The 57671-nt window shown below is 54.6% G+C and carries 43 protein-coding genes and 1 pseudogene (1 of these 44 running past the window's edge); 20 read left to right on the forward strand and 24 right to left on the reverse strand.

Annotation, left to right across the window (positions count from 1 at the left end; translation table 11 throughout):
• From ABRZ28_RS22090 to fusA, 3 genes are all read right to left on the reverse strand, one after another.
• Positions 1-4583, reverse strand: a 4583-nt coding sequence (locus tag ABRZ28_RS22090) for an SPM autocatalytic domain-containing protein (RefSeq protein ID WP_330521572.1), incomplete at its 3' end; no start/stop codon positions are given.
• Positions 4584-4767: 184 nt separating this feature from the next.
• On the reverse strand, positions 4768-5370 hold the full coding sequence (locus ABRZ28_RS22095; protein WP_330521573.1) for a hypothetical protein: 603 nt from the start codon (positions 5368-5370) through the stop codon (positions 4768-4770).
• 685 nt (positions 5371-6055) lie between these two features.
• Entirely contained in the window at positions 6056-8158 is a 2103-nt protein-coding gene (gene fusA, locus ABRZ28_RS22100) for an elongation factor G (RefSeq protein WP_319603929.1), read from the reverse strand.
• Between the two features lie 474 nt (positions 8159-8632).
• On the opposite strand from fusA, the gene ABRZ28_RS22105 reads away from it, so the two are divergent.
• The gene (locus ABRZ28_RS22105) at positions 8633-10174 is read left to right on the forward strand and encodes a carboxylesterase/lipase family protein (protein ID WP_330521574.1); all 1542 of its coding nucleotides are present in this window, start codon (positions 8633-8635) and stop codon (positions 10172-10174) included.
• 50 nt (positions 10175-10224) lie between these two features.
• On the opposite strand, the gene ABRZ28_RS22110 is transcribed toward ABRZ28_RS22105, so the two are convergent.
• The 5 genes from ABRZ28_RS22110 to ABRZ28_RS22130 all read right to left on the reverse strand — a co-directional run bounded on the left by ABRZ28_RS22110 (position 10225) and on the right by ABRZ28_RS22130 (position 15329).
• Positions 10225-11196 carry an Rpn family recombination-promoting nuclease/putative transposase gene (locus tag ABRZ28_RS22110; RefSeq protein WP_442878741.1) on the reverse strand — a complete coding sequence of 324 codons (972 nt, stop codon included), beginning with the start codon at positions 11194-11196 and terminating at the stop codon, positions 10225-10227.
• A 395-nt stretch (positions 11197-11591) separates the two neighbouring features.
• Positions 11592-12998: a putrescine aminotransferase gene (gene ygjG, locus ABRZ28_RS22115; RefSeq protein WP_319603926.1), complete on the reverse strand. Its 1407-nt coding sequence runs from the start codon at positions 12996-12998 to the stop codon at positions 11592-11594.
• A gap of 365 nt (positions 12999-13363) precedes the next feature.
• Positions 13364-14788 carry an aminobutyraldehyde dehydrogenase gene (gene patD / locus ABRZ28_RS22120; protein WP_330521576.1) on the reverse strand — a complete coding sequence of 475 codons (1425 nt, stop codon included), beginning with the start codon at positions 14786-14788 and terminating at the stop codon, positions 13364-13366.
• A gap of 171 nt (positions 14789-14959) precedes the next feature.
• A complete protein-coding gene (locus tag ABRZ28_RS22125; protein WP_330521578.1) occupies positions 14960-15121 on the reverse strand; it encodes a hypothetical protein in 162 nt (53 codons plus the stop codon).
• Positions 15114-15329, reverse strand: coding sequence for a hypothetical protein (locus tag ABRZ28_RS22130; protein WP_330521579.1), 216 nt, complete (start codon positions 15327-15329; stop codon positions 15114-15116). The genes ABRZ28_RS22125 and ABRZ28_RS22130 overlap by 8 nt, the downstream gene beginning before the upstream one ends.
• Before the next feature lie 767 nt (positions 15330-16096).
• On the opposite strand from ABRZ28_RS22130, the gene ABRZ28_RS22135 reads away from it, so the two are divergent.
• From ABRZ28_RS22135 to ABRZ28_RS22145, 3 genes are all read left to right on the forward strand, one after another.
• Positions 16097-17437 carry an anaerobic C4-dicarboxylate transporter gene (locus ABRZ28_RS22135; protein WP_319603923.1) on the forward strand — a complete coding sequence of 447 codons (1341 nt, stop codon included), beginning with the start codon at positions 16097-16099 and terminating at the stop codon, positions 17435-17437.
• Positions 17438-17802: 365 nt separating this feature from the next.
• On the forward strand, positions 17803-18423 hold the full coding sequence (locus ABRZ28_RS22140) for a class I SAM-dependent methyltransferase (protein ID WP_330521581.1): 621 nt from the start codon (positions 17803-17805) through the stop codon (positions 18421-18423).
• A gap of 147 nt (positions 18424-18570) precedes the next feature.
• The gene (locus ABRZ28_RS22145; RefSeq protein WP_413556137.1) at positions 18571-18894 is read left to right on the forward strand and encodes a DMT family transporter; all 324 of its coding nucleotides are present in this window, start codon (positions 18571-18573) and stop codon (positions 18892-18894) included.
• A 73-nt stretch (positions 18895-18967) separates the two neighbouring features.
• On the opposite strand, the gene gltP is transcribed toward ABRZ28_RS22145, so the two are convergent.
• The 3 genes from gltP to ABRZ28_RS22160 all read right to left on the reverse strand — a co-directional run bounded on the left by gltP (position 18968) and on the right by ABRZ28_RS22160 (position 23048).
• Positions 18968-20293, reverse strand: coding sequence for a glutamate/aspartate:proton symporter GltP (gene gltP / locus ABRZ28_RS22150; RefSeq protein ID WP_319603920.1), 1326 nt, complete (start codon positions 20291-20293; stop codon positions 18968-18970).
• 467 nt (positions 20294-20760) lie between these two features.
• A complete protein-coding gene (gene cbl, locus ABRZ28_RS22155; protein WP_319603919.1) occupies positions 20761-21714 on the reverse strand; it encodes an HTH-type transcriptional regulator Cbl in 954 nt (317 codons plus the stop codon).
• A gap of 389 nt (positions 21715-22103) precedes the next feature.
• Positions 22104-23048 (reverse strand): AEC family transporter, encoded by a 945-nt coding sequence (locus ABRZ28_RS22160; RefSeq protein WP_319603918.1) that lies wholly within the window; start codon positions 23046-23048, stop codon positions 22104-22106.
• Positions 23049-23605: 557 nt separating this feature from the next.
• On the opposite strand from ABRZ28_RS22160, the gene ABRZ28_RS22165 reads away from it, so the two are divergent.
• On the forward strand, positions 23606-24583 hold the full coding sequence (locus tag ABRZ28_RS22165; protein ID WP_330521582.1) for a DMT family transporter: 978 nt from the start codon (positions 23606-23608) through the stop codon (positions 24581-24583).
• 82 nt (positions 24584-24665) lie between these two features.
• On the opposite strand, the gene ABRZ28_RS22170 is transcribed toward ABRZ28_RS22165, so the two are convergent.
• From ABRZ28_RS22170 to hypC, 8 genes are all read right to left on the reverse strand, one after another.
• Entirely contained in the window at positions 24666-25166 is a 501-nt protein-coding gene (locus tag ABRZ28_RS22170) for a TlpA family protein disulfide reductase (RefSeq protein ID WP_330521583.1), read from the reverse strand.
• Positions 25153-25869 carry an ABC transporter ATP-binding protein gene (locus ABRZ28_RS22175; RefSeq protein ID WP_319603915.1) on the reverse strand — a complete coding sequence of 239 codons (717 nt, stop codon included), beginning with the start codon at positions 25867-25869 and terminating at the stop codon, positions 25153-25155. Before ABRZ28_RS22175 ends, ABRZ28_RS22170 begins: the two co-directional genes overlap by 14 nt.
• Positions 25870-25873: 4 nt before the next feature.
• Positions 25874-26986: an ABC transporter permease gene (locus ABRZ28_RS22180; protein ID WP_319604001.1), complete on the reverse strand. Its 1113-nt coding sequence runs from the start codon at positions 26984-26986 to the stop codon at positions 25874-25876.
• Positions 26987-27002: 16 nt separating this feature from the next.
• The gene (locus ABRZ28_RS22185) at positions 27003-28292 is read right to left on the reverse strand and encodes an ABC transporter permease (RefSeq protein ID WP_330521584.1); all 1290 of its coding nucleotides are present in this window, start codon (positions 28290-28292) and stop codon (positions 27003-27005) included.
• A 2-nt stretch (positions 28293-28294) separates the two neighbouring features.
• Positions 28295-29692 carry a Fe-S-containing protein gene (locus ABRZ28_RS22190; RefSeq protein WP_319603913.1) on the reverse strand — a complete coding sequence of 466 codons (1398 nt, stop codon included), beginning with the start codon at positions 29690-29692 and terminating at the stop codon, positions 28295-28297.
• Between the two features lie 136 nt (positions 29693-29828).
• On the reverse strand, positions 29829-30356 hold the full coding sequence (locus ABRZ28_RS22195; protein WP_319603912.1) for an iron transporter: 528 nt from the start codon (positions 30354-30356) through the stop codon (positions 29829-29831).
• A 68-nt stretch (positions 30357-30424) separates the two neighbouring features.
• A complete protein-coding gene (locus ABRZ28_RS22200) occupies positions 30425-32335 on the reverse strand; it encodes an FTR1 family iron permease (RefSeq protein WP_330521585.1) in 1911 nt (636 codons plus the stop codon).
• Between the two features lie 83 nt (positions 32336-32418).
• A complete protein-coding gene (gene hypC / locus ABRZ28_RS22205) occupies positions 32419-32688 on the reverse strand; it encodes a HypC/HybG/HupF family hydrogenase formation chaperone (RefSeq protein WP_319603910.1) in 270 nt (89 codons plus the stop codon).
• A 971-nt stretch (positions 32689-33659) separates the two neighbouring features.
• Between hypC and ABRZ28_RS22210 the strand changes: the two genes are divergently transcribed.
• The 14 genes from ABRZ28_RS22210 (at position 33660) to ABRZ28_RS22275 (ending at position 49284) form a co-directional block, all read left to right on the forward strand.
• Positions 33660-34286 (forward strand): 4Fe-4S dicluster domain-containing protein, encoded by a 627-nt coding sequence (locus ABRZ28_RS22210; RefSeq protein WP_319604000.1) that lies wholly within the window; start codon positions 33660-33662, stop codon positions 34284-34286.
• Positions 34283-36298 carry a hydrogenase 4 subunit B gene (gene hyfB, locus ABRZ28_RS22215; protein WP_330521586.1) on the forward strand — a complete coding sequence of 672 codons (2016 nt, stop codon included), beginning with the start codon at positions 34283-34285 and terminating at the stop codon, positions 36296-36298. Before ABRZ28_RS22210 ends, hyfB begins: the two co-directional genes overlap by 4 nt.
• Positions 36299-36428: 130 nt before the next feature.
• Positions 36429-37298: a respiratory chain complex I subunit 1 family protein gene (locus ABRZ28_RS22220; protein WP_413556138.1), complete on the forward strand. Its 870-nt coding sequence runs from the start codon at positions 36429-36431 to the stop codon at positions 37296-37298.
• Positions 37299-37314: 16 nt separating this feature from the next.
• Positions 37315-38769, forward strand: a complete 1455-nt coding sequence (locus ABRZ28_RS22225; RefSeq protein ID WP_319603908.1) for a hydrogenase 4 subunit D — start codon at positions 37315-37317, stop codon at positions 38767-38769.
• A gap of 9 nt (positions 38770-38778) precedes the next feature.
• Positions 38779-39429 (forward strand): hydrogenase 4 membrane subunit, encoded by a 651-nt coding sequence (gene hyfE, locus ABRZ28_RS22230; protein WP_330521587.1) that lies wholly within the window; start codon positions 38779-38781, stop codon positions 39427-39429.
• A 5-nt stretch (positions 39430-39434) separates the two neighbouring features.
• Positions 39435-41066, forward strand: a complete 1632-nt coding sequence (locus ABRZ28_RS22235) for a hydrogenase 4 subunit F (protein ID WP_319603907.1) — start codon at positions 39435-39437, stop codon at positions 41064-41066.
• Complete coding sequence (locus ABRZ28_RS22240) at positions 41059-42795, forward strand: hydrogenase large subunit (RefSeq protein ID WP_319603997.1); 1737 nt, start codon at positions 41059-41061, stop codon at positions 42793-42795. Before ABRZ28_RS22235 ends, ABRZ28_RS22240 begins: the two co-directional genes overlap by 8 nt.
• Positions 42796-42806: 11 nt before the next feature.
• Positions 42807-43391, forward strand: a complete 585-nt coding sequence (gene hyfH, locus ABRZ28_RS22245; RefSeq protein ID WP_330521588.1) for a hydrogenase 4 subunit H — start codon at positions 42807-42809, stop codon at positions 43389-43391.
• Positions 43388-44170, forward strand: a complete 783-nt coding sequence (locus tag ABRZ28_RS22250) for an NADH-quinone oxidoreductase subunit B family protein (RefSeq protein WP_330521589.1) — start codon at positions 43388-43390, stop codon at positions 44168-44170. Before hyfH ends, ABRZ28_RS22250 begins: the two co-directional genes overlap by 4 nt.
• Positions 44167-44571: a formate hydrogenlyase maturation HycH family protein gene (locus tag ABRZ28_RS22255; RefSeq protein ID WP_330521590.1), complete on the forward strand. Its 405-nt coding sequence runs from the start codon at positions 44167-44169 to the stop codon at positions 44569-44571. Before ABRZ28_RS22250 ends, ABRZ28_RS22255 begins: the two co-directional genes overlap by 4 nt.
• Positions 44564-45040 (forward strand): hydrogenase maturation peptidase HycI, encoded by a 477-nt coding sequence (hycI, locus tag ABRZ28_RS22260; protein WP_330521591.1) that lies wholly within the window; start codon positions 44564-44566, stop codon positions 45038-45040. The genes ABRZ28_RS22255 and hycI overlap by 8 nt, the downstream gene beginning before the upstream one ends.
• Before the next feature lie 260 nt (positions 45041-45300).
• Positions 45301-45843 carry a 4Fe-4S dicluster domain-containing protein gene (locus ABRZ28_RS22265; RefSeq protein ID WP_319603902.1) on the forward strand — a complete coding sequence of 181 codons (543 nt, stop codon included), beginning with the start codon at positions 45301-45303 and terminating at the stop codon, positions 45841-45843.
• Positions 45844-45882: 39 nt separating this feature from the next.
• Positions 45883-48033, forward strand: coding sequence for a formate dehydrogenase subunit alpha (gene fdhF, locus ABRZ28_RS22270; protein ID WP_319603901.1), 2151 nt, complete (start codon positions 45883-45885; stop codon positions 48031-48033).
• Positions 48034-48195: 162 nt separating this feature from the next.
• Positions 48196-49284: a sugar kinase gene (locus tag ABRZ28_RS22275; protein WP_330521592.1), complete on the forward strand. Its 1089-nt coding sequence runs from the start codon at positions 48196-48198 to the stop codon at positions 49282-49284.
• Positions 49285-49314: 30 nt separating this feature from the next.
• Here ABRZ28_RS22275 and ABRZ28_RS22280 read toward each other — a convergent pair whose 3' ends face one another.
• From ABRZ28_RS22280 to flhA, 4 genes and pseudogenes are all read right to left on the reverse strand, one after another.
• Positions 49315-50565, reverse strand: a complete 1251-nt coding sequence (locus ABRZ28_RS22280; protein ID WP_319603899.1) for a NupC/NupG family nucleoside CNT transporter — start codon at positions 50563-50565, stop codon at positions 49315-49317.
• A 110-nt stretch (positions 50566-50675) separates the two neighbouring features.
• Positions 50676-51611, reverse strand: coding sequence for a pseudouridine-5'-phosphate glycosidase (locus tag ABRZ28_RS22285; RefSeq protein WP_319603898.1), 936 nt, complete (start codon positions 51609-51611; stop codon positions 50676-50678).
• A pseudogene (locus ABRZ28_RS22290) lies at positions 51599-52539 on the reverse strand (pseudouridine kinase). The gene ABRZ28_RS22285 and the pseudogene ABRZ28_RS22290 overlap by 13 nt, the downstream one beginning before the upstream one ends.
• A 345-nt stretch (positions 52540-52884) precedes the next feature.
• Positions 52885-55056: a formate hydrogenlyase transcriptional activator FlhA gene (flhA, locus tag ABRZ28_RS22295; protein WP_330521593.1), complete on the reverse strand. Its 2172-nt coding sequence runs from the start codon at positions 55054-55056 to the stop codon at positions 52885-52887.
• An 812-nt stretch (positions 55057-55868) separates the two neighbouring features.
• Here flhA and ABRZ28_RS22300 point away from each other — a divergent pair.
• Entirely contained in the window at positions 55869-57164 is a 1296-nt protein-coding gene (locus tag ABRZ28_RS22300) for a dicarboxylate/amino acid:cation symporter (protein ID WP_319603895.1), read from the forward strand.
• A 57-nt stretch (positions 57165-57221) separates the two neighbouring features.
• Here ABRZ28_RS22300 and hypT read toward each other — a convergent pair whose 3' ends face one another.
• Positions 57222-57671, reverse strand: the 3' portion of a protein-coding gene (hypT, locus tag ABRZ28_RS22305) for a hypochlorite stress DNA-binding transcriptional regulator HypT (RefSeq protein ID WP_330521594.1). The gene runs 441 nt beyond the window's last position; 450 of the gene's 891 nt are visible here — the last part of the coding sequence; its start codon lies off the right edge, out of view — the gene reads right to left on this strand; its stop codon occupies positions 57222-57224.

Consider the following 57671-nt stretch of genomic DNA (forward strand, 5'->3'; position numbering starts at 1 on the left):
TCTTCCAGCAGCAGCCGGTCATCTTTGCCCGACCAGGCGCCCTTCTCTTCAATGGTGTCGTGGCCGTCGCCCCGGGCATAGTGATAGCGGTCATTGCCGTCCCCGCCGTTCAGATAATCGTCCCCCGCGCCGCCGCGCAGCCCATCCGCCACGTTAGAGCCGATCACCCGATCGTCGCCCGCCGTCTGCATCGACGCAATCGCCAGTTCCCGCAGCGTCTGCGCCGTCCAGATCGTGCCGTCGGCAAACGCCACGTTTTCCACCCCGCGCTCATAGTACGCGTCGTACTGCGCCTTCAGCCGCACCGAGCCGCCGTCGCCTGCATCTGCCGCACTCGCCGCGATATGCAGGATCACGTCATTGCCGTCGCGCGTCAGGCTCACCTGGTCGGCGTTGATACCGTCCAGCGACAGTCTGTCGTCCTTGCCCTCCCAGGTGCCTTCCTCGATGGTGTCGTGGCCGTCGCCCCGGGCATAGTGATAGCGGTCATTGCCATCCCCGCCGTTCAGATAATCATCCCCCGCGCCGCCGCGCAGCCCATCCGCCACGTTCGAGCCGATCACCCGATCGTCGCCCGCCGTCTGCATCGACGCAATCGCCAGTTCCCGCAGCGTCTGCGCCGTCCAGATCGTGCCGTCGGCAAACGCCACATTTTCCACCCCGCGCTCATAGTACGCGTCGTACTGCGCCTTCAGCCGCACCGAGCCGCCGTCGCCTGCATCTGCCGCACTCGCCGCAATATGCAGGATCACGTCATTGCCGTCACGCGTCAGGCTTACCTGGTCGGCGTTGATACCGTCCAGCGACAGTCTGTCGTCCTTGCCCTCCCAGGTGCCTTCCTCGATGGTATCGTCGCCGTCGCCCCGGGCATAGTGATAGCGATCATTGCCGTCCCCGCCGTTCAGGTAATCGTCCCCCGCGCCGCCGCGTAGCGTATCCGCCACGTTCGAGCCGATCACCCGATCGTCGCCCGCCGTCTGCATCGACGCGATCGCCAGTTCCCGCAGCGTCTGCGCCGTCCAGATCGCGCCGTCGGCAAACGCCACGTTTTCCACCCCGCGCTCATAGTTCGCGTCATATTGTGCTTTCAGCCGCACCGAGCCACCATCGTCCGCCCCCTCGGCGCTCTCCGCAATATGTAAAATCACGTCATTGCCGTCACGCGTCAGGTTTACCTGGTCGGCATTGATACCGTCCAGCACCAGCCGATCATTTTTGCCCGACCAACCGCCCTTCTCTTCAATGGTGTCGTGGCCGTCGCCCCGGGCATAATAATAGCGGTCATTGCCGTCCCCGCCGTTCAGGTAATCGTCCCCCGCGCCGCCGCGCAGCCCATCCGCCACGTTAGAGCCGATCACCCGATCGTCACCCGCCGTCTGCATCGACGCGATCGCCAGTTCCCGCAGCGTCTGCGCCGTCCAGATCGCGCCGTCGGCAAACGCCACATTCTCCACCCCGCGCTCATAGTACGCGTCATACTGCGCCTTCAGCCGCACCGAGCCGTCGTCGCCTGCATCTGCCGCACTCGCCGCAATATGCAGGATCACGTCATTGCCGTCGCGCGTCAGGCTCACCCGATCGGCGTTGATGTCTTCCAGCAGCAGCCGGTCATCTTTGCCCGACCAGGCGCCCTTCTCTTCAATGGTGTCGTGGCCGTCGCCCCGGGCATAGTGATAGCGGTCATTGCCGTCCCCGCCGTTCAGATAATCGTCCCCCGCGCCGCCGCGCAGCCCATCCGCCACGTTAGAGCCGATCACCCGATCGTCGCCCGCCGTCTGCATCGACGCAATCGCCAGTTCCCGCAGCGTCTGCGCCGTCCAGATCGCGCCGTCGGCAAACGCCACATTCTCCACCCCGCGCTCATAGTACGCGTCATACTGCGCCTTCAGCCGCACCGAGCCGCCGTCGCCTGCATCTGCCGCACTCGCCGCAATATGCAGGATCACGTCATTGCCGTCGCGCGTCAGGCTCACCCGATCGGCGTTGATGTCTTCCAGCAGCAGCCGGTCATCTTTGCCCGACCAGGCGCCCTTCTCTTCAATGGTGTCGTGGCCATCGCCCCGGGCATAGTGATAGCGGTCATTGCCGTCCCCGCCGTTCAGATAATCATCCCCCGTGCCGCCGCGCAGCGCATCCGCCACGTTAGAGCCGATCACCCGATCGTCGCCCGCCGTCTGCATCGACGCAATCGCCAGTTCCCGCAGCGTCTGCGCCGTCCAGATCGTGCCGTCGGCAAACGCCACATTCTCCACCCCGCGCTCATAGTACGCGTCATACTGCGCCTTCAGCCGCACCGAGCCGTCGTCGCCTGCATCTGCCGCACTCGCCGCAATATGCAGGATCACGTCATTGCCGTCGCGCGTCAGGCTCACCCGATCGGCGTTGATGTTTTCCAGCAGCAGCCGGTCATCTTTGCCCGACCAGGCGTCCTTCTCTTCAATGGTGTCGTGGCCGTCGCCCCGGGCATAGTGATAGCGGTCATTGCCGTCCCCCCCGTTCAGGTAGTCACCTCCCTTGCCGCCGTGCAGACTATCTCCGCCTTTTGCACCATACAATTTATCGTTTCCAGATAACCCATATAGCGCCCGCGCAGTATTGTCTGTCGCAGACAGCGTATCATCAGCATATCCACCGATATTTAATTCCAACTGTTCGGCAAGCGCGTTCAGAACAACATCAATATCATCCCCGGCACGATTGCCATTGCCTTGCAATGCATCCAGCACCGCCAGCGAATATTCGCTATCAACGCCTTTCAGGGACCGTCCCAATTCCGCGAGAGTGTCGATAGCCTTTTGCGGCTCTTCACTATAATCCGTCCGTAAAGCTGAAATAAGCTCCGAGACATCCCATACTATGCGCTGGTTCTCGACGCCAACTTTCAGATTATCCATCACATCAGATAAATGAGATTGCAGCATCAATTGGCCATATACGCTATCCAGCACTAATTTGTACGTCGATTCTAATTTCTCTGCCGCATTCGACATAGGATTGGGGTTACCATACTGACTGAATGCTTTACCTACAAATGCTTCCAACGCATATAACTTTTGTCCATCAATATATCTGCCACGGCTATCGGTTGCGTAGTTATTCGCTCCGCTCCAGACGCGCAAGATTTCATCCGCCAGCTTATAGCGTCCCTCACGATCGTCCATTTGCACGAATTGCTCAACCAACTGCTGCAAATTTCCATCCGTGCTACGCGCCATAGCCTGCCGCAAATCGCTCATATTCCCCGCGCCAACCACATCCGGCAGTTGGGCTATCGCTTCCGATACTTCAACTTCATTTTTATCCAGCGTACGTACAAAATTCACCTTGAACCACACATCCACCACATTAGCTACACTACCGTCCGTGCGGGTATAGCCTCCCTGTTGTAAGTGTTGGTTCCCTTGTTCGTCCGTATTCTTGATATTGCTGTATGCCAGATTGATCGATTTTACGCCCGCCTCGCCAAGCGAAAGCAATTCGCCAGAATCGGTAACGCCATCGCCATTTACATCTCGCCAAACCTGTAGCGTTTCAAACACTGCATCTTGCGAATCGATAACACCATCGTCGTTATGATCATATTCCGCCAGCGCCGTAAAACCGTTAGTGGCGTTTTTTCCGGTATCCGTAACGCTGTTGTTGCCGAACAATTCATTGCCATCATCTATCTGGCCGTTGGCGTTTTTATCCAGCACCAGTAGCCCGTCATCCTTTCCCACCCAGCCGGAAAATTCAGCAAAACCATTACCGTCATGATCAAAAAAGACTCCGTTATCGGACGTCTCAACCCCGTCGCCATCGAGATCAAAAATCAATGGACTGGACGTATTCTCCGCATTTCCCACCCCTTCACCTGCTTTACCAGGTACACCACCCTCAGCTCCCCTTTCTGGATTGGCCGATTTACTTGGCGCATTGGGATCATCCTCCCCAGGTAAAGGAATATCGCCCGCCCCGGGGATTGCCTCCCCCTCATCCCCTTCACCAGCATCCTTACTTAATTTATCCAACATGCTCTCTACCGCCTCGTTATAGGCGCTGCCAAACAGTTCACTGAATGACTGGAAACTTTCCCGTAGGCTGTCCATCATGCCCGATAGATCTATAGACGAGTCAGCCGCGACAGAAGCGATCGTCAATGCCGCGCCAGCCACCGTCAACGCTGCCGCAACCCCCAACAATGGAGCAGCGGCCCCCCCAACGGCAGCGACTCCCGCCGCCTTCGCCAACGTTAACGCGCTGGCCGCAGTGGAAATATTACTTAACGCGGAATAGACTGAACTGGTGGGTATGGAACCATCTTTATTATATTGTGTCCTCATATTAATAATATCGTTCATCAAACCTATTCCAGACAGCCCCACTCCACCAATGGGATATATTTTTCCTCCTATCGAGATAGTCGGCAATTGTTTGCCCAACATCTCCACCACCGACCCCGATGTCTGTGCCACACTTACAGCAGCATCTACTTTTTTTCCTTCAACGGCATTATCGATCACTGGTGCAGTGCTGGTATGTGCACTGACGTAGGACAGTACATTTCCGAAGCCGGAATCCAGTAACACTTTAGTTTTACTCATGATGAATTTCCTTATATTTTCAGCTATAAAATAAATCCCGCACGCAAGCTCACCACATATAAAATTAAAACCAACCACATTCATTACTGGCCTGTATTTACACCCTCCAATTAAAATATTGGGATAATTACCCTTAAACACAAAACAAAAATATCATTTAACCCTCACCCCCTCTTTTAACAGATCACTTATTTAAATAAAAATTTCCTTTTGTATAAAAAATTTCACATGAAACGATTAGAAAAATGAGAAATAAAACGTGAAAAAAAATAAATATCGGCGCATCACTTCCGTCAATCAGCATTAACTTTTCACTTTTAGAAAGACTTATTTTTTCATCACCATCAATGCGTAACCATATAAGTTTACGTTGTGAGTAAAAAAGGTATACAGGCTGATTGAACCAGCCAATCTCTGCATTTTTACCCGCCCAGTCATTTAGTAATTCATTTTTTATGCCACAACCAGAATGTCTACTTGCTACAGAAGACGCACATGAAAAATATTCAATAGTCCCATTGTTCTTCAACCCAATCTGTCTATCTCCTTTTGCCAATTTCTTAACAACTAATGCACCGCTGCTATAATAAACATCTTCTAATTTCGGCATCTGTGCTATCCAGGAATAATACAAGGGGATGATGCCTGTTGATAAAGAAAGTAATGAAACTAGCAAAATAAACACACGACCTTTCTTACTGAAGAAAGTTACTACCAGTTTACCGAACCGAACTACCCGCGCCATACCAACAGAAGATGAAATATTTTTATAGTCCAACCTATTCATGGAAAACGCCTCCATAAAATACGATACCCGTATTCACTATCCATAAATTCCTCCTTAAAAATAAATTGGAGCTATCTTATTAAGACTGTTTTACTCACCCAATTTTATCTACCCAGTATTCGCATCATCACATACGGCTTTTTCGCAATAGACTCACTGATGCCAATGTTTTCTGTAAGTATTATCACTACAAATAATTAGATATCGATTAATTAATTTTGATATCAATTTAAAACACTATCATTAGCATGATATTAATTTGAAATTTAATATATAAACATAGGACGCATCCTTGCGACATGAACATAAAAAAATACACTGTAAAAAATATCGTAATGAATCGATACTTTTAATTCAAAAATAGCAATATGTCAATTCCATATTCTAAAGAGATAAGACAAACCTTTACTCATCTTATCGAAATGATTATTTTTCACTGAAAAATTCACCACTCATAGTTATTATTGGAGTGATTAACGCATCATCATAATACCTACCGATAATAATAAAAGAAGAATATTACCATATTTTTCAATATCAAATCTGCTGGTAGTCATCCCTTGTCAGATGCCTGGTATATGTTTATAGATAAGCGATATTCCCACAGAGAAAGCTTTCTCCATGGGAACCGGGGGACTATCGATCAAGCTGTGACAGGTTTGCACGCTACCGGTAATATGCTCTGTTAACGTGAACGACGGGCCGCAATAATTTCCTCCGTCACATTGCGCGGCGCTTCCACATAGTGTTTAAACTCCATGGTGTAGGTGGCGCGCCCCTGCGACATCGAGCGCAGCGCGGTGGAATAGCCGAACATTTCAGATAGCGGCACCTCGGCGCGGATAATCCGTCCGGTGATCATCTCTTCCATCCCCTGCACCAGACCGCGGCGAGACGATAGGTCGCCCATGACGCTGCCGGCGTACTCTTCCGGCGTTTCAACCTCAACCTTCATGACCGGCTCCAGGATCACCGGATTGGCGCGTTTGACCGCCTCGCGGAAACCGAAAATCGCCGCCATCTTGAACGCCATTTCCGAAGAGTCCACTTCATGGTAAGAACCGAACGTCAGCGTAACTTTGACGTCGACAATCGGATACCCCGCCAGAACGCCGGTCATCATCGCTTCACGGACGCCCTTTTCCACCGACGGAATAAATTCTCGCGGCACCACCCCGCCCTTGGTCGCATCCTCAAACACAAAACCCTTGCCCGCTTCCTGCGGCTCCACCGTCAGCACCACATGCCCGTACTGACCTTTACCGCCGGACTGCCGGACAAACTTCCCTTCCACATCCGTCACTTTGCTGCGTATCGTTTCGCGGTAGGTCACCTGCGGCCTGCCGATATTGGCGTCCACCCCGAACTCACGCCTCATGCGATCGACGATGATCTCCAGATGCAGTTCCCCCATGCCGGAAATGATGGTCTGACCGGATTCCTCGTCGGTTTTCAGGCGGAATGAGGGATCTTCCGACGCCAGTCGTTGCAGCGCAATCCCCATTTTTTCCTGATCGGCTTTGGTTTTCGGCTCTATCGCCAGCGAAATCACCGGCTCAGGGAATTCCATGCGTTCCAGCGTCAGTATCGCATCCGGATCGCACAGGGTTTCCCCGGTGGTCACCTCCTTCAGACCGACGCAGGCGGCAATGTCCCCGGCTCGGATTTCATCCACCTCATGACGGGCATTGGCATGCATCTGGACGATACGTCCGATGCGCTCTTTCTTGCCCCTTACCGGGTTATACACGCTGTCGCCTTTTTTCAGCACGCCCGAATAGACCCGGATAAACGTCAGTTGGCCGACATAGGGATCGGTCATCAGCTTGAACGCCAGCGCCGCGAACTTATCGTTGTCGTCGGCATGACGCACCGCCACGTTGCCTTTTTCATCAGTCCCGCTGACCGGCGGAATATCCAGCGGCGACGGCATCAGCTCAATAATGGCGTCCAGCATGCGCTGCACCCCTTTATTTTTAAACGCGCTGCCGCACAGCATCGGCTGAATTTCACCGGCAATGGTGCGGATGCGCAGACCAAGCGTGATTTCCTCTTCGCTCAACGCCGCACCCTCCAGATACTTGGTCATCAATTCGTCAGACGCCTCCGCCGCCGCCGTGACCATTTTCTCCCGCCATTCCTGCGCCGTCGGCAACAGGTCATGCGGGATCGCCTCATAGCTAAAGGTCATGCCTTGGGAAGCTTCGTCCCAAATGATGGCGCGCATCTTGATCAGGTCGACCACGCCAATAAAATGCTCTTCGCTGCCAATGGGAATAACGATCGGCACCGGATTGGCTTTCAGCCGGTCAATCATCATCTGATAAACACGGAAATAGTTGGCGCCGGGGCGGTCCATTTTGTTGACGAACGCCAGACGCGGCACATGATATTTGTTGGCCTGGCGCCACACCGTCTCCGACTGGGGCTGTACGCCGCCGACAGAGTCATACACCATCACCGCGCCATCCAGCACACGCATGGATCGTTCCACTTCAATCGTGAAATCCACGTGTCCGGGCGTGTCGATAATATTGATCCGATGCTGAGGATAACGGCGATCCATCCCCTGCCAGAAACAGGTCACCGCCGCCGACGTAATGGTAATGCCGCGTTCCTGCTCCTGCGCCATCCAGTCGGTGGTCGCCGCGCCATCGTGGACTTCGCCCATTTTGTGACTGACCCCGGTATAAAACAGAATACGTTCCGTGGTGGTGGTTTTACCGGCATCGATATGGGCGGAAATGCCGATATTGCGATAGCGTTCAATGGGGGTTGTACGTGCCATATAACATCCTTAATTAGTTAAACTAATCCTGGGCTGGCAGTTGCCTGTCTGCGGCAGAACTCGGTAGAAATATCGATGAACAATATAGTCCAATTGTACGAGTATGCACGAACTATTACTGCAATCGGTTTTGCCTGATAACCCTCAGTCATGAAAAATGACGCTGCGTCCTACTACCTGATTATTACTGCCCGGAAAAATTTTGCCGCAAAGCGACGACCGTTTATTCCCGCACTCGCCCGCCCCGAAACGCTTCACGGCGCTGGCGTTGAACGTTAAATCCAATGATTTCAAAGGACATAGCGCCATTCCTGTGGTAAACGGAAGAATGAAAGCTGACTCACATATCCAGTCCCTCAATATTGTCACCTCCGGACATGCGCCCTATAAGTAGATTGACCGGGAATGACCGACCGAATAAATAAAGACGAACCTGTCTGACAAATTTTTGGGGCTAAAAAAGGACAAACATCGATGAATAAAACGCTCGCGATCGGGCTGATGATTATCTCTTCGCTCTGCCATGCCGCTCTTGCCGGCGGGCCCGAAGTTACGCTGGATAGCGGGCGTATCATCGGCACCACCACGCAGGGCGTCGATGCTTTCAAAGGCATTCCCTTTGCCGCGCCGCCGGTCGGCGAACTACGCTGGCAACCGCCGCAGCCGGTTGCGCGCTGGACGGACGTGCGTCCGGCGAGCGCATACGGTAAAGATTGCATGCAGGAGCCTTTTCCCGGCGATGCCGCTCCGCTTGGCGTCGGATTCAGCGAGGATTGCCTGACGGTTAACGTGTGGCGCCCCGTCAACGCGCATGGACCACTGCCGGTGATGGTGTGGATCTATGGCGGCGGTTTCGTCAACGGCGGTTCATCACCCAGCGTCTATGCCGGTGAAGCGTTTGCACGACAGGGCGTGGTATTCGTCAGCTTCAACTATCGCGTCGGCCGTTTTGGTTTCTTCGCCCATCCCGCCTTGGCCGACCAGCCGCTGCGCGGCAATTACGGCCTGATGGATCAGATTGCGGCGCTGAAATGGGTGCAAAAAAATATCGCTCAATTTAAGGGGGATGCGCAAAACATCACGCTGTTCGGTGAATCCGCCGGCGGGTTCGCCATCCATTCGCTGCTCACCACCGATTTGGCGCAAGGGCTGTTTCACAAGGCTATTATTCAATCGGGCGGCGGCAGACATAATCTGACGATCGCTCAAGACTGGGCCAAAGCGGAGCAAGCCGGGCTGGCGTTTGCGCAAGCCAATGGCATCCGCGGGGAAAAAGAACACGCGCTGGCGGCGTTACGCAGCATTCCGGCGGACAAGGTGGTCAACGGCCTGAATATGGCGACGATGACGTCAGCGGATTACTCCGGCCCGATGATCGACGGCAAACTGATCGGCGGCGAACCACAGGATCTTTATCGCCAGGGGGCATTTCAGCGCGTACCGCTGATAATTGGCGCAACCGACGCCGATGTCGGCTTTCCTCCCAGGGTGGAAACCCTGGATGAGGCGGTGGCGGTTTTTGCCGCAGCCGATCGCCGACAAGCCAGGCTGGCTTATCGGGACATGACGCCTCAGGCGGTCGCTCAGGCGATTGCCAGCGATACGCTGATGGTTGAGCCTGCGCGTTTTGTCGCCCGCATCTGGGATAAGGCCGGGATTCCGGTATGGCAGTATCGTTTTGGCTATGTCGCGGACAGTATGCGCGCGCAATGGCCGGCCGCGGTGCATGCCAGCGAGATCCCTTATGTGTTTAATACGCTGACCGCGCGCTACGGAGATCGGGTCACGGCAAAGGATCGCGCCGTCGCCCGGCAAATGCAGCAGTACTGGGTGAATTTTGCCCGTACCGGTCGGCCGGATAGCGCCAATCTGCCGGCATGGGAGCGCTATCGCCAGAAACAAGACAACATTCTGATCGTTCCGGCCAACGGCGCGGAACACATCATAGAACAGGCCGACCCGTGGAAAAATCGCCTGGATAGGGTGGAAAAGCTGGCGCAACCTGAGTCGCATTAACGTTATCGCGGTAAGGCGTCGCACTGCGCCAGGAAAAATCGTTTCCCTGATTAAATGTCAGGATCGAATGGAGCCTTACCGGATAACTGCGCCATCTCTTCATCCGAAAGCCGGGTAATCTGCTGAATTTTTTCTCTGTCCATACCGCTTTGCAGCAATTGGCGAGCGATGTGGCAAGCACTGACTTTCATGCCTTTTTCTATGCCTTTTTCTATGCCGCGCTTTTCTCCCTGCTTCAGCCCTTGCTGGATACCTTTCTCAAAACCAATCTTCTCAAGCTGTTGTGCAATCGTCATGATCTCTTCCTTATCCGCGGATAGCGCGTCAGTCACGGTATCGATAAACTTTGCCGGTCTGGAGGTATTGCCAGTCTGCGCAATATAAAACAACAGCGCCCGTTTCTGCGCCAGCGGCACCTGCCAGCGTTCAAATAATAACCCGATATCCCGCGCCAGTTCCAGCATATCCCTGGTACGAATATGCTTCTGAACCAACTCCAGCAACGCCGCGCGTCGATGCGTTTTAATTTCCTCATCCGGCATGACGGTCAGATCTATCAGCGGGAATGCGTCGCCGTAAATTTGTGCGGCCAACTGCGGATTATCAAAACCATCCAGCCAGCGCAGACTATAGGGATAAGGAGAGCGTTTACCGTGATAAAACAGTAACGGCACCACCAGCGGTAATTGTTTATGTCCCTGTTCCAGATGCTGCTGCATCGCCGCCAGGCAGTAGCGCAACAAGCGAAATGCCATGAGTTTTTCCGGCCTGCTCTGGTGTTCAATAAGGCAATAAATATAGCCTTTCCCCGCGGAGGTATGCAGTGAGTAGAGCACATCCGATACCCTTGAACGCAGCTTGTCATCAATAAATGACGCAGGCTCCAACCGCAATGTGGCGAAATCGCAACGTTCCCTGATGTCCGGCGGTAAATGGATCGACAGGAAATCCCGTGCGACATCAATATCACCGAGAAACTGTTTAAATATCGCATCATGTGTTTGCATACCCGCCCTCGCCATCCCTGAGTCCTTGCCCGAGATAGTAGCGGACTGACGACGGGCTAATAGCTGACAGTTGGGAAACTGGAATGCGACGCGAAAGAAAAACGCTGGCGAACGATAACGGCCTCCAGCTAAGCCGGTCTCTTAGTCACATATACTGTTAACGGTATATGTGAGCTCAGCGCTATTTCGTGCGCCAGAAGGCCGTCATTTCTTACGCCGACGAAAAGCAAAAAAACAAAGAACCAAGAATGAACCCAAGACCAGAATAAACATGGCCTCTAGAGGTTCCTTGGATTTATGTATAAGAAACAGAGCTAAGCAGGGGATTCTGTATGCAAAAAGCCAGTCGGCGTCTGGCTGACTGGCTTTTTGAATGGCATAAGAAAAGGCTGAATATCCGTATCGCTATCTTATTCGACGGCGAATTCCTTGATGTTATTCTCTTCCTGCATCATCGCCTTTAAATTTTTCAACACTTCTCCCGCCTCTTTCAACACCCGAACGCACTGTTCATGGGTAATGGTAAGCGGCGGTTCAATGCGAACGGATTTAGCGTTATTCAGGGTCCCCGCGACCAGAATGTTGCGATGGAAAAGTTCTTTCGCGAACGCATAACCAATCTCGTTTTTCTTGAACTCGATAGCCTGCAACAAACCAAGACCACGAACTTCGGCAATCAATTCCGGGTAGCCGGCGGCCAACTGCTTCAGTCCTTTCAGCAAGAAAGCGCCTTGCTGCGCGGCTTTTTCAGGTAAGTTATCGGTCAACAGGACATTGATGGTCGCCAGCGCCGCCGAACAAGCCAGCGGATTGCCGCCAAAGGTTGTGGTGTGCAGGAACGGATTTTCAAACAGTACGGAGAAGACCTCTTCCGTCGCCACCGTCGCGCCGATGGGCATCACTCCGCCGCCCAACGCTTTAGCCAGACAAAGAATATCGGGCTGAACGCCATAATGCTCACAGGCAAACATCTTGCCCGTCCGCCCCATGCCGGTCTGCACTTCGTCCAGAATCAGCAATGCCCCAACCTCATCACATAATGCTCTGACTGCAGGTAAGTAATTATCCGGTGGCACAATTACGCCGCCTTCCCCTTGAATGGGTTCAAGGATGATGGCGGCAACGTCATCTCCGGTCTTCTGGCATTGATGAACCTGCTTCCTCATAGCGCTGATATCGCCAAAAGGAACATGGTGAAAACCAGGAATCAACGGCATGAAAGGACGACGAAACTCAGCCTTGGCGGTAGCGGACAGCGCACCGAGCGACTTACCGTGAAACGCGCCCGACGCGGCGATAAACGTATATTTACCGCGTTTGGACTGATAAGCCTTGGCCAGTTTCAGCGCCGCTTCAACCGATTCCGTTCCGCTGTTGCTGAAAAAACTGTATTTAAGATTGCCCGGCGTTAATGCCGCCAGCGTTTTAGCCAACATGGCCCGTAGCGGGTCGAGAAGTTCCTGACTATGCAGCGGTTGCTTGGCAAGCTGCTGCTCTACCGCGGCGATAACGGTGGGATTGCGGTGACCAACGCTGAAGATGCCAAAGCCGCCCAGACAGTCCAGATATTCATTTCCCTGGGTATCGACTAACGTATTCGGGCCGCTGGCGCGCCATTCAACCGCGCCATACTCGCCCCCGGAGGTGACGGATTTTCTGTATTCAAGAAAACCTGGATTGACGTATTCACGAAAAGAAGTTAGAACATCGCGATTTAATGCCGCCACCTCATCGGTGGTTAAGTTTTCGCTTTTAATCCAATGCAATGCCTGCTGAGTACACTCTAGCGGGTTGAGGTTTGACGTTGATCTGGACAAAATGCGCTCCTTTATAACTGATATCACGCGATATCAGTTTAATTAATGCACATAACACGCCAGTAAGCAGCCCCGAAAGCTAATAAAAGATTAAAACCTGATATGGCTTACAAAAGCGAAATAAAAAGACAAATAAAAATTAACCATCAGAATTAAAAGCTAATAGAGGGCTTGTTTTTAGAAAATAAACCGATAAACACCCTTTATTTGCACCACAAAAGCTCACATCGCCCCACAATAGTGCAATCACACCATCAGGATGCAGCGTTCGCGCGCGGGAAATATAAGCAGGCGGGGAAGACTGACTCACGCCGCATTACCGCGGTGAAAACGCAGGTCATGCGGCGTTGTACGCTCAGACGGGACTAATGTCGGATCATGATATGGCGAACAAGGGTGTAATCCTCCAGGCCGTATATCGACATATCTTTTCCGTAGCCGGATAGTTTCTGTCCGCCGTGCGGCATTTCACTGACCAGCATAAAATGGGTATTCACCCAGGTGCAGCCATATTGCAAGTTGGCCGCCAGACGATGCGCACGGCCGATATCCCTGGTCCAGACGGATGACGCCAGCCCATAGTTGGAATCATTAGCCCAACCAATCACCTGCTCTTCGTCATCGAACGGGGTGATGGAAACCACCGGACCAAAAACCTCTTTCTGGACGATCTCATCTTCCTGACGGGCGCCGGCCAGCACGGTCGGCTGGAAATAATACCCTTTTCCTTCTCTTTTCTCACCGCCCGTTACCACGGTGATATGCGCCTGCGCGCGGGCTCTTTCGACAAAACCAGCGACCCTTGCCAATTGCGCTTCGGTAATCAACGGTCCCAGTTCGGTGTTTTCATCCATCGGATCGCCCATATTCAGCGTAGACGCCGCCTTACCCAGTTCAGTCACGACCCGATCATAAACGCCGCGCTGGACATAAAGGCGACAGGCGGCGGTACAGTCCTGACCGGCGTTATAAAAACCAAAACTACGAATGCCGTCAACCACTTGTTCGATATCCGCGTCGTCAAAAACGATGACCGGCGCTTTACCGCCCAGCTCCATATGCGTGCGTTTAACGCTGGATGCCGTGTTGGAAATAATATTCACGCCCGTGGCGATCGACCCGGTCAGGGAGACCATGCGCACCTTTTCGTGGCCGGTAAGCGCGTTGCCCACGCCGGCGCCGTTGCCGAACAGGATATTCAGTACGCCGGCAGGCAGAATATCCGCCAGCAAATGGGCCAGGTAAAGGGCGGTCAAAGGCGTTTGTTCCGCCGGCTTCAGCACTACGCAGTTACCGGCGGCCAGCGCCGGCGCCAGTTTCCAGGACACCATCATCAATGGGTAGTTCCACGGGGCGATAGACGCCACCACGCCGACCGGATCGCGCCGGATCATTGAGGTATGCCCCTCAAGGTATTCGCCCGCCGCCGAACCGCTCAGACAACGCGCCGCGCCGGCGAAAAACCGGAACACATCGGCAACGGCCGGTATTTCGTCATTCAGCACCGCATGATAGGGTTTACCGCAGTTAAGGGATTCCAGTCGGGCAAACTCCGCGGCATGTTCCTCGATCACATCGGCAATTTTTAATAATAAGGCGGCGCGATCTTTGGGCGTCGTTTTTCCCCACTGCGCGAATGCCGCATCGGCGGCTTTCACCGCGGCATCAACCTGATGTAGGTCGGCCTGCGCTATCAATGCGATTTGCTCTCCATTTGCGGGATTAAAAACCGCCAGCACGTCCCCCTGACCCGCAACTTGTTTACCATCTATGAGCAATTTATCGTGCATAACACTTCCCTTATAAACAGAAAATCAGTGGTTTTTTACGCGTTACTGGTTCTTCACTTATAAAAGACACATGCAAAATATCGGCCACTTTACGCTGTATAAAATACCCGCGGCTCGTCAGTTAATATCAACAACGCGACCTTTCGTTCATCATGAGACGGTGCGGTATCGCTAACGTTTCTGTTCAGCCTCTTTTTTCGCGTCCGTCACCGCCTTTTTCGCCTTTTCAGCCAACGCGGCCACCTCTTCTTCGGTCAGCTTATCCGCCGCCTCACGCATTTTCGCCAGCCCTTCGCTGACAGTGGCATCTTTTTTGGGATCGGATTTAGTCATGTTTGATTTCCTGATAGACAATGGATTGAGGAATGTTCAGATAAGTGTAGTCCATCGCCGCCGCAAACCGCGCCGAAGGCAGTTTGCCGCCGGAAATCAGACGGCGGGCAACGATAACAGACGGAGATTCACGCGCCTGACAGATTAGAATAATCAGCCCTACGCAATCAAAACGATGCTCTATCGACTCGCCAGCTATTTTAACCATGACTAAGCGATGCCTGTAAAAAATAGCCCCTTTCATTTTTTCAAGTTACGGTGCCGGTTGTCCATGCCTCGTTTTATACCAATCTAATTCCCTCATAGATTTTATACGCCAATAAAAACTTAGCGCCAAATCGACATAAGCAATTTTATTTTTAAACTAATGCAACCGGCAATTCAGATCGGTTTATTTTCAAAATCCCATTTTTAAAAAAAGAAAATCTCGGCTTGGAAAACATCATTAGATAAAAACAGCTTAAAATAACCTGGTCATTATCATTAATTGGAATATTGAAAAAAAACGATAATTGACATTTTCGCCCGGCAAACAGCCCTTTCATCTAAAATAAAAAATCAAATAAAAATCAATAAACTAAAAAAAATCAACCACAAAAAAATGCTTAACCTCAAAAAAATAAAGGTTATTTATCAAAAAAATAAAACCGAGCAAGTCATAACAGAGAACCAACCAACAACAAAAAAATAACAATGGAGTGATAGATTTTTAATATTTAAAACCCTGTTCAATCTGAATATAATGCATTGATTTTCAATTCATATTAAAAAACTAAAGTCATAATTAAAAAACTAAATAAAGCAAAGGGAAGTGATTATTGAGAGCTAGTTCTTCTATTTTGAATAAAATACTGAAAGATAAAAAATAGTAGACTCAGATCAAAAAAATAAAGCGCAAACGCCCCATATAGTACCCGTGACGAAGGTAAGACAACTTTATTAATTAACCCGTCACTTCGAGCAATGGGGTATATAATGGATTTTATCATTCAATTAGTCATTGTCCTGATCTGCCTTTTTTATGGGGCAAGAAAAGGTGGGATAGCTCTGGGATTATTAGGCGGTATCGGGCTCGTTATTCTGGTATTTGTATTCAAGCTCCAGCCAGGCAGACCGCCTATTGACGTTATGCTGGTCATCATCGCTGTGGTGGCGGCATCGGCTACGCTTCAGGCCTCAGGCGGTCTGGATGTGATGTTGCAGATCGCTGAGCGTCTGCTGCGGCGTAATCCCAGATATGTTTCGATTATCGCGCCGTTCGTTACCTGTATCTTGACCATCCTGTGCGGTACCGGCCATGTGGTTTATACCATCCTGCCGATTATTTACGATGTCGCCATCAAGAATAATATCCGTCCGGAAAGACCCATGGCCGCCAGCTCCATCGGCGCGCAGATGGGGGTTATCGCCAGTCCGGTATCGGTAGCCGTTGTGTCGCTGGTGGCGATGCTGGCTAACTTTACCTTCCACGGCAAACACCTGGAGTTCCTCGACCTGCTGTCGATTACCATTCCGTCTACCTTGTTGGGTATTCTGGCCATTGGTATCTTTAGCTGGTTCCGCGGTAAAGATTTGGATAAGGATCCGGAGTTTCAGAAATTTATCTCTGTTCCGGAAAACAAGGAATATGTGTATGGCGATACCGCGACGCTGCTGGACAAAAAACTGCCGCGCAGCAACTGGGTCGCCATGTGGATCTTTTTGACCGCCATTGCCGCCGTCGCCATTCTGGGCGCGGTATCCGAATTGCGTCCGCATTTCGGCGGTAAGCCCTTATCCATGGTGCTGGTTATTCAGATGTTTATGCTGTTGGCTGGCGCAATCATCATTATCGCCACCAAAACCAACGCGGCTTCCATCTCGAAAAACGAGGTGTTCCGCTCCGGTATGATCGCCATCGTCGCCGTTTATGGGGTTGCCTGGATGGCGGAAACCATGTTCGGCGCGCATCTGGAAGAGATTAAATCCACGCTGGGTACGCTGGTATCACAGTACCCGTGGGCCTACGCGATTATTCTGCTGCTGGTGTCGAAATTCGTTAACTCTCAGGCCGCCGCTTTAGCCGCTATTGTGCCGATTGCATTGGCGATCGGCATCAACCCGGCTTATATCGTCGCCTCCGCGCCCGCTTGTTACGGTTACTACATTCTGCCGACCTACCCAAGCGACCTGGCCGCCATTCAGTTCGACCGCTCAGGTACAACAAAAATCGGCCGTTTTGTTATTAACCACAGCTTCATCCTGCCGGGCTTAATCGGGGTGTTTACATCCTGTGTATTCGGCTGGGTGTTTGCCGGTTTGTACGGCTTCCTCTAATTACCACTTCTGTATGACAAGACCGTTCGGAAAACCGGACGGTCTTTTGTTTTACTTGATTAGGAACAGAATGCTTACATTTCCTCTAATAATCATTTATCTCCAAAAATAAGTGATTACACTCATTCTCCATTTGCCTATTCCCTTTCACATGACCGATCTATAAACGGCTTATTATCTTGCTCCCATTACCTATAGCAGGGTGACTTTTCCCTACGTGCGGCGTTTAATGATCTAAGCGGCGATAATATTCGCAATCGCGACAGCCGCAATAATCCAGAGCAATGTAATTACCCAGTGAAATTTATTTTTAATAAAAATAATGATGATTAGTCTTATTATCAGAAGACAACAAGGGGGAATAGATGACGAATCCGTGGCAAAAGGTTTCCTTGTCCGATTATGAATCACATATGCAACTGCCGGACGTTGGGCAGCTACAGGCGTTGAACAACATTATGCGCCACCAGTTCAATGATTTTCCTGTAAAAACATTATGTATACTTGGCGTGGCCGGCGGTAACGGACTGGAACATATTGACGGCAAGTCGATTGAAAAAGCGTATGGCGTGGATATCAACGAAGACTACCTGAAAAACTGCCGGCAGCGTTATCGCCATATGGGCGATACGCTGAGGCTGTTAAACCTCGATCTGACCCGGCCGGACACACAGCTCCCCGCGGTGGATTTAGTTGTCGCCAATCTGCTTATTGAATATATCGGATTAGAGGTATTTTGCGCCAGGTTGCAAAATCATCCAGCCCAATATGTCTCCTGCGTGATTCAAAAAAATAACGACGATGGTTTTGTATCCACATCACCCTATCAGGATGCCTTCGTTGATATCTCACAGGTGTATCATCAGATCAATGAAGAAACCACCACTGCCGCCATGGCGGCGATCGGCTTTTCATTAAAAGCGAAAGCTATTACGGTATTACCGAATCGGAAACAGCTGATAACGTTGGATTTCCAGCGCCGGTAAGCCCGCCCGGCGGGCAGATGGAAGACATTGCCCGCCCGGATGGTTGATGAGAGAATGTCTGCCGCAGTTTCCCGGCGAGTTGAGCCGCAGTGAAACAAAGTCGGTTATTTTGCAAAATGGTGGTAAAAAAATATGAGTAATGGAGGCATGATTTTTCTTGCCGTAGCCATTGTGATGGAAGTGATTGCAACGACCTGTCTGAAAGCGTCGGAGGGTTTTAGCCGTTTGTTGCCCAGTATCATCACCGTTGTCTGTTATGGACTCTCATTCTGGTGCCTTTCCATCACCATGAAGACGTTACCGATAGGGATAATTTATGCTATCTGGTCTGGCGTCGGTATTGTACTCATCGGCGCCGTCGGGTGGTTGTTCTACGGTCAGAAACTGGATTTACCCGCACTCATCGGTTTAGGCATGATTATCGGCGGCGTTGTGGTGGTAAACGTTTTTTCATCCTCGGTCAGCCACTAGGCGAAGCGAGACAATCACCCCGGGAGGCGTAATACGCCAACCTCATCCCGGGGGCTCTATATAACTCCGGCGTTTAAAAACCTTCCTTTTGTTGCACGGGTTCGCTGCCGACGTGTCTTAACTCGCGCTCATATTGCCGCGCTTTTTTCTCGTCGAACTGCCCTTCCCATTTGGCAATCACCAGCACCGCCAGCGCATTGCCGACCACGTTCAGCGCGGTGCGCGCCATATCCAGAATACGGTCCACGCCGGCGATAAACGCCAGACCTTCCAACGGGATCCCCACGCTGCCCAGCGTCGCCAGCAGCACAACGAAGGAGACGCCCGGCACGCCGGCAATCCCTTTCGAGGTCAGCATCAGAGTCACGACCAGCACGATTTCCTGCCCGATCGACAACTCGATGCCATACAGTTGCGCGATAAAGATCGCCGCAATACTCTGATAAAGCGTGGAACCATCCAGATTGAACGAATAGCCGGTCGGCACGACAAAGCTGGTGATCGATTTCGGCGCGCCGTAGGCTTCCATCTTCTCAATGATGCTCGGCAACACCGTTTCTGAGCTGGCGGTGGAATAAGCGAGGATCAGTTCATCTTTCAGGATGCGAATCAGCGTGATAACGCGCAGTTTGCACACACGGGCAATCGCGCCCAGCACCACCAGGGCAAAAAACAGTATTGCGACGTAGACCAGCACAACCAGTTTCGCCAGCGGTAATAATGAGGCGAAACCAAAATTGGCCACCGTAACGGAAATCAGGGCAAATACGCCGACAGGCGCATAACGCATGATCATGTGCGTAACTTTGAACATGCTCTCCGAAACGCCGCGAAACACCTTCAGCAGCGGCTCACGGTGCTCTTTTGGCAAAGAAGAGAGCCCCAGGCCAAACAATACCGAGAAGAAAATGATCGGTAGCATCTCCCCATTGACCATGGCGGAAAAAATGTTCGATGGGATTAAGGACAACACGGTGCCAACCAGGCTATGGGAACCATTTTGCACATGTTCGGTGGTTTTCTCATATTGAGAAATATCAACAGCCGTCAGGATCGACATGTCAATCCCCGCGCCCGGTTGAAACACGTTCGCTAACGTAATCCCCAATATAATGGCCAGCGTGGTGACAATTTCAAAATAGATAATGGTCTTAAAACCAAGCCGTCCTAACTTCTTGGCATCACCGACACCGGCAATCCCCACAATCAGCGTCGCGATAACAATCGGCACGACGATCATCTTAATCAGCCGGATAAAAATATCGCCGGCAGGGCTGAGAATATTGCTGACAAGCCATTGCCGGTTTTCAGGTTGATCGTGCAATACCGCGCCAAGCGCGATACCCAGGATTAACGCAATAAGAATTTGCCAGGCCAGGCTGATTTTCTGTATTTTCATAGAGCTCTTCCTTTCAAAACTCCTCGCCGGGAACGAACGACGATAGCGCAAATTTCAGCTCAAATTGAGCCGTAAAGTAAGCGTGGAGGTGACGAATATCGGGTATGTTTGATGGGCGGCAGGCGAAAGTTTTCTCGATGCCAGTACACAAGGATGAATCACATAGTTATTCAATAAAAGCGCACAAGTATTTGTATCTAAAAACAAAACACCAAACATATGTTATTGTTATGCCGAGGGATGCTACTATCCCGCCACGGTGAGATCAAGTGGATTGTTCATAAGCAAAGCCATAATTATGCTAATGGAATGCATTTGCGCGACGATTTGGTCGCGGTAGAAAACAAGCGTGAAAAAGCGCGACCAGCCAGAAATGTTCTGGCTGGTTAATCAGTTATCTTAACGGATTGCGGGGGATACCCATGCGATATCCTGCAAGAGGCCGGGGGAAGAAACAGGCGGAAAAATTAAATCTGGAAATCGATAACGCTCTCATCATTCTCTGCAAATACCCGCTCTTTAATCTCCGCCTGCGACAGCTCGGTGTTACATAGCTGGATAAATTTCCAGGCGTAGTTACGTTGTAACTGATTCTTTTTTAATCCCAGCCAGACGGTATTCGCCTCAAACAGATGTTCAGCGCTCAGGCGCACCAGCCCTTTGTCCCGAACCGGATCGTAAGCCTTATCGGCCAAAATCCCGACTCCGAGTCCCAACTCCACATAGGTTTTGATGACATCCGAATCCTGGGCGGTCAGCGTAATGTCCGGCTCCATCCCCACCGCCTGGAAGGCGTGATCCACGCGGGAGCGTCCGGTAATGCCCTGACGATAGGTAATCAACGGCACGGCGTTAAGCATATCCAGCGTCACAATCTGTTCCCGAGCCAGCGGATGCGCCTCCGGCACCACGATCGCATGGTGCCAGCGGTAATAAGGAAAAGCCGCCAGCGAGGGATCGTTCATCAGCCGTTCGCTGGCAATGCCGATATCGGCTTCCCCTGAATGCAGCATGGCGACGATTTCATCCGGCGTTCCCTGATTCAGCACCAGACGCACCTGAGGATAAAGTTCACGAAACGCCATAATCACTTGAGGCAGACTGTAACGAGCCTGAGTATGAGTGGTGGCGATCACCAGTTGCCCGGTATCATTGTTGGTGAACACATTCGCCAGACGGCGAATGGTGCTGGCGTCATTCAGGATCCTGTCGGCCACCGTCAACAACGCTTTACCTGGTTCCGTCATTCCCAGCAAACGTTTACCGCGTCGGACAAAAATTTCAATCCCCAACTCCTCTTCCAGCTCGCGGATATGACGACTCACGCCGGATTGGGAAGTAAACAGGCTATTCGCCACCTCGGTCAGGTTGTAATTGCACCGCGCTGATTCACGAATAATCTTCAATTGCTGGAAATTCACCTTGCACTCCATCACCATTGCCCGAAACATGTAATAGAGATACGAAGGAATAATACCCAGGACAAATAAGTAAATGGATTTGTTTATATTTTTTTATACTAAAGCCATCTCCCAAATGCATTTCCAACGGTAACTCAGCGCCATCAACAATAAAAACACATCAAATTCAATTAATTAAAAATACAACACAAAGACAATGGTTTTTGACCGCGCGCGACCGTTAAATCTTTTTGCCATGAATTATAAGATTTACATCTATAGATTATCTCGCTCTCACGGGATCAAAGGGCCGTGCGGCGGATTTAAAATCGCACGCGACGGCAAGAAGAGGAGTGACCCGACGCCGCTTGAGCGCCGGGCGATATCTGCATTTTTCCATCCCCCCCGCGCTACGTCATCATAAAGATCACCACGCCTTCAGTGAAAATCCCGACGGCGGTTCCCACCAGTATCGCCGAGGAAGCGGATTCAACATAAGTATCGCTGCGTATCGCAAACATGCCGGCGGCGATAGCGGACGGCGTCGCGCCGATGATCACCACCTGCTGCATCAGGCTGGGGCTGAGCCCGAAAGCAATGCCGGCTGCGGCCATAATGGCTGGCTGTACCAGATTTTTCAGGCTGATGTTGGTCAGGGTATGCAGATTAAATTTCGGGTTTTCGCCATAAAACAGCAGGCCAAGCGCAAACAGAGAAATGCCGCCGGCAGTTTTACCCATCATATCAATCGACGAATACAACAGCGCCGGAATTTTGACGCCCAACAGGCTGAGCGTCACGCCCAGAATCGGGATCCACACGATCGGATTGCGAGCGGCCTTATACAGATTGCTCATGATCATGATGCCCAAGCTCTCCTGACGCTCGGCATTGCCGCCGTTATCGCCCATACGGATAAGCACAATCGTCAACGGGATCATAAACACGCTGGTGATCAGGTTGCCGATCAATACGCCAAGAAACCCTTCGGGTCCGATTAGCACCGCCAACACCGGCGCGCCGAAATAAGCCATATCGGGAAAGGCGCAGACAAGCGACTGAATCGCGCTGGTCTTGATATCGTGGCGAAAAACTAATCGGGAAATACACAGTGTCAGTAGATAAGCGCCCATCAGACCGATAAACAACACGGCCACAAAAGAGAAATTCTTTATTTTATCAGGGTCGGTATTCAAGGCGCCGATAAACAAATGCAACGGCAAGGCAAAACGGATAACGACCGTCGCCAATACGCCGGCATCATCCCGTTTCATATAATTTAATTTCCCACTCAACCATCCCATCAGCATAATAAATACCAATGGAAATAAGGACGATAATAATAATGAAGACATGAAAAAAATACCTTTTTATCTGTGTTATAAGATAAAGGCGTTTTTATCTTATTTATTATCTCCTCATTGTGATTATCGTCACATGATTTTTTATATTTAATTTTCAATAATTAATAAATACAAAACAAACTAATATAACAAATTAATAAAAATTAAAACTCATATAATAATTAATATACCCTGAATAATTTCAACCTTGCGGAACCCGATAATCGCGGGATAAATTCGGTGAAACGCATTTTACCTTTTATAAAAAACATCTCTACCTCATTGAATCCGCCGAATAATTGAAGTTATTTTCATCTTATTTAAACAATCATCTTCCAATTCGCTATTACTCACGGATGCCAATAAAACAGCAAGGAATGCCGAAGAATGAGTAATATCGCAGAAAGACATCGTAAAAACCTCTGGCTGAGATTGTCAAAAAAACGCCCGCCTGTCTGTCATGCCGCAGCGTTAAACAGGTATACTCGCCATATTGCATGCGCGTTGCCGCATTCGGTCGTGCGATGGTCACAATACAGGCGCGATTCAAATAACAAACAGGTTTAATCATGCTAACCGGTATTCTTTTTGCCCTTTCCGCGGGATTAATGTGGGGATTAGTCTTTGTCGGCCCTCTGCTGGTGCCTGAATATCCCGCCGCGCTGCAATCAACGGGACGCTATCTGGCGTTCGGCCTGATCGCATTACCGCTGGCCTGGCTGGATCGACGCCGGCTAAGTCGGCTAACCCGTCAGGACTGGTGGGAGGCGGCCAAACTCACCACCGTCGGCAATCTGCTTTACTACTTCTTTCTCGCCAGCGCCATTCAGCGCACCGGCGCGCCGGTGTCAACCATGATTATCGGCACGTTGCCCGTGGCGATCGCGGTAACGGCGAATCTGCTCTACGGCCAACGCGACGGCCGGGTTTTGTGGCGCCAACTGATACCGGCGCTGATGCTGATTGCCGTAGGACTCGTTTGCGTCAATATTGCCGAACTGCAATCCTTAACGGTGACGCTGGATGTCTGGCGCTATGTCAGCGGCATTATTCTGGCGTTTATATCCGTGATCTGCTGGACCTGGTATCCGCTGCGCAACGCCCGCTGGCTGCGCGCGCATGCCGATCTGCCGCCGACGACCTGGGCGACGGCACAGGGCGTAGCCACGCTGCCGATCGCCTTGCTCGGTTATATGTTGGTATGCGGCCATCTTGCGTTGACCGACAGCGCGTTCACCCTGCCGCTTGGCCCTCATCCTGAGGTGTTCATTCCCCTGATGATCGCCATCGGGCTGTTTTGCTCATGGCTGGGCACCCTATGCTGGAATGAAGCCAGCCAACGTCTGCCAACCGTGCTAATCGGTCCGCTGATTGTATTCGAAACGCTGGCGGCGCTATGTTACGCCTTTATCCTGCGTCAAACCTGGCCGCCATTGCTGACCTTGACCGGCATCGTCTGTCTGGTGACTGGCGTAATTTATGCGATGCGCATCAAACCCCAGCCGGCGGCGGCGGCGGTATCGGCGTCGCTTCCCGCGGGAAAATAGGCAGGCTCGGCTATTTAGCGCCCAGGCAGGCGCTAAAAATGGGCGACGTCGACCCGATCAACGAATTTAATCGTCAACCCCGTCACGCCCCGTGCGCCAGGCGCACAAACAACGCCGTCAACTGTTGTTCATTCCGCGCGCCTTGATGTTGCGCGATCACCTTACCGTTGTCGTCGATGATAAATGAAGTGGGCGTACCGATAACCTGATAGCGCTCTTTGGTGATCCCCAGTTGATCGCGGATCACCGGATAGCTGATCTGGTGCTGCGCCAGCAACGGGGAAATATCCACGCCGTCCGGATCGGTATTCACCGCCACCACCACCACCCGATCACCGTAACGCCGGCTCAGCTTTTCCAATGTCGCCATTTCCGCCAGACAACCGCCGCAGCCCGAAGACCAGAAATTCAGATAAACGCTTTTCCCCTGCCAGCGAGACAGTTCCGCCTGCCGCCCGGTTAAATCATAGGCGGCCAGCGCGGGCGCTTTCCCGCCGATGCTTACCTGTTCCTCTTTGCAGCCGCCCAGTAACGCCAGCGCGCCCAACGCAAGAAAAAGGGTTAACCCGTTACGCCACCGCATGATGATTAACCTCCTCGCCTAAATATTTACCGTGCTGCAAACGGATAATACGATCGGCAAACTTACCCAGCTCAGGGTTATGCGTCACCATCACAATGGTGCGTCCCTGACGGTGTAAATCTCTCAGCAGATCCAACACCCGCTGTTCGTTCTCTTCATCCAGATTGCCGGTCGGCTCATCGGCGAAAATCACCGGCGGCTCGTTGACCAATGCTCTGGCGATACACACCCGCTGCTGTTCGCCGCCGGACAGCTGACTGGGCAAATGGCCGATGCGGTGTTCCAATCCGACCTGAGCCAGAACCCGTTTGGCGGCTTCCTCATCGACCACGCTGTGGTAATGCTGCGCCAGCATGATATTCTCCAGCGCCGTCAGAAAGGGGATCAGATGAAACTGCTGGAACACCAGTCCGATTTTATCGGCGCGAAATTTGCGTCTTCCCTCTTCATCCAACGCGGCGGCGTCGACGCCGTCCAGCAGCACCTGACCTTCGCTGACCGTATCAAGACAGGTAAGGATATTCATCAACGTGGTTTTACCCGATCCCGACGCGCCCATGATGGCGACGAATTCGCCGCGGGCGATGCGAATGTTGATATCTTCCAGCGCGGTAACCTGTCCGAAACGCTTGTATAGCCCGCGAGTCTCAATCACCGCCTCCGGCGTCTGCCCCGCGATCCGACCCTTTATTAATGAGGACATCGCACTACTCTCCTTTTAAAACTTTAGCCGGTTCGATATAAATCGCCCGCCGGGTGGGAACAATGGCCGCGACGGCGGCGACCAGCAAAGAGAGCGTCAGCGTCAACGGGAAGACCGGCGCCCGCAGCGAAATCGTCGCATTGAACACCGCCATTCCGAGGATCTGAGCCAGCAGGTACCCCAGCACCGAACCGCACGCCACCGCCGCCAGCGCGATAATGCCGGTTTCGGCCAGCATCTGGCGGATAATATCCCGCCCGCTGGCGCCCAGCGCCTTCTGCAAGGCAAACTCGCGCGAACGTTCACCGACAATCGCCATCAACGTCGTGTTGACGCACAGGGATGAGAGCACCAGAATAACGGCCGAAACCAATCCCATCAGTCCCTTGATCTTATTGAGCACCTGACCTTCGGAAGCCGAGACCTTAAGGATCGGCCTGATTTCCAACTGCGGATATTGCTGCTGCAAGCGCCCGGCGAACCGATCCACCTGTCCCAGATCGTTACTGACGCTGAGCAGCGCATTACTGATCGTGCCGGCTTTATTCAGCCACTTCTGCGCCAGATCCAGACTGACGATCAGCATATTGTCCGTGGCGTCGCCGGACTCGACGATGCCTTTAATCTGCAAACGTTGCTTCTCGCCATCGTCCACCAGCGTAATGCTGTCGCCGACCTTCACATTCAGCCGCTCCGCCAGCTTGACGCCGATCATCGCGTTGCGATCGTCAAAGCTGACGCCGATCCAGTTACCTTTCACCTGCCAGTAAGGCGCCAGCGGACGCAATGATTCGAACCACACGCCCATCAGCACCACTTTTTCCAGTTCGGTTCGCGCCATGCCGTACAGATAGGGGCTGGCCGCATTGATGAGCCCGGCCGGCGCGTTATCCATAATTTGCTGGAACGTGGCCTGCGGCAACGAACTTCCCCGCGCGGGGCCGATATAGAAATTCGCCCCGAAGGTGCGCAGTTCCTGACTCATCTTGGCGTTGATATCGAAATAGACGGCGGACATGGCGGTCACTATCGCCGCGCCGACCATCAGAGCGGCGAACACCACGCCGACCCGCTGCATTCGCAGTCGTAGCGCGCGCAGCACCAGTCGCCAGAACATGCCGTTCATCCAGGCGTTAGCGGCCATACAGCACCTCCACCGGATACAGTTTGGCGATACGCCGCGCCGGGAACCAGGTGCCGATAACGGCAATCAGCATCGAAATCACCAGCACGCAGGGGATCACGATCCAGGCGAAGCTGAGCGGCACGCCAAACAGCATCAGTCCGATAGCCTTCGCCAGCCCCCAACCCGCCACGCAGCCGATGAGGCCGCCGAGCAAACCGCTCAGCGCCGCTTCCAGATAGAACAGCAGCATGATCTGCCATTGGCGGGCGCCCAGCGCTTTCATCAGGCCAATCTCTCTGGCCCTTTCCATAATGGTGCTGGTCATCAGCGAGGCGATCCCCATGGCGGCGGCGACCAGCGCGGCAAACGTGACCACCGCCAGCAACAGTTGGATCTTATCGATCACCACCCCCTCCGACGCGGCCACCTGCCAAATAGGGCGAACCACCGAGCCGGAGATGGCCTCTTCCAGTTGATGAGCGATGGAAGAGACATAGGCGGTGCAGTACCAGAGGTCATACTCTTCGGCGTTCAGCGCGTCCAGGTTTTCACGCGCCCGGCGCGACAGATCGTTTTCCGGCACCGTCAGCGCCGACACGCGGATCGCCTGAATCTTTCCTTCCAGCCCCAGCAAATGCTGCACCACCGCCAGCGGCATCACCAGACGATTCTCTTCATCGCCGCCGCTGGTCAGAATGCCGCTTACCCGCGCCGGGATCTCGCCTGTCGACCCCTTCAACCGAAGCCGGCTGCCCACCTGCCAGCCATTTTGCCGGGCCAGTTGTTTCCCCGCCAGCACCTCGGCGACTTGCCCTTCGACAACCGGCTCCTGCGGCCACTGGCCGGCGACCTGCCAATACGGGCTGACGGTTTGCTGCCCGGTGCGGTAGTCCTCTTCATCCGGCACCGCGACGGGCTGGGAGAAAAACGTACCCAATACCGCAACCGGCTGTCCGTTAATCTCGACGTCGCCGCTGAGCAACGGCGCAAAGCCGACGATATTGTTACGCCAGAAGATATCCTTGATGTTCGGCAGTTCCGCCTCGTCGAGAAAGTCCTGCCCGTCCAGCGGATTGCTGCGTTCGCCGAATAAGGCCGGCAACGCCGCCTGTCCCGCCGGTTCAATCAGGATATTCGCGCCATAGGATTTCAATTCGCGCGACATTTTGTCGCCGATATCGATAGAGACCGCCAACAGCGCCGAAATCAACCCGGCCGCTAAAAAGACCGTTAATATCGCCAGCGATTTACGCCGGATATTTCGGCGCCAGGACTGGCGTAACATGCGCCATAACATCGTTATTCCCCTTCCGCTTGATCGTCAGCCGCCGACCTGGCGGCGACATATTTGCCAGGACTTTCACGGAAACGGTTGTAGTTGGCTTCAGACGAGAAGAAATAGGTTTTACCGGCATAGCGATACTTGTGCTCGGCTTTCACATTGGTGAGCGTTGAACCATCCACCGGATCGACCACCTCCAGGGATATCACGGTCGTGAAATAGTTGGCGCCCGCCGCCAGCGACGCGTGGCTAATCACCAGTTCGCGATCGTCATTGCTCCAGCCTTCTATCGGCACCGGATTACAGCCGCCCGCCTTACCGATGGAGGGAATAAAGATACGCACGTCGCAGGCCACGCAAATCACCTGATTGCCTTCCATCACGTAGCCCTGATCGCCGCATAGCAGGCAGGCGTCGAAAACCACGCCCAGCCGCAGCCGATCCGGATAACGGTTAATGACGAAAAAACGCACCGCTTTGCCGTCGTCGGCGACCCAGACAAACCGGTGCAGCTTGCCGTCGCGGATCTGTTCGATCGGGATATGCACCTTGCCGTCTTCGGCCAGCGTCACCGGCAATGCCTCAGACAGGCGCGGCGGACGGGAGGCCACCTGATCCCAGTAAAGTTGTCCCAAAACGATCGCCAGCAGCGCCGCCGCGGTCGCCAGCACCGTGCGACGCACATTGCGGTAATCGGCCGTGGCTTTACGTTTGGCGATGGCCTGCGTTTCCGAGCGCATCCGCCGGCGCGCGCGTAATAACGGCGGCAGGTAACAGAACGCCGCTAATGCCATTAATAGCGCGCTCAGATAATTCAACAGCCAGGCGCTGTTGGTCACCTGGGCGACATAGCTCAGGCGCGGTTTGGTCAGCCCCAAAACCTGTAGCTTTATCAATAGCAACAGCAGGTTGCCGCTGATCGGCAACATTAATAAGGCGACCAGCAAAATAAGCAGCGGCCAGCGCAGCGCGCGAATGCGTCGGACGATCATGCCGCAAAGCGCGGCGCTGAACGTCAGCCAGCCTAAGGCGATAACCACGGCGCTGAAATTCAGCAGGAGTTCGGTATTCACCACATGGGTGGCGGTTAAGGCGCTCAGATTGGGATCGCCGCCCCAATGGATAGCCGCGCCGGCGACCAGCGCCGCTTGCCAGAAATAGCCGATACGCGCGTGGGAGAAAAATTGGCTGACGAGAAACAGCGCTAAAGCCGCCGCCTGGATACCGGTTATCCACAGTTGCAGTTGCTGTCCGCCAGGCAGGCGTACCCCAACCAACGTACCGAGAATCAGCGCCAGCAGCGTTATCCAGGCTAACGGTCTGATTTCTGGCGTGGAACGGTGGCTCCAGTTCAACCCTAACAGCAACGCTATCGGCAGGAACGCCTGTAGCGTGGTCACAAAGAAATAACTCATATCCCCGTCATCTTTCAAATTGCAGGCGCGTCGGCGGCTTTACTCGCGCCTATCCGTGGAGCCAGCCGCCTTCAGGCGTCGCTGCCGAGAGGTGAATATGACCGCGATGACGAAGAACGCATCGCGGTCGGGAGGATCACTTGATGCCGACGTATTTAAAGTCGAAGCTGACATCAAACGGCTTCCACCAGCGGCCGACGCCGGTTTCGCTGTCGGTATGACGATGCATGCCGGCTTTGGAAGGCGGGTCGATATGGTAAACCACCTTGTAGTTGCCGACGCCCATCATTTTGATGTTCGCGCCGTAGTGCGGACCATCGCTGGCGACCATCGGCATAAAGTTGCCTTCCTGTTTGGCGCCGGTATCGGTGTTGGTCAGGGTATAGGCGATAGTCAGGTTCGGCATCCATTCGCCGGCGCCGAAGCCGTTCTTATTGCCTTCAACCGCATGGATATCCGCTTCCAGATGGATATCCGATTTTGCCGCCGGCAGTCCCATACCGCGAGGTTCCATGTCGATCGGTTGCAGATAAACCGCAGCAATCTCCATTTCATTGAGAGTGACCGGCTCGCCAGCCGGGTACTCTTCAAACGCCAACACCGCAGGGGCGGTGAAAAGACCGGCGATTACCGCGCCCGCAATCAGACTTTTTCGCATGTTCATCAAACCCATCCTCATATCATCAATGTAAAAAATTATCTTTCGTTTAGCGCTTTTCATCACTTCCAGAATCAGGCGACCGCGGCGCGCCGCCGCATAATCAGCAGCGCGACTAACGCGGCGAGCAACAGCGCGGCTTGCGGTATCAGCGTTTCCACATAGGGATAAATCCCCAGGCCGCTGATTTCAGGCACGCCGGTCAGCAATGTCGGTTCAAACAATTTGCCTTCGATCAGCTCCAGCACCCCTTTGCCGGCAAAGACAAACGCCATCAGATACATAAAGCAGCCGGTGAACATAAAGAAAGGCTTAAGCGGAAGTTTAACCACCGTGAATCGCATAATCAGATAGGCGATAACCAGGATCACGCAGCCGATGACGAAGCCCGCCAGAATCGAGAGATGCCCCATCATATTGTTCGCATCCCCCGCCAGCGCGTAGTAAAACAGAACGGTTTCCGCACCCTCACGGTAGACCGCCAGAAAACTGGTCAGCCATAACCCCACCAGCGACCCGCTGCTCAGGGAGTGCGACAATTTACCTTCCAGATAGGCTTTCCAGTGGCGGGCTTCCACTTTCGACAACAGCCAGTAACTCATAAAGAACAGCATCACCACGGCGATCAGCATCGTGACGCCTTCCAGCAGCTCGCGGCTGGCGCCGGCGTTGGTAAACAGCAACTGGAAAATAACGGCGGTGATCACGCTGCACAACAGCGCGACATAAACAGACTGTCGGATCAGCGGCAGCTTATCGTGCTGGCCGTTTTTCACCAGATAGGCGACGATGGCCGCCACAATCAGTAACGCTTCCAGCCCTTCTCGCACAATGATCAACAGGCTATAGACCAACAGGCTCCAGTGGGTATCGCCGCCGTCCCCCAGCATGGCGACGGCATTCGCCAGATCCTGCTTCAGCGCGTCCGCCTGCGCTTGCAGCTGTTCTACCGGCTGTCCGGCGCTCATCAGGCTGACCAGACGAGTAAAATACCCTTCCAGCGTGGACTTGAACGCGGCGTTGCGGGAACCGACTTTGTTTTCCATCCCGCTGGCTTCAAACAGATCGAAATAGGCGTCCTGCACCGCCATTATGGCGGGTCGGGACTGCCCCTGACGATATTGTTCGATAGCGTCCAGCATCGCCTGATTGATATCGGCGGCGACCTTGCCCCAGTCGGCGTCAGGCACATCATCGGCGGCGATGCCGGCATCGTCTTCCGGAGTTGCCGTGACTGGCTGGCTATCGCGCGTGGTGGGCAGCCCCGGCAGCAGATCCTCAATATCCTGTAGTAGCGTCGTCACGCGATAGGCGACTTCGCTCATCTGATCCGGTTGATTCGTCATGGCGATCAGCGCGGAGAACTGCTGATTAATGGCGGCGGCCTGCTGCGCGGAACGGTTCTGACGCACGGACATTTCCATCTCGGAGTTTTTAAACCCCTGATAGAGCGCCTGCTGCACATTCTGGCTGGCTTTGCTGTAATCGCCGGCCTGATAATCGCTTATCGCCTGCGCCAGCGAATCATCGATAATCTTGAAACTCTGCTGCCAGTACAGCGCGATATCCGTATTGTCATACGCGCCGTGCTGCTCCTGCGCCACCAGCTTATGCCCTTCCGCCAGAACGGGCTGCACCGCGTTCAGTTCCCCTTTCAGCCAGGAAATTTTGGCCTGTACATCGGCCAGCGGTTTTCCGGCGCCGATCATGCGGCGGATTTCACCGAACGTCGCTTCCAGTTGATAGCTTTTTTGCGCGGAGATATTGATACGAATGGGGCCTTCAAGATTTTCGAACACTTCGAAATAGGCCATTTGCACTTCGGTACGGGCTTCGTCCGGCTTCTGCTGCGCATACAACTGAGCCGTTTTATCCAGCCGGGATTCGATATCCTGAATAAATGAAACATAATCGGTTGCGGCTAAAGCCAGCGAGCAGCTCAACAGCCAGCACAACGCCAAGAAGAATTTTTGCCACATAGACATAATAGGAGTGAACGCTAATGGTATTTATTCTCATTATCACCCCATGGAGTGGACAATTTTTGATTCACATCACAAAATCGAATTTATTGACGCAAAAAATATGTAACATCTTGTTCCAACTCTTCCATCTGCCGCAAAACATCGAGTGTCGACTGCGCTTCCTCTTCATCTAAACGGCTCATGGCGAAGCCGACATGAACCAGCACCCAACTGCCGATCAGCTGTTGACGATCCACGCCATCCAGCACCAGGGCGATATTCACCTCGCGCCGGACGCCGCAGACATCAACCCAGGCGAGTTGTTCGTCCCCGGATGCCAACGCCACGACCTTTCCCGGAATACCCAAACACATAATCATCCTCCAACGCTAGCGGCCGGTCATATCATCCTGCCATTGTAATAAAAATGAATATTGCAATTTTTATGCCATAGTAGAAACAATGTGCATAATGACATTGCTAACGCCCTGTTAATTAGCGTCTTCATTACAGAAAATGAGATAAATTTACATAATGCGTCTGTAGTTAGGCTATGTATTTCCATGCTCCCATGCGCTGTGAATGCCGCCTCGCCAACCTGGGTCATCCCCGTAAACACCCCTCGTCATCCCCGCGGCTGTAGGCGGGGATCGACTGCTGAAACCGTAAACAGCCATCGGCTGATTCCCGCCTATGCGGGAATGACACGCGGGCGAGATGTGACTTTGGATAATCAACATGGTACCCACTGCGACTCCGTCATCCCCGTAAACACCCTCCTCATTTCCACAAACACCCTGTCATCCCCGTAAATACCCCTCGTCATCCCCGCAAACACCCTGTCATCCCCGCAAACACCCCTCGTCATCCCCGCGGCTGTAGGCGGGGATCGACTGCTGAAACCGTACACAGCCATCGGCTGATTCCCGCCTACGCGGGAATGACACGCGGGCGAGGTGTGACTTTGGATAATCAACATGGTACCCACCACGACCCCGTCATTCACGCAAACACCCTGTCATCCCCGTAAACACCCCGTCATCCCCGCGGTCGTAGGCGGGGATCGCCTACTGAAACCGTACACAATCATCGGCTGATTCCCGCCGGTCTCCACGCGACGAAAAAGCGCCAGACGTAAAAAATAATCTCATCGTCAAAAGTGTCGAAACCGCCGGCCGGGAAGCTGTCGACACTAATGTCGAGCGCATCGCCTCCCTCAGTGCGATAGCCGTCGTCTCTTGCCTCAGCCCTTGGCCGCCGCGCTCTGGCGCTATCATTTCCTGACGTGGCACGAAATATGCTTCAGCGCTGCAAACGCTAATATTTCCCCACGGAGGGTATGGCTATGAACCGCTTCGTCATTGCGGAGCCCAAACGCTGTATCGGATGCAACACCTGCATGGCCGCCTGTACGCAGGTACACCGCCGCCAGGGGTTGCAATCGCATCCGCGCCTGACGGTGGAACGCGACCTCGCCGGCACCGCGCCGGTGTTATGCCGCCATTGCGAAGATGCGCCCTGCGCCACAGTCTGCCCGGTTAATGCCATCACGCATCAGGATCAGGCGGTGGTGCTAAACGAAAATACCTGCATCGGCTGCAAACTTTGCGCCATTGCCTGCCCCTTCGGCGCGATAACGCCGTCCGGCAGCAAGCCGCAGGCTATCCCGGAGACCTTCAGTCAGAATATCCCTTTGTCCCTGCTTTCCGACGTCCCATGCAGCGTTTCCTCCATCAATCCTTTTCTTGCCTGGCATGCCGGGATACGCAGCGTCGCCGTCAAATGCGACCTCTGCGCCTTTCAGGAACAGGGGCCGGAATGCGTCCGGGTGTGTCCCACCAAGGCGCTGTTCATCGTCGACGAACGGGAACTCGAACGCGTGACGGCGGAGAAACGCCGCCATGCAATGGAATGGCCGGCCGGCAACCTGCCCTTCCCGCCAGACGCGACCGAACGGGAGAATAAACTATGATGACTTCACTGGAATGGTTGGCGCTGGCGCTGACGCTCTACGCCGTCGGCGCGTTGCTGTCCCTGTGTCTGGCCCGTGCCGAGTCTGTGGCGATTCTGCTGAGCGGCCTCAGTTCCGCACTGGCCGGACTCTGCGGCATCGCCGCCGCGCTGCCGGTCTTACTCCACGGTCAATTGCTGACGGCGACCTTCGCCGGGCCATTCGCCGCGTTTGCCCATTTAACGCTAAGAATGGACGCGCTCGCCGCGTTCCTCATCCTGGTTATTTCGCTGCTGACGGTCGTCACCGCGCTCTATTCGCTGTCTTATTTACAGGAATACCGGGGACGCGCCTGGGCGATGGGGTTCTTTATGAATCTGTTTATCGCCTCGATGGTAGCGCTGGTGGTTGTCGATAACGCCTTTTATTTCATCATCCTGTTTGAAATGATGTCGCTCAGTTCCTACTTCCTGGTGATTTCCGATCAGGACGAAGAAGCCATCAACGCCGGTCTGCTTTACTTTTTAATCGCTCACGCCGGTTCGGTGCTGATCATGATCGCCTTCTTCCTGCTGTATCGGCACAGCGACAGCCTGGATTTCGCCGATTTCCGCCAGGCGACCCTCTCCGCGCCGCAGGCGTCCATCGTATTTTTGCTGGCTTTCTTCGGCTTCGGCGCCAAGACCGGGATGCTGCCGTTACATGGCTGGCTGCCGCGCGCGCACCCGGCCGCGCCGTCTCACGCTTCGGCGCTGATGTCCGGCGTGATGGTGAAAATCGGCATCTTCGGCATCATCAAAGTGGGCATCGACCTGCTGGGCGCCGCTGAAGTCTGGTGGGGCGTGGTGGTGCTGGCGTTCGGCGCGGTCTCCTCGGTGCTCGGCGTGCTCTACGCGCTGGCCGAACACGATATCAAACGCTTGCTGGCTTATCACACCGTGGAAAATATCGGCATCATTCTGATGGGCGTCGGCGTGGGGATGATCGGCATCGCCACGCATCACCCGCTGCTGGCGGCGCTTGGCCTGCTGGGCGGCCTGTACCACCTGTTGAACCACGCCGTCTTCAAGGGGTTGCTGTTTCTGGGCGCCGGCGCGGTGATTTACCGTCTGCACACCAAAGATATGGAGAAAATGGGCGGCCTTGCGCGCGTGATGCCGTATACCGCGCTGGCCTTTCTCATCGGCTGTATGGCGATTTCCGCGCTGCCGCCGCTGAACGGTTTCGTCAGCGAATGGTTTACCTACCAGTCGCTGTTCACCCTGAATAAAGAAGGCAGCTTCTCACTGCGGCTGGTCGCGCCAATCGCCATCGTTATGCTGGCGATTACCGGCGCGCTGGCGGCCATGTGTTTCGTCAAGGTCTACGGCATCAGCTTCTCCGGCGCGCCCCGCAGCGAGAAAGCGGCTCAGGCGCGGGAAGTCCCGTGGCCGATGACCGCCGCCATGTGGCTGCTGGCGCTGCTGTGCATCGCGCTGGGCGTGGGCGCCAGCACAGTGGCGCCGGTAATAGGCCGGGTCGCCGCCAGCCTGACGGGAACCGCCGCGCCGCTCGTCGCGCAGGGCATGCTGGTATTCCCCGGCGACCCGGCGCAAACCTCGCTGGCGGCGCCGCTGATTTTCATCCTGCTGCTGGCCTTGCCGCTCCTGCCGTTGCTGCTGTATATCGGCGCCAAAGGAACGCGGTTAAATTTCCGCCGACGCGGCACGCCCTGGGCCTGCGGCTATGCCTACGAGTCTGCGATGGCGGCCTCCGCCGCCAGCTTCACCCAGCCATTGCGCGTGATGTTCGCGCCCTTGTACCGAATACGTAAAACGCTGGATCCGGCGCCGATGATGCAAATCGCGCTGGATAAAACCACGCTGGCCGCCGGGCGAACCGAACCCGTCTGGGATACGCGCCTCGTCATGCCGCTGGTCGGCCTGGCCCAGCGTATCGGCCGCGTCACGCAGCGAATTCAGCATGGCGACTTCCGGGTTTACTGCCTGTATGTGGTCGCCGCCCTGGTGATCCTGCTGCTGACGATGGCCTGAGGAGAACATGATGATCGCTGATAGCTCAATCACAGGAACGATAAACTCAGGGACGCTGGCCTTGCCTGTTTCCGGCCTGATCGCCTGCGCGGTGATTCAGGCGCTGGCGCTGCTGGCGCTGGCTCCGCTGATGTCCGGCATGGCGCGGGTTATTCGCGCCAAAATGCATTCCCGGCAGGGGCCGGGCGTGTTACAGGACTACCGTGACATCTTCAAGCTGCTGAAAAGGCAGGATGTTTCGCCGCAGCATGCGGGCGGCGTTTTTCGCCTGATGCCTTACGTCCTGATCGGCACGATGCTGCTGGTCGCCATGACGCTGCCCATCGTCACCTGGGTATCGCCGTTTGGTTCCGGCGGCGACGTCATTACCCTGCTCTACCTGTTCGCGCTGTTCCGCTTCTTCTTTGCGCTGGCCGGTCTGGACTCCGGCAGCAGCTTTGCCGGCATCGGCGCCAGCCGCGAGCTCACGCTGGGGATCCTGGTCGAACCCATCATGATACTGGCGTTGCTGGTGGTCGCGCTGATTGCCGGCTCCACCAACATCGGCAATATCAGCAGCATGCTGGCTGGCCGCCATTGGCTGTCGCCGACCGCCACCGCGATGGCGTTGCTGGCCTGCGCGTTCGCCGTCTTCATCGAAATGGGCAAAATCCCGTTCGACGTGGCCGAAGCCGAACAGGAACTACAGGAAGGCCCGCTGACGGAATATTCCGGCGCGGCGCTGGCGCTGCTGAAATGGGGGATCAGTCTGAAACAGGTAGTGGTGGCCGCCCTGTTTCTGTCCATCTTTATTCCGTTCGGCAAAGCCGAAACCTTTACGCTGGCCGCCCTGATCGGCGGTTCGATCGCCTTTCTTATCAAGCTGATCGTGGTGTTTTTTGTCGCCGCCTTAATTGAAAACAGCCTGGCGCGCGGGCGCTTCCTGCTCACCGGACATGTTACCTGGTTAGGCTTCGGCGTGGCGGCGCTGGCGTTCGTTTTCTATCTTACCGGTCTATAAGGAGTAGGCATTCATCATGGATATTCTCGTCTTAAAGAATGTTGCCCTTGCGACCATCCTGCTGCCGTTTATCGGCGCGCTGCTGATAGCCGCCCTGCCGCAGCGCCGGGCCAAAGGGCTCTGCATCCTGTTCGCTTTGCTGGCGACGCTCGGCATGACCTGGCTGGGCTACGGCTATCTGGCCGGGGGGAAAACGGATGTTGCCTATACCCTTTACCGCTACGGCCAGGCTGAGCTGTTCGGTTTTCTGTTCGACCGCATCAGCCTGCTGATCGGCTTTGCCGTGGTCTTCCTCGGCCTGTTGGTCAGCATTTATTCCACGGGCTATCTGACATTGGGCAACCGGGAACATCCGCACGAAGGCACCAACCGCTATTACGCCTTTCTGCTGGTGTTCATCGGCGCGATGGCCGGCGTCACGCTGTCATCCACCCTGCTGGGGCAACTGCTGTTTTTCGAAATCACCGGCGGCTGCTCCTGGGCGCTCATCGGTTATTACCAGCAGCCGAAATCGCTGCGTTCGGCGTTGAAAGCGCTGCTGGTCACGCACATTGCCTCCGTCGGGCTTTATCTGGCGGCGGCTTATCTGTTCGTGCAGACCGGAACGTTCGCGCTGAGCGCGCTGGCGCAGTTGGACAACGACAGCAAAATCATCGTATTTAGCGGCATTCTGTTCGCCGCCTGGGGGAAATCGGCGCAGCTTCCGCTGCACATGTGGCTGCCCGACGCCATGGAAGCGCCGACGCCGGTCAGCGCCTATCTGCATGCGGCGTCGATGGTGAAAGTCGGCGTCTATATTTTCGCCCGGGCGATCCTTTCCGCCGAGCAGGTGCCGCACATTATCGGCGCGGTCGGCATCGTCATGGCGACCATCACCATGGTGTACGGCTTCATCATGTATTTGCCGCAAAAAGACATGAAGCGGCTGCTGGCTTACTCCACCATTACGCAACTGGCCTACATTTTCTTCGCCCTGTCGCTGGCGACGTTCGGCTCGCGCATGGCGTTCGACGCGGGCGTGGCGTACATCTTCAACCATGCCTTTGCCAAGAGCCTGTTTTTCCTGGTGGCCGGCGCGCTCAGCTACAGCTGCGGCACCCGGATGTTGCCGAAGCTGAAAGGCATCATGCGGAAAATGCCGCTGCTGGGCGTCGGATTTTGCGTCGCGGCGCTGGCGATTGCCGGCGTACCGCCGTTTAACGGTTTCTTCAGTAAATTCCCCCTGTTCGCCGCCGGTTTCAGCCTGTCGCGGGAATACGTCTGGCTGCTGCCTTTGCTCGTTATCTCGCTGATTGAGTCGGTAGCCAGTTTTGCCTGGCTTCTCTATTGGTTCGGCCGCACCGTGCCGGGGGAACCGTCCGAAGAAGTTGCCGCCGCCACGCCCGTACCCTGGGCGATGCAGGGGGTGCTGATCGTGCTGATCGTCATGTCGGTATGTTCAAGCGTTATAGCCGCCATCTGGCTGAACTAAGGATAAATGATGACTGGATCTCTGATCATTAATAACCTGGCCGGGTTGCTGATTATCACTTCCCTGCTGGTAATCTGCGCCCGACGCCCGACGGTATCGGCCTGCCTGTATGCGCTACAGTCGCTGGTGCTGGTGCTGATTTTCTTCTCGCTGGCCGAACTGCTAGAGGCTCACCAGCTTTATCTGTGGTCCCTGAGCGCGTTTATCACCAAAGTCATACTGGTTCCGGTCATTATGTACTGGGCGTTTCGCAAGCTGGACGACCCGAAGGCCGATGGCGGCGTCGTCGGCCCGGCGGTGATTATCCTGTTGGCGACCCTGATTGTGGTGCTGTGCTACTTCGTGGTCGAACCGGTTAAATTGCCGATGGTCAGTTCGCTGAAACCGGCGCTGGCGGTCTCCCTCGGCCACTTCATGATCGGCCTGCTGTGCATTGTCACCCAACGCAATATCCTCAAACAGGTATTCGGCTATTGCCTGATGGAAAACGGCGCTCATTTGACGCTGGCGCTGCTGGCGAACCGGGCGCCGGAACTGGTGGAAATCGGCATCGCCACCGACGCGATTTTCGCGGTGATCGTCATGGCCCTGATGGCCCGCAAAATCTACCGCACGCTTAACACGCTCGATGTGCAACAGCTAACCGCGCTGAAGGGGTGAACAACATGACCACTACCGCTCTCCTTCTCACCCTGCTCGCCACCCCGCTGGTTACCGCGCTGCTGGCTTTCCTGTGCCGCTTTACCGGCGGTCAGGCGCGCAGGCTGGTAAGCCTTATCCATCTGCTGGGCATTCTCGCCCTGCTGGCGGTTTCCATGCAGCAGGTCTGGCTGGTGTACCAGCACGGAGAAATTCTGGCCGTACATAACTGGCTGCATCTGGACAGCCTCAGCGCCCTGTTTTTGTCTATTCTCGGCATCATCGGCTTTCTCACCGGGTTGTACTCCATGGGCTATATGCGCCATGAGGTCGACGGCGGGGAAATCACGGTGACCACCCTGTGCTACTACTACGGATTCTTCCATCTGTTCCTGTTCACCATGTTGCTGGTGATCACCAGCAACAACCTGATCCTGATGTGGGCCGCCATTGAAGCCACCACCCTGAGCTCCGCCTTTCTGGTCGGCCTCTACGGCCAGCGATCTTCGCTGGAGGCCGCCTGGAAATACATCATCATCTGTACGGTCGGCGTCGCTTTCGGCCTGTATGGCACCGTGCTGGTGTACGCCAACGCCGCCAGCGTGATGGCGGAACCGGGCGACGCCATCTTCTGGACGGAGGTGCTGAAACATGCGGGCGAGTTGGACGGCACGCTGATGCATCTGGCGTTTATCTTTATCATCATCGGCTTCGGCACCAAAACCGGCCTGTTCCCGATGCATGCCTGGCTGCCGGATGCGCACAGCGAAGCGCCAAGCCCGACCAGCGCGCTATTGTCCGCGGTATTGCTGAACTGCGCGCTGCTGGTGATTGTGCGCTATTACATTATCGTCAGCGCCGCCATCGGTTCCGACTTCCCCCGTACGCTGCTGCTGGTTTTCGGCATGCTGTCGGTCGCGGTCGCCGCCTTCCTGATCCTGGTTCAGCGCGATATGAAACGCCTGCTGGCCTATTCCAGCGTTGAAAACATGGGGCTGATCGCCGTTGCGCTGGGGATCGGCGGCCCGCTGGGCATTCTCGCGGCGTTGTTGCATACCCTGAATCACAGCCTGGCGAAAACGTTGCTGTTCTGCGGTTCCGGCAATGTTCTGCTGAAATATGGCACGCGCGATATGGATGCGATTAAAGGCATCATGCGCGTCGCCCCGCTCACCGGCGCCTTACTGGCCGGCGGGGCGCTGGCGCTGGGCGGGATGCCGCCTTTCAATGTATTCCTCAGCGAATTTATGACCGTGAGCGCAGGGCTCGCCGCCGGCCATCTCTGGCTGGTGATTGCCCTGCTGGCGTTGCTGACCGTGGTGCTGGCCGGGTTGGTGCGTATGGTTGCCAGTACCGTGCTGGGCAGTAGCCCGACCGCGGTCAGTAAAGGCGAATTAGGGATCATGACCACCGCGCCGATGGTTGTGCTGCTGATCCTGATGCTGGTGATGGGGACGCACATCCCGCAGCCGGTTATCCGCCTGCTGGAAAATGCGACGACCATCGTCAGCAACGCGGCACGACACAACGAGATTGAACTGAATAGCCCGTTCCTGCCGCCCTGGCTGCGCACCGCGGACGGCGACACGACCGGACTTCACACCGCTGAACATACAGCGCCCACCCTTTCGCGTCAGGAGATGTATCGTGATGAATGAAACCCCTACTTCCAGCCAGGGATCCCCTGCTGACAAACTCGGCGCCGGTTATGCCGCGCAGGTCAGGCAGCGATTCCCGGCGGCCATTCTGGAGGAAGAGTGGCAAACATCCAATCAACTGACCCTGACCGTCAAACCGGATTCGTTGCCTGAGGTGGTGGAATTTCTTTACTACCGACAAGGCGGCTGGCTGTCCGTGCTGTTTGGCAACGATGAACGTTCATTGAATGGCTGCTTCGCCGTTTATTACGTGCTGTCGATGGAGGAAGGCGAAAAATGCTGGGTGATCGTCAAAACGCTGGTCAGCCCGGATAACCCGGAATACCCGTCGGTGACGCCCCGCGTACCGGCGGCCGTCTGGGGCGAACGCGAAGTTCGCGATATGTATGGTCTGATCCCGGTCGGTTTGCCCGACGAGCGCCGGCTGGTGTTGCCGGACGACTGGCCGGACGATCTCTATCCGCTGCGCAAGGATGCCATGGATTACCGTCAACGACCGCAACCCACCCGCGATGACGAGTCCTATACCTTCACCAATGAAGCCACCGGCGCCACCCGCGTGGTACCCATCGGGCCGCTGCACATCACCTCGGATGAACCCGGCCACTTCCGCCTGTTCGTGGACGGTGAACAGATTATCGATGCGGACTATCGTCTGTTCTATGTCCATCGCGGCATGGAAAAGCTGGCGGAAACGCGCATGGGCTATAACGAAGTGACCTTTCTGTCGGACCGGGTGTGCGGTATTTGCGGTTTTACCCACAGCGTGGCTTACACCTCTTCCATCGAAAATGCGTTAGGCATTGTCGTTCCCGCGCGGGCGCACAGCATTCGCAGCATTTTGCTGGAAGTGGAACGCCTGCACAGCCATCTGCTGAACATTGGGCTTTCCAGCCACTTTGTTGGTTTCGATACCGGTTTTATGCAGTTTTTCCGTATTCGGGAAAAGTCGATGACCATCGCGGAAATGCTGACCGGCGCGCGAAAAACCTACGGTCTGAACCTGATTGGCGGTATCCGCCGCGACATTCTGAAAGACGACCGCTTAAAGACCATCAAGCTGATCCGGGAGATGCGCGCCGAGGTCAGCCAACTGACCGACATGCTGCTCAGCACGCCCAACATGGGGCAGCGCACGCAGGGTATCGGCATTCTCAATAAGAAAGTCGCCCGCGATTACAGCCCGGTCGGCCCCATGATCCGCGCCAGCGGCTTTAAGCGGGATATGCGTATCGACCACCCTTATGCGGGTTATCTGGATCTGCCGATGGAGCTGCATCACCTGGATGCGGGCGATGTCTATTCCCGCGTGCTGGTTCGGGTGCGCGAGGTGTTCACCTCGATGGCGATGATTGAATACGGTCTGGACAATCTGCCGGAAGGCCCGTTGCTGAACGAAGATTTCACCTATCAGCCGCACAAATTCGCACTGGGTTTTGCCGAAGCGCCGCGCGGCGAAGATATCCACTGGAGCATGACCGGCGACAACCAGAAGCTGTTCCGTTGGCGCTGCCGCGCCGCCACCTACGCCAACTGGCCGGTGCTGCGCTATATGCTGCGCGGCAATACCGTTTCCGACGCGCCGCTGATTATCGGCAGCCTGGACCCCTGTTACTCCTGTACCGACCGGGTGACGCTGATCGACGTGCGCAAACAGAAAATCACCACCGTGCCCTATAAAGAAATGGAACGTTACGGCCTGGAACGTACCCGTTCGCCGCTCAAGTAGAGGGATGAATCATGCTGAAACTGTTTAAAACCATCCTCAAAGCGGGCAACAGTACGGTGAAATACCCGTTTAAACCGCTGGACGTTCCCACGGGATTTCGCGGCAAACCGCAATACGACGCCGAACAATGCATCGCCTGCGCCGCCTGCACCATGGCCTGCCCGGCCAATGCGCTGACGATGGAAACCGATGTCGTCAACGGTACCCGCACCTGGCAACTGTTTCTCGGGCGCTGCATCTTCTGCGGACGCTGCGAGGAAGTCTGTCCGACCCGCGCCATCGTGCTGTCGCAGGAGTTTGAAATGGCCGTCGCCAGTAAGGCCGATCTCTATCAGCGGGCCACCTTTAATCTGCTGAATTGCCATGTCTGCCACCGTCCTTTTGCGCCGCAAAAAGAGGTGGAATACGTCATGGCGCTGATGGCGCAGTCCGGTTTAACCGAACAGGATGTGGCGTCGCGGCGCGATCACCTGGCGACCTGTCCCGAATGTAAACGCAAACAGAATATGGACAACAAAGACAATGTGATGCTGAGCCGCTACGTTCAATCGACGGCCGGCGGCGCGCCAGCGACGATCAAAGGGAGCAAATCATGAGCACTCACGTCGATCACTACCGGACCACGCCGATCGTATTGGATGAACAGGCGCAAAAGCTGAAAAAAACGCTGCTGAAGGATATCCAGCGTTCGGCCTACGTTTACCGCGTCGACTGCGGCGGCTGCAACGGGTGTGAAATCGAGATTTTTGCCGCCATTACTCCGGTCTTTGACGCCGAACGTTTCGGCATCAAAGTGGTGGCCTCGCCCCGTCATGCCGACATTCTGCTGTTCACCGGCGCGGTGACCCGCGCCATGCGAACGCCCGCGCTGCGCGCCTATGAGTCCGCGCCCGATCCGAAAATCTGTATCTCTTACGGCGCCTGCGGCTGCGGCGGCGGCATCTTCCACGACCTGTATTGCGTCTGGGGCGGCAGCGATACCATCGTGCCGATCGACGTCTATATTCCCGGCTGTCCGCCGACGCCCGCCGCCACCCTCTATGGATTCGCCGTCGCGCTCGGCCTGCTGGAACAAAAGCTGCACGGCAGCGCACATCAGCAGGGAGAGGATGAAAAAGCGGCGTTGATTCATCCCGGCGTCCCGCTGGATCTGCGCGTGTTGCTGGAGCGGGAAGCCCGACGTATGGCGGGATACCGTCAGGGACGGGAAATCTGCGACGCCTTTCTGGCCCGGCTGGAAAATCAATCGCTGGACGGTTTCGAGCAACGCATCAACGACTGGCTGCAACCCCATAACGACCCACGGCTGAATGAAATCGTCGGGCGGTTGCAACAAATTTACCTGTCGCTGCTAAGGGGGGAGCGCTACCGATGAACAGTCAGGCGATTTTCTACGCGCTGAATCAAAAGTTCCTCGACAGCAAGGACAAAGTGCCGGAACAGGCGCAACAGGTGATGTATTACTCGTTGTCGATCGGCCACCACGTCGGGGTGATCGACTGTTTGAAACGCATACTGACCTGTCCGCTGACGGACTATCAACGCTGGATCGGTCAACTCCCCGACGGTGACGCGCGGCGTAAAATGGCCGGATTGATGAAATTCGGCGAAATCGTCATCGATAGCAGCCACATCAAACTGCTGGGACAGGCTTTCAGCCGGTTATCCGACGGTCAGGACGCCTACCCCGACTGGACCGACACTCTGCTCGCCTATCTACAGGCGATTGAACGGGAAACGGCGCTTTATTTAATGGTGAAACGGATTGATGACTGAACTTAACCCACGTGTCGACAATATGGTGCTCGCCGTCGGCAACAGTATGATGGGCGACGATGGCGCCGGGCCGCTGCTGGCCGAACGCATGCTGCAAAATCCGGTTGCCGGCTGGTCGGTGATTGACGGCGGCGCCATTCCCGAAAATGCGATCCATCAGCTCCGCGCGCGGCAACCCAGGCGGCTGCTGGTGGTGGACGCCACCGATATGGGGCTGGCGCCCGGTGAAATTCGCATCGTCGATCCGACGCGCATCGCCGAAGATCTGCTGATGAACACCCATAATCTGCCGCTGAATTTCCTGATCGATAGCCTGAAAGAGGATATTCCCGAGGTGATTTTTATCGGCATCCAGCCGGCGCTGGTGGCGTTCTATTTTCCGCTCAGTCAGGAAGTCGAACAGGCGGTGAACCAGATCTACCGGCGATTGGCCGGTTGGCGGGAGAACGGCGGTTTTCAGACGCTGTAGCGCGGGATGCCGGATTGCGCGTATCCATGAGGGTCGACGCCGATCGTCAAATCTGCCGAACCGGCATCCCCATCGTCGTCACCCTTGTTTTCGCCGCCATGAATTTCAATGGAAAAAAACGAAAAGTCGCCAATATTCAATAAATTAAAAAGACCACACGGTTGTTGGCACAAACCCTGCTTATCAGTAGCGATGTGTCACTCCAAGAGTAATGTCGACACCCTAATTTTTTCACCTGACCCCAGGTCGGAGACGATGTTATGAACCGTTTCGTTATTGCAGATTCAAGGAAATGTATTGGCTGTCGCACCTGTGAAATTGCCTGTGTACTGGCCCACGGCGACGGTAAAACGTCTTCATTATCCCCTGAGCATTTTTCACCGCGCCTCAAGGTGGTAAAAGGGCTGAATATCAGCACCACGGTGCAGTGCCGTCAGTGTGAGGACGCCCCCTGCGCCAACGTCTGTCCCAACGGCGCCATCATCCGCGCGGATGACCGTATCAAGGTGCAGCAGGAAAAATGTATCGGCTGTAAAACCTGCGTCGTGGCTTGTCCCTACGGCGCCATGTCCGTGATCAGCAAACCCGTTGCCCGCGTCAGCCATTACCAGACGTTGGGCCAGTGCATCAAGGCCGAAGCGCAGAAATGCGACCTCTGTGAAGGGCGCGCCGCAGGCCCGGCCTGTGTGGAGGTGTGTCCGACGAAAGCATTACGAATGATCGGCCGCGACGATATTCAGGCGATGATCCGACAAAAACAACGGCGTGCGGCGCTTGATGATGCCGCAGGAATGCAGTTCTGAACGGTGCCGCTCAAGGTACGCTGAAGGAGAATAATCATCATGCAGAAAGTTATCACCGTCTGTCCCTATTGCGGGTCAGGCTGCAAAATTAACCTGCTGGTTGAAAACGGCAAAGTGGTCGGCGCAGAAGGCGCCAACGGCCATACCAACGAAGGCGAACTGTGCCTGAAAGGCTATTACGGCTGGGATTTTCTTAACGACACCAAATTGCTGACGCCGCGCTTGAAACAGCCGCTGATCCGGCGTCATAAGGGCGAACCCTTTGAAGCGGTGTCCTGGGATGAAGCCATCACCTTTGCCAGTTCTCGATTGAAGGCCATCAAAGAGAAGTACGGCGCCGAATCCATTATGCATACCGGATCGTCTCGCGGCCCCGGCAATGAAACCAACTATGTGATGCAAAAATTCGCGCGCGCCGTCACCGGCAACAATAACGTAGACTGCTGCGCCCGCGTCTGCCACGGCCCTTCCGTCGCCGGCTTACAGGTCACGTTGGGTAACGGGGCCATGAGCAACTCCATCAATGAAATCGAGCATACCGAATGTATTCTGGTGTTCGGCTATAACGCCGCCGATTCGCACCCGATCGTCGCCCGCCGCATCCTGAAAGCCAAAGAGCGCGGCGCCAAAATTATCGTCTGCGACCCGCGTCACATCGAAACCGCGCGTATCGCCGACCTGTGGCTGCCGCTGAAAAACGGCTCCAATATGGCGCTGGTCAACGCCTTTGCCAACGTGCTGCTTAATGAAGGACTGTATAACCAGGACTATGTCGCCCGTTATACGGAAGGGTTTGAGGAATATAGCGAGATCGTCGCCAAATACACGCCGGAATACGTCGCGGACATCACCGGCCTGTCGCCGCAGTTGATCCGTGAAGCGATGCGCATGTACGCCGCCGCGCCATCGGCGACCATTCTGTGGGGCATGGGCGTAACCCAGTGGGGTCAGGGCGTTGACGTGGTGAAGGGCCTGTCGGGACTGGCATTGCTGACGGGCAATCTGGGACGACCCAACGTGGGCGTTGGTCCGGTGCGCGGTCAAAACAACGTACAGGGCGCCTGCGATATGGGCGCCCTGCCGAATGTCTTCCCCGGTTATCAAAAGGTCACGGACGAACAGGCCCGCGCCAAATTCGCCAAAGCCTGGGGCGTGCCGAGCCTGCCGGACAAAATCGGCTATTCGCTTACCGATGTGCCGCACAAGATCAAAGAAGGGAAAATCAGGGCAAACTATGTAATGGGCGAAGATCCGCTGCAAACCGAGCCGGACCTGTCCATGATGCGGGAAGCGTTTAGCGAGCTGGAGCTACTGATCGTACAGGATATCTTCATGACTAAAACCGCCTCGGTGGCCGACGTGATCCTGCCTGCGACCTCCTGGGGCGAACACGAAGGCGTCTATTCCGCCGCCGACCGCGGTTTCCAGCGCTTTTACAAAGCGGTCGAACCGAAAGGGGATGTCAAACCCGACTGGGAAATCATCAGCCTGATGGCGACCGCGCTCGGCTATCCGATGCACTATAACAACACCCAGGAAATCTGGGATGAACTGCGCCATTTATGCCCGCTGTACTACGGCGCGACCTATGAAAAAATGGCCGGACTGGGATACGTACCCTGGCCCTGCGCCACGGAAGACAGTCCCGGCACGCCGTGGCTGTACGCCGGCAACAAGTTTGACCGTCCCGGCGGCAAAGGGCTGTTGTTCGCTACCGAATGGCGGCCGCCGATGGAGCTGGTTGACGACGATTACCCGCTGGTGCTGTGTACCGTGCGCGAAGTCGGCCATTACTCCTGCCGCTCCATGACCGGCAACTGCACCGCGCTGCAAACGCTGGCGGACGAACCCGGCTACGTGCAGATCAATCCGGCGGACGCCGAACGTCTGGGACTGCGCGACCAACAGTTGACCTGGGTTTCCTCCCGGCGCGGCAAAGTGATTACCCGCGTCGCCGTCAGCGAACGGGTCAATAAAGGCGCGGTGTATATGACCTATCAATGGTGGATCGGCGCCTGCAACGAACTGACGCTGGATCACCTCGATCCCATCTCCAAAACGCCGGAATACAAATACTGCGCGGTCAAACTGGAGGCGATAGAGAACCAGCAATGGGCGGAAAATTATGTCCAGCAGGAATACAGCCAGTTGAAATCCCGCCTGCGGAAAACGGCGGAAGAGATCAGATAATCGTCGCAGCGGTCAGAGATGGCCGCTCGCATCTGAAGCGATAAATCGATTACATCGGCCGGCGAACCCGCTATCATGGGGCGTTTGCCCGTGGCGGGTTTAACCGGAGTCTTGACATGAAATACATTGGCGCGCAGCTGAACGAAGAAGCGACGGTGTGAAATGAACGAGAGAGAAAAGCAGATCCTCAAGATTTTGCGCCGCAACCCGCTTATTCAGCAAAATGAAATCGCCGATATCCTCGACATCAGCCGTTCGCGCGTTGCCGCCCATATCATGGATTTGATGCGCAAAGGGCTCATTAAGGGGAAAGGCTATATTCTTACCGAGCAGGAATATTGCGTGGTGCTCGGCGCCATCAATATGGATATTCGCGGCGTCGCCGACGTGCATTACCCGCAATCGGCATCCAATCCCGGCAGCATCCAGTGCTCGGCGGGCGGCGTCGGACGCAACATCGCGCACAACCTGGCGCTGCTGGGGCGCGACGTCCATTTGATTTCCGCCATCGGCAACGACTTCTATGGCGAGACGCTGCTCGAACAGACTCGTCAGGCAGGCGTCAACATGCAAAGCTGTACACGTCTGCACGGACACAACACCTCGATTTATCTGTCCATTGCAAACCGGCGGGATGAAACCGTGCTGGCGATCAACGACACGCACATCCTCGAAAAGCTCACACCGCAGTTGCTCAACAGCGCACGCGATTTGATCACCCACGCAGGCGTGATTCTGGCGGACTGCAACTTGTCGGCGGAATCCCTTGAGTGGGTCTTTACTCTGGCGGGCGATATTCCTGTCTTCGTTGATACGGTATCCGAATTCAAGGTCGAGAAGATTAAACCCTGGCTGGCGCGCATTCACACGCTTAAGCCGACGCAGCAAGAGCTGCAAATTCTCTGGGGCCGCGAGATAACCGGCGAAGACGAGCGCCGCGACGCCGTTCAGTGGCTGCATCGGCAAGGGACGCGGCGAGTGTTTGTCTACCTGGAGGACGATGCCGTGTTCTGTAGCGAAAAAGACGGCGAGCAATTCTTACTGACGCCGCCTGTTCATCCGGTGGCGGATAATTTTGGCGCGGATGATGCCTACATGGCGGGGCTGCTTTACAGCTTTCTTGACGGCAGCGACTTCGCCGCCAGCGCCCGCTTTGCGCTGGCCTGCGCCGCGTTATCGCGCGCCAGCATCAGCATGAATAACCCGATACTGTCCGCTGACAACGCGTTGCAACTCGTCGGGCAACTGTAACCCGCGCCGGGCATTCGGCGCGGGTATCGCTCAGGCAAGACCGATGAAGAATCCGGCGATGGTGGCGCTCATCAGGTTGGAAAGCGTGGCGGCGACCAACGCTCTCACGCCCAGTTGGGCGATTTCCGGCGCGCGCTGCGGGGAAACCGCAGAGAATGCGCCGACCACCACGCCGATCGAGCCGAAGTTGGCGAACCCGCACAGCGCGAAAGAAATAATGGCGATGGTTTTAACGTCCAGCGCGCCGGGGGTTTGCAGATACGGCGAGAAATTGAGATAGGCGACAAATTCGTTGATCGCCAGCTTTTGGCCGATCAGACTACCCGCCAGGGTCGCTTCGCTCCAGTCAACGCCCATAATCCAGGCGAGCGGCGCCAGCGCATAGCCGAACAACGCTTCCAGCGAGAGGTTGTCGACGCCGAACCAGCCGCCGATGCCGCCGATCATGCCATTAAGCAGCGCAATAATGGCCACGAACGCCATCACCACGGTTGCGACGCCGGCGGCGATTTTCAGCCCGGTCATCGCCCCGCTGGCGGCGGCTTCAATAATGCTTTTCGGCGGCGTTTCGCTGAAGGAAAGGTTCTCAAAGGTGACCTGCGATTCTTCCGTCGCCGGGCTCAGCAAGCGAGCAAACAGAATACCGCCCGGTATCGCCATTAACGATGCCGCCAGCAGGTAATCAATCGGCACGCCCATCCCGGCATAGCCGATCAGCATCGAGCCGGCAATCGACGCCATGCCGCTGCAAATCGCGGTGAACAGTTCGTTGCGGTTAAGCCGGTTTATAAACGGTTTGACGATGGCCGGGATTTCGTTCTGGCCGAGGAAAATCGTGGTGACCGCGACGAAAGATTCTATTCTGCTGATTTTTAGCGCCCGCTGGAAAATCCCGCCCAGAATACGAATCAACAACCCCATTACCCCAATGTAATAAAGCAGGCTGATTAACGCCGTCACGAAGATAATGGCGGGCAGGACGCGGAAGGCGAAAATAAACCCTGCGCCATCGAACAGCTGGTCCATTTTCGGCCCGACCAACGCGCCGAAGATAAATGCGCTGCCCGCGTCGCTGTATGACATAACCTTATGCACGCCGTGCGCGGCTTGCTCAACCAGCCATTTGCCCGGAGGAAAATAGAGCATGACGCCGCCGATGGCGATTTGCAGCGCAAAGGCCGCGCCTACCGTTCTTATACTGATGCGTTTTTTATTGACTGACAGCAAAAAAGCGATGGTCAGCAATACCCCCATACCCAGAAGACTTCTCATTAAGTCCATAATAATTTCCCTTATACATGGTCGAAAACCCGGCCGCGAGGCCAGGCGATCCGGTATGTCGATATTTCAAAACCTGTTACGGGCGAAGGCAGACTGTCCGCAGATTAACGTTAAGCGAGCTGTTGATACTCTTTGGCGATTTCACTGGCCAGTGCGGCGTTATTAAACACCAACTGGATGTTGGATTTCAGGCTATCGCCGCCGGTCAACTCCGCGACGCGGGCCAGCAGGAACGGCGTGCTCTCTTTGCCGATAATCCCCTGCTCATGCGCCTCCGCCAGCGCGCGGTCGATGGCGGCATTAATCTTTTCTTCCGCCATGGCGTACTGTTGTGGGATAGGATTCGCCACCACCAACCCGCCGTTAAGGCCGATCTGCCATTTCACCGCCATCGCCCGGGCGATTTCTTTAGGCGTATCAAGCTGAATGCCAACGTTGAAAGGACTGGTGCGGCAGAAAAAGGCCGGAAGCGACGAGGTTTGATAACCAATTAACGGCACGCCGAACGTTTCCAAATATTCGGTGGTCAACCCCAAATCAAGAATAGATTTTGCGCCCGCGCAAACGACGGCGACATTGGTTTTCGCCAGTTCCTGAAGGTCGGCCGAAATATCAAAGGTTTGCTCGGCGCCGCGATGCACACCGCCAATTCCGCCGGTGGCGAAAACTTTAATTCCCGCCATCGCGGCGATAATCATCGTCGAGGCCACGGTGGTGGCGCCGTTTACGCCGGCGGCGACCACAAACGGTAAATCGCGACGGCTTACTTTCGTGACGCCGTGTCCTTCACGGCCTAATAATTCAATTTCTTCTTTATTCAGCCCGACTTTCATTACCCCATGAATAATGGCGATGGTCGCGGGAACCGCGCCGTGTTTACGCACGGTTTCTTCGACTTCAAGGGCGGTTTGCGCATTTTCAGGAAAAGGCATGCCGTGAGAAATAATCGTCGATTCAAGCGCAACCACAGGTTTATTATTGGCTAAGGCCGCTTTAACTTCGGGCGATATTTGCAGTAACTGAGCAGAGATGTTTAATTCAGACATTTTCTTTCTCCATTAAATCCATCACTGTTGCGAAAGATAATTCAGGGTTATTGGTATATTCTGAAGACAGCGCCAGCGACGCGCATCCCTGGGCAAAGCGCACCGAATCGATAAATGAAAATTGCTCAACCGAACAGGCGGCGAGTCCAGCCATCATTGCATCGCCCGCGCCGGTCACATTCACCACCTGCGTTTGTATCGGCGGCGACCAGCCGCGTTCACCGTTGAGTTCGCTGTAATACACCCCGTCGCCGCCCATGCTGAGCACCAGGCGTCTCAGACCGCGCTGGTGAAACCAGTCCGCGGCGCCGACCACGTCATCCGGCCCGGAAAGCGTGATGCCGCTTAGCGTTTCCGCCTCAAGCCGGTTGGGTTTAAGGGTGTGAATCAGCGGTAGGCAGTCTTTGATTTTCACGCATTTCCAGGCCGAAACCGGATCGATAAATACCGGTTTATCCTGTGCATGCGTCAGCAGCCAGGCGAGCGCCGCCTCACTGATATTGCAATCCGCAACAATTACCGCGGCGCCGCGAATAAACGCCAGATGCTGAGCTAAAAACTCAGGCGTAATATGTTCTGTAATGCTCATGTCATTAATGGCGACAAGCATTTCCCCGGTGTTGTCGAGTAAAGATAAATAACTTGAAGTCCGCTGGTTCGCGACGATCGCGCATTTATCGACGTGAACGCCCGATTCGCGTGTTTTATTAAGTAGTAATTCGCCATAAGAATCATCGCCGACTACCGTAAGCAGCCAGGATTCAATACCCAGCAAGGCCAGATTCTGCGAAATATTGCGCCCGACGCCGCCGGGCGTATATTTAATTTTCCCTGGGTTGGAATCTGCATAATTCAGAGGAGCATGAGAATAGCCGGCAATATCCATATTGGCTGAACCAATAGTTACAATGTAGCCTTTTTCGCGCATGGAATGCCCTCTGATAAAATGATTTTCAGATTAATTAGCCCGTTAATAACAACGGCGATAACTATCGCGGTAAAAAAATATTAGAGCAGATGTTTATTTTTGAACACCTGTTTACTGTAGGGCTTTTGAGAGGAGAGTAAAGGCAACGCCGCGAGAGCTGGGACAAAAATAAGATCTTAATCACATATTTCCATTGTCCCTTGAGGGGAAAAGGTCAATTTATGTGATACGTGTCACATAAATACCTTTCACAACATATTGGCGATGAGTCTGAGAGGAAAAACGTCGAGGCAGGGTGACTGTGGACGCGCCGCGCAGATACGTACCCGGCGAAGAATGATCGGCCTACTCCATATCTTCGATGGCCTTGACGGAAATCCCCATCCGCTGCATGCGCGATAGCAGCGTGGTACGTTTCAGACCCAACCTGACGGCGGCGCCTTTCGGCCCGGCGACAATGCCGTTGGTCTCTTTCAGCACCTGAATAATCCGCTGGCGCTCAGATTGTTCTTCGTCATCCGCGGCAACCGGCGATGCCGCCGGCGCCGCTTTTTCCGCCGCCGGAGACGCCTTGAGCGCGTCCGGCGCGGGCTGGTGATATTGCAATTCGCCCAGTTGCAGATTTAGCGTGGCGCCTTTCGTCAGGATCACCGCCCTTTCGATCACATTCTCCAACTCACGCACATTCCCCGGCCAGGGCAACTTACTAAGCTGACGCAACATTTCGGAAGGAATGCTGTCGATGGTTCGATTCATGCGCCGCGCAATCTTACGGGTAAAAAATTTGGCCAGCAGCGGGATATCTTCCGGCCGTTCACGCAACGGCGGGATCACGATAGGAAAGACATTCAGCCGATAATAGAGATCGCTGCGGTATTCCCGATCGGCCACCATCTGTTTCAAATCGCGGTTGGTGGCGGCAATCAGACGCACATCGACTGAAATCACTTTACTGCCGCCCAATCGTTCGATTTCCCGCTCCTGCAACACCCGCAACAGTTTGGGTTGCAGCTCTAAAGGGATATCGCCCACTTCATCCAGAAACAGCGTGCTCTTATCCGCCATTTCAAAACGCCCTTGCCGCTGAGTCGTAGCGCCGGTAAACGCGCCTTTTTCATGCCCGAACAGATCGCTCTCCAATAACCCGGATGGGATAGCGGCGCAATTCATTTTCACCATGCGCTTCGCCTTACGCGAACTCAGACTATGAATGGCGCGCGCGATCAACTCTTTCCCGGTTCCGGTTTCCCCCAGAATAAGCACGGTACTGTCGCTGCCGGCCACCATTTCCACCTGCTCCAGCACCGAGCGGATCGCGGCGCTGCGGCCGATAATTTCCCCGAAGGCCGCGCCGCCCAGGCTTTGGGTATGCTCGGTCAATTGTTCCGTCAGGTAGAAATTTTCATGGATCAGACTGTCTTTCAGGCGGGTAATCTGCTCGTAGGCCAGCGCGTTATCCAGCGCAATGGCGATACGCGACGCGATCTGACGCAGCAACTTTATCTCCGCCTCGCTGACCGACAGTTCGACGCCATGGGCCAGCTCCAGCACGCCCAGCACATGGCTGCCGAAAGCCAACGGCAGCAGACAGGCATGCTGTAATCCGCTGTCAAACCCCTGCGCCAAATAGCGTGGCTGACCGGGCTTGATCATCCGGTCGCGATGATTGATGAGCATGAGCTCGTTGGTGCGTATGACGTCGGCCGCCAGCATCTCTTCAAGCGCCAGCTCCCCTTCCCCCAAGCGCGGCGTCTGGCCGGGGATATAGTGCGTCGCGTAATACTTCAGCGTTTTATCATCGTCATCGTTATCCCGAAAAGCCAGGGCCACGAAATCGATATTAAAAAAACGGTGGATCTCTTTTGAAACTTCCAGCGCCAGCGCCTTCAGTTCCAGCTTGGAAATCACGGTGTTGGTCACATCCACCAGAATGCGGAAATGGTCGCGTTCATGGCGCAGCCTCTCTTCTTCGCGCCGCGCCAGCTCACGCTCGCTGATATTTTCCAGCGCCAGCGTCACCACGCCGGACAATGCCTGAAAAAAAACGATTTCACTGTCATCAAACCGGCTGCCGTCCGTTTTAATGAACTCAAGGCCCCCTAACGCACGGTGCGGCGTCAATAACGGCAGTTGGCAATAATCGCTGAGCCCGGCGTAAGCCGGCTGATTCATCAGAGAGGGGAAATCATGCTGGAAATGAACTTTGTCGCAATGCAACAGCGTATGGGTGTTCCACACGACATTGCCCGGCCCTTCCAGTAGCGATAGCGTTTCTTCGCTACAGCCGGTTTCATTCGTGCCGCGGTCATGGCTGTAAAACGCGGCCTGATTATGCAGGGGATCGATCAATAGCAGATTAACCCGACCAAACCGCACCACTGAAAAAGAGAGGCTATCCAACACCTGCAACAGGGTATCAATGCTGCGCTGCTGCAACAGTGTCTGCGACACTTTCAGCAACGTATCCTGCCATAAAATCGACAAGCGTGATGGAAAATCTGTCAGCCGTATCGCCATAGCTACCGCAATAAAATCGCCATGAAAAGTGTGGTTAATAGTGTAGGAGTTAACAGACTAAAAACCTATATTGTCATGCCAATAGGTTGATCTGAATCGTACTAAACAAGCGTGAATCAACCTTCAGCCGCACTGAATAATAATAAGAACCATTTACCAATCTCGGCACGCCCGTCAAAGGCGGCGGTTGATTGATGCGCCGTTCAAATCAATCCTGCGGGCGTATTTTTACAATGTAACAAAAACAACACTTTTATTTATCAAAATAAAACAATTACTCTCCATTTTCGCCATTTCATTTGAATAAATAACGAACAAAAATAATTACTTTATTTGAATATAATATTTATAACTAGACAGATGCATAATCTCTTGGTAGAGCAGGAAAATTAAACCGCCGCAAAGAAAGTCGATAAAATACCCTGCAAATATAATTCTATTTATTACTAATATCGCCCACACCATAAGAAAATCTAATAGATGGGGCGTTTTATGTCTGCATGCGCAAAAAATGATTGTTCAATGCATTGTTTTTTATGTAATTTATTAACCTGACATTTAACGGACTGCGCAACGCCGCTATCCATCGAACGCCATAATCATGTTTTTTTTTGCGCCGAATTGTTATAGTTTGCAACCCGTCACACAGAAAAAACGGTAAACGACAAGAATCCATGTAATATCTGGCAGACAGACACAACATCCCCAATAACAGTCAGGGGGCTGGTTCAGTGCGTTCAAGGAATACGCGCCGTTTCCCACGCTGTAATAATACTGTGTTGTCTGAATCTATTCACCAACATGAGGTTTATATGCAAAGGCAGAAGTTACTTATACAGATAGTCGTGGCTATCATATTAGGGATATTAATAGGATGGCTATGTCATCAGTATCTTGATGGAGGTCGAGCCAAGGAAATTGCCTCTTATTTCAATATGGTGACCGATATTTTCCTGCGTTTGATCAAGATGATCATTGCTCCGCTGGTGTTCGCCACGCTGGTTTCCGGCCTGGCCAGTATGGGCAACTCGTCCGCCGTCGGACGTATCGGCCTGAAAGCCATGACCTGGTTTGTCACCGCCTCCGTTCTTTCCCTGTTTATCGGCATGGCGTTGGCTAATTTCTTCCAGCCCGGCGCCGATATGAACCTGGAAATCCCGGCCGCTTCCGCCCACGTCGCTACCGGGCTGAACACCGATGGCTTTACGCTCAAGAGCTTCATCAGCCATATTTTCCCGAAAAGCATCGTGGAAGCGATGGCGAACAATGAAATCCTGCAAATTCTGGTTTTCTCACTGTTCTTCGGCTCTGCGCTTGCCTTTGTGAAACACAAGAACAAAAACGCCAGCGTGATTTCATCCATGATTGAGGAACTGGCCAAGATCATGTTCCGCGTGACGGACTACGTGATGAGCCTGGCGCCTATCGCCGTCTTCGCCGCCATCGCCTCCGCCATCACCACCCAGGGACTGGGCCTGCTGTACGACTTCGGCAGGCTGATTGGCGAGTTCTATCTCGGTCTGGTGCTGCTGTGGGCCGTGTTGTTCCTGGTGGGCTACGCCTTCCTCGGCCGGTCGATCGTCACGCTGGGCAAACTGATCCGCGAACCGACCATGCTGGCCTTCGCCACCGCCAGCAGCGAATCGGCCTATCCGAAAACCATGGAAGCGCTGACCAAGTTCGGCGTACCGAAGAAAATCACCAGTTTTGTGCTGCCGCTGGGTTACTCGTTCAACCTTGACGGCTCAATGATGTATCAGTCTTTTGCCATCCTGTTTATCGCACAGGCGTACAACATTGATTTAAGCCTGACGCAGCAAGTCCTGATTCTGCTGACGCTGATGATCACCAGTAAAGGTATGGCGGGCGTGGCGCGCGCGTCTGTCGTGGTGGTCGCCGCGACGCTGCCGATGTTCAGCCTGCCGGAAGCCGGCATTCTGCTGATTATCGGTATCGACCAATTCCTGGATATGGGCCGTACCGCCACCAACGTTATCGGCAACAGTATCTCCACCGCCGTGGTCGCCAAGCTGGAAAACAGTATCGGCGCGCCGGAGGAAGAGGAAGATGAAGAAATCGAGTATGAAGAGGCGAGCGCGAATCGGTAATTAAGCATCGCCTTATCCGCAATCACGGCGGCCTTTATGGCCGCCGTTTTTTATCCACTAATGCCGTCCCAGCGTTTTCACATAGCGCCAGAATTTTTCCGATGCCATGTTCAGCTTGGTATCCAGCCGGTAGATATAAACCCCCATCGGCATCACCGCGTTTTTCATATCGACGATGGTCAGCGTTTTGTCTTGCAACTCGTCCTGAATCGAATAATCCGGCAGCCAGGCGATACCGAACCCCTGTTTGGTCATACGCTTAAGCAAATCGCTCATCGATGAAACAAAAGTAATGGCGAATTTATTGCTGTCGACGCCGGCGAGATAGCGGTTTACCTGACGTCCCATATAGCTGTTATCGGTATAATTCAACAGCGGCGCCGCAGGGGCATGGATATCGAATAGCGGGTTGCCTTCGCCGTCGCACGCGCAGACAGGATAAAGACGGGATTCCAGTATTTTGGCGTGCATAAAAGGTTCGGACATCAAATCTTCATTATAAAAAGA

Source organism: Brenneria sp. g21c3 (assembly GCF_040240345.1).
Taxonomy (GTDB): Bacteria; Pseudomonadota; Gammaproteobacteria; order Enterobacterales; family Enterobacteriaceae; genus Brenneria.

Coding starts and splice junctions, on each gene's coding strand:
- flhA (WP_330521593.1), bottom strand. CDS start 55,056: ATGGCGATACGGCTGACAGATTTTCCATCACGCTTGTCGATTTTATGG.
- ABRZ28_RS22190 (WP_319603913.1), bottom strand. CDS start 29,692: ATGAGTTATTTCTTTGTGACCACGCTACAGGCGTTCCTGCCGATAGCG.
- ABRZ28_RS22195 (WP_319603912.1), bottom strand. CDS start 30,356: ATGAACATGCGAAAAAGTCTGATTGCGGGCGCGGTAATCGCCGGTCTT.
- ABRZ28_RS22160 (WP_319603918.1), bottom strand. CDS start 23,048: ATGTCTTCATTATTATTATCGTCCTTATTTCCATTGGTATTTATTATG.
- ABRZ28_RS22250 (WP_330521589.1), top strand. CDS start 43,388: ATGAGCACTCACGTCGATCACTACCGGACCACGCCGATCGTATTGGAT.
- hyfH (WP_330521588.1), top strand. CDS start 42,807: ATGCTGAAACTGTTTAAAACCATCCTCAAAGCGGGCAACAGTACGGTG.
- ABRZ28_RS22285 (WP_319603898.1), bottom strand. CDS start 51,611: ATGTCTGAATTAAACATCTCTGCTCAGTTACTGCAAATATCGCCCGAA.
- ABRZ28_RS22175 (WP_319603915.1), bottom strand. CDS start 25,869: ATGTCCTCATTAATAAAGGGTCGGATCGCGGGGCAGACGCCGGAGGCG.
- hyfE (WP_330521587.1), top strand. CDS start 38,779: ATGACTGGATCTCTGATCATTAATAACCTGGCCGGGTTGCTGATTATC.
- ABRZ28_RS22240 (WP_319603997.1), top strand. CDS start 41,059: ATGAATGAAACCCCTACTTCCAGCCAGGGATCCCCTGCTGACAAACTC.
- ABRZ28_RS22125 (WP_330521578.1), bottom strand. CDS start 15,121: ATGACTAAATCCGATCCCAAAAAAGATGCCACTGTCAGCGAAGGGCTG.
- ABRZ28_RS22280 (WP_319603899.1), bottom strand. CDS start 50,565: ATGGACTTAATGAGAAGTCTTCTGGGTATGGGGGTATTGCTGACCATC.
- ABRZ28_RS22235 (WP_319603907.1), top strand. CDS start 39,435: ATGACCACTACCGCTCTCCTTCTCACCCTGCTCGCCACCCCGCTGGTT.
- ABRZ28_RS22180 (WP_319604001.1), bottom strand. CDS start 26,986: ATGTTCTGGCGACTGGTGCTGCGCGCGCTACGACTGCGAATGCAGCGG.
- ABRZ28_RS22105 (WP_330521574.1), top strand. CDS start 8,633: ATGAATAAAACGCTCGCGATCGGGCTGATGATTATCTCTTCGCTCTGC.
- ABRZ28_RS22275 (WP_330521592.1), top strand. CDS start 48,196: ATGAACGAGAGAGAAAAGCAGATCCTCAAGATTTTGCGCCGCAACCCG.
- ABRZ28_RS22135 (WP_319603923.1), top strand. CDS start 16,097: ATGGATTTTATCATTCAATTAGTCATTGTCCTGATCTGCCTTTTTTAT.
- ABRZ28_RS22170 (WP_330521583.1), bottom strand. CDS start 25,166: ATGCGGTGGCGTAACGGGTTAACCCTTTTTCTTGCGTTGGGCGCGCTG.
- ABRZ28_RS22130 (WP_330521579.1), bottom strand. CDS start 15,329: ATGGTTAAAATAGCTGGCGAGTCGATAGAGCATCGTTTTGATTGCGTA.
- hypC (WP_319603910.1), bottom strand. CDS start 32,688: ATGTGTTTGGGTATTCCGGGAAAGGTCGTGGCGTTGGCATCCGGGGAC.
- ABRZ28_RS22300 (WP_319603895.1), top strand. CDS start 55,869: ATGCAAAGGCAGAAGTTACTTATACAGATAGTCGTGGCTATCATATTA.
- ABRZ28_RS22185 (WP_330521584.1), bottom strand. CDS start 28,292: ATGTTATGGCGCATGTTACGCCAGTCCTGGCGCCGAAATATCCGGCGT.
- ABRZ28_RS22200 (WP_330521585.1), bottom strand. CDS start 32,335: ATGTCTATGTGGCAAAAATTCTTCTTGGCGTTGTGCTGGCTGTTGAGC.
- patD (WP_330521576.1), bottom strand. CDS start 14,788: ATGCACGATAAATTGCTCATAGATGGTAAACAAGTTGCGGGTCAGGGG.
- ABRZ28_RS22095 (WP_330521573.1), bottom strand. CDS start 5,370: ATGAATAGGTTGGACTATAAAAATATTTCATCTTCTGTTGGTATGGCG.
- ABRZ28_RS22140 (WP_330521581.1), top strand. CDS start 17,803: ATGACGAATCCGTGGCAAAAGGTTTCCTTGTCCGATTATGAATCACAT.
- fdhF (WP_319603901.1), top strand. CDS start 45,883: ATGCAGAAAGTTATCACCGTCTGTCCCTATTGCGGGTCAGGCTGCAAA.
- gltP (WP_319603920.1), bottom strand. CDS start 20,293: ATGAAAATACAGAAAATCAGCCTGGCCTGGCAAATTCTTATTGCGTTA.
- ABRZ28_RS22255 (WP_330521590.1), top strand. CDS start 44,167: ATGAACAGTCAGGCGATTTTCTACGCGCTGAATCAAAAGTTCCTCGAC.
- ABRZ28_RS22220 (WP_413556138.1), top strand. CDS start 36,429: ATGTCCGGCATGGCGCGGGTTATTCGCGCCAAAATGCATTCCCGGCAG.
- ABRZ28_RS22225 (WP_319603908.1), top strand. CDS start 37,315: ATGGATATTCTCGTCTTAAAGAATGTTGCCCTTGCGACCATCCTGCTG.
- ABRZ28_RS22110 (WP_442878741.1), bottom strand. CDS start 11,196: ATGGCGAGGGCGGGTATGCAAACACATGATGCGATATTTAAACAGTTT.
- ABRZ28_RS22210 (WP_319604000.1), top strand. CDS start 33,660: ATGAACCGCTTCGTCATTGCGGAGCCCAAACGCTGTATCGGATGCAAC.
- ABRZ28_RS22265 (WP_319603902.1), top strand. CDS start 45,301: ATGAACCGTTTCGTTATTGCAGATTCAAGGAAATGTATTGGCTGTCGC.
- ABRZ28_RS22145 (WP_413556137.1), top strand. CDS start 18,571: ATGATTTTTCTTGCCGTAGCCATTGTGATGGAAGTGATTGCAACGACC.
- hyfB (WP_330521586.1), top strand. CDS start 34,283: ATGATGACTTCACTGGAATGGTTGGCGCTGGCGCTGACGCTCTACGCC.
- fusA (WP_319603929.1), bottom strand. CDS start 8,158: ATGGCACGTACAACCCCCATTGAACGCTATCGCAATATCGGCATTTCC.
- ABRZ28_RS22165 (WP_330521582.1), top strand. CDS start 23,606: ATGCTAACCGGTATTCTTTTTGCCCTTTCCGCGGGATTAATGTGGGGA.
- hycI (WP_330521591.1), top strand. CDS start 44,564: ATGACTGAACTTAACCCACGTGTCGACAATATGGTGCTCGCCGTCGGC.